Consider the following 57,671-nt stretch of genomic DNA (forward strand, 5'->3'; position numbering starts at 1 on the left):
GCTACCACAGAACTGCCGACAATGACGGTTGCGATCAGTAATTCCATGTAAGTCGAAAGGGTTGGTTTGTTCATTCCTTCTCACCTCTTGTACAGATATTGATATATACTGTAACAATAGGAATTGGTCTGTTGTAGATCCAGTTGAAGAGGTTTTTGACAGTACCGCTTTAGGGGGACAGCGTATGTGGGTATCTATCGATAAGAATGTGGCAGTTCCGATGCTGCGTCAGGTGTACCAGACTATCCGGGACCGTATTTTAGCCGGAGAACTGCATGCGGGATATAAGCTCCCTTCGAGCCGGGTGCTGGCCTTACAGTTGAATGTCTCCCGGAATGTTATTCTCGAAGCTTATGAAATGCTGCTGGCCGAGGGTTTAGCCTCGGCGCGCCCGGGTTCAGGTACCTATGTAGCCGAGGGAGCCGTCCTGCCAGGTTATGTATCCGCACCGCCTATCGCAGCGTCTGCGTCTGCATGGGATACTCCATATTCAAATGAGGTGTCGGTGATTTCCTTCCGAACGGGCCTTCCCGCGTTGGAATTGTTCCCGCGAAAATCATGGGCCGACTTGCTTCAGAGCGTATGCAAAGAGGCTCCCGATCTGGCACTGGGTTATGGCGACCCTGCTGGAGAGCCCGAGCTGCGAAGGGAGCTGGCCGATTATCTGGTTCACACCAGAGGAGTGAAAGCCAGACCGGAACATATCGTAATTACTAGCGGAGCGGTACAGGCGATTCAGCTTGTCACACGCTTGCTGCTGTCTGCGGGGGACGAAGCCTTGGTGGAGGACCCGACGAACGAAGATTTAAAAAGCATCCTGTCGGCTACAGGGGCAACACTGCGGAGCATGCCTGTTGATGATTCGGGAGTTATAACAGCGGATCTGCCGCAAATAAATCACCCCAAACTGGCGTATCTGACACCCTCGCACCAGTTCCCGCTGGGGGGCATCCTGCCGATCCAAAGGCGAATCGAGCTCATTCGGTATGCAGCCCAGACAGGGTGCCTGCTACTCGAAGATGATTATGACAGTGAGTTCCGGTATGATGGGGCGCCTGTTCACTCCTTGCAGAGCCTAGACCCGGAACGGGTGCTATACGTCGGGACGTTTAGCAAAATTTTGTTCCCCGCACTGCGGATTGGCTATATTGTTCTTCCTCCGTCACGTGTCGCCGATTTTATCCGGTTAAAGCAACTGGCGGATTACCAGACGGCGAGCCTGGAGCAAATTGTACTGAGCCGGTATATCAGGAAGCGACTCCTTCATAAACATGTACATAAAATGAAGAAAGTGTACGCCAAACGGCGTCAAGTCCTGCTTGATAGTCTGGAGCAGCACTTTACAGGGCAATACCGGGTATGCGGCCGGCCGGCTGGCTTGCATTTGGTAGCAGAGTTCCAACTCCCGCTCCGAGAGGACTTGCAAGAATGTCTCCGTAGCGAAAGTGTATTTGCGGCACAGCTCGAAGGGAACCGGCTGCTAATGGGCTATGGGCATCTGAATGAAAGCAAAATTCGTGAAGGGGTCAGCCGGATCAGGAAGGCCCTGCAACGGTACATATGAACGAATATGAAACCATTTCGTTGGAAGAGGTGTAAGTTCAGCCATTTCCAGATCTAAGTTGTTGCCTGAAGAAGACCGCTCAGGTCTGAGAAGTTTTTAGTAAGGAGCCTGAGTTCTACACCCTGTTTGCCGATGAAAAAAGGAGGACACAAATTGAGGCTTTATGATAATAGAATAGTCCAGGTGGTCATTGCAATTCTCTATCCTATTGCGGCATTCGTAATATTGAGCAATGGTCGCTTGATCGGCTCATGGACTATTCCAGCGATCCTTGCGATATTGTTTTGTTTTTTGTGGAAAAATCTTCGTTATTTAGCTATTTCAAATATATTGATGTGGCTTGTATCCGTACCTATGTGGTGGTTTTTCGTTGAGCGTATGAGGGAAGGCCAAGGTGCCGCGATTTTTATTTCCTCCTTGCCATTCATTGTGCTGGCACACGTATTTATTGTTTTCATACCCCAAATATTAATTGTTCTATTTAAGAACCTTATCTTGAAAAAGCTTGAAACCTCTCACCACGAGGTGAGAGGTGGTCCTTAGAATCACTACATAAAGTCGAAAAAATAACGGATCACGTGGAAAAAGACGGGTGAGGTGTAGGTCAAGCTATCGACCCGGCTTAAGTAGCTTTTTTTCAAAGCATCGAACTTGTCGTCATCGCCAATTAATAAATCTCGCTTCAGCACGGAAACCGTTAAGCTGCCGAAGAAGCCGCTCAAGCTGATTAGCATACCAAAAATGAGCCCGAATTTCAGATCAAATGGCGTCAGGTAGGGATAGATCAGATATGAAGCCCCTATCGTCACGATAAACGCGAATGCAAAGCCTTCCCAAGTTAAATTTGGGTTGGAGGTCGGCACCACTTTCCGTTTCCCGAAATAGAGTGATGCCAGATAGTGTGCAACATCATTGAGCTGCGTCAACACCACTAGAAAAAGTACAAGTTTCGCCCCGTATTGCGGCGTAGCAAACTGAAAATAGGCCAAGTGGCTTAGCCCGAAAACCATCAGCATAAGCCCCCACTGGGTCGAGCTGACACTGCGCAGAAAACCGACCGTTCCTTTATTGATCAATCGCGGGAGCGGCAGGAGCAAGAATATATAAATAGGGATAAAGACAATAAACATCCCGTACCACCCGATATAAATCCAATAAAACTGCACAGGAATCGCCAAGTACGCCCACAAAAAAAGTCTGCGATCGGCTTTTCTGGATTTGATCATGGAGAAATATTCTTTCAGCGCAAAAAAAGTGAGTGCCATCAGGGAAAGCAGTGCAACAATCGGATTAAAAAGAGTTGCCAAGCAAAAGATAAAGAACATGCCCCACCAGGTTTTGATGCGAAGTCCGATGGCTGCATAGTCTTTGTTGGGCTGTGTTTTGACGATCACAACATAAATCAGTTGGATAGCCAATAAGGCTGTAAAAATAAGGATTAACGTTAATAGCGAGCTGTCCATTGCCAATCACCAACTTATCGCGAGGTAGGAGTCCATTATAGGGTTCCTATGTTATTATGAAGGAATAATCCAAACTTGATAAGGAGAAATTTCGTAAATGGCAGCTGATCAATCCGTCTTTATCTTGCTTACGAATACGGGAACATTTCTTACGAGAGTCATTAAAAGCTATACGAGGGCGCCATACAATCATGCCTCCATTTCCTTCAACCGGGAGCTTTCGGAGTTATACAGCTTCGGGAGAAAGACCCCCAATAACCCGCTGGATGGTGGTTTCGTGAAAGAGGATATAAAGACAGGTACATACAGCAGATTTCCGAATACAACATGTGTCATCTACGAGCTTCAAGTAACCGAGCGTGAAGTCGAAAAAATGAAACGGGTCCTACACGTCTTTATCCGAAGTCGTCAAAAATATATGTATAACTTACTGGGTTTGATTGGTATTGCACTCAAAGAACCGGTCGAGTTCAGTAATTCCTATTTTTGTTCGCAATTCGTCGCAGAAATTTTACAGCGATCCGGCATAAAAATATGGAACAAGTTGCCCGCTCTTATTACGCCGGATGATTTTCGGCAAAGCGACCGACTGCATTTGATTTATGAAGGAAAATTGAGCGAATATGAGCCTAAATCCTGAGCGGAGCGCCCCGAGCGCCCTTTTATTCAAACGCCCCGCGCACCTCTTTAACAATTCGCTTTAATGCATCAATCCGCCTAACATTTAATTTGCTGACAGCAGCCATGTATTCATCAATTCCAAATTAGACAAGCGTCATATTTATAGTTACTATAGAAAGGTAAATAAAATTTGAATGGAGGATTTCATATGAAAATCGCATTAACAGGAGCAACCGGGCAACTGGGTTCCATCGTGGTAGAGGCGTTGCTTGCATCCGTATCGGCAGAAGACCTTATTGTTAGCGTGAGAAATCCGGAAAAAGCAGAAAACTTGCGTGCCCGTGGCGTTGACGTTCGTCATGGCGATTTTGATAAACCGGAGACGCTGGACCAAGCGTTTGCTGGTGTAGACCGACTGCTGATTATATCCGCAGACGGCGATAATGATACGAGAATCCGCCAGCATAAGGCTGCTGTGGATGCTGCTGTACGTGCGGGAGTAGGCTTCATCGCTTATACCAGCGTTGCCAAAGCGGCTGAAAGCACTCTGTTCCTTGCACCTGTACATCGTATAACGGAAGAATTCATTCGCGAATCGGGTATCCCTTACTCTTTCCTGCGCAATAACTGGTATCTTGAAAATGAAGCAGGCACGATTCAATCCGTGCTGGCCGGGGCTCCTTGGCTGACCTCAGCAGGTTCCGGTAAAGTAGGTTGGGCTGCCCGTGCAGATTATGCGCAAGCGGCGGCAATCGTATTATCCGGCGAAGGGCATGAAAACACAATATATGAGCTTTCCGGCAAGTTGATTACCCAAGAAGAGTTTGCGGCGATTCTTGCTGAGGTGCTGGGTAAGGATGTGCCTGTACAGCAGGTAGACGATACTGCGTATGCCGACATTATGCTTGGTGCGGGCGTACCTGAAGCCGCAATCCCTATTGTGGTCGGTATTCAACAAGCGATTCGCGAAGGAGCTTTGGATGTTGTAAGCAACGATTTCGAGAAGCTTCTGAAACGCCCGCTTACGCCGCTTAGCCAAGGAATTCGTGAGCTGGTTGAGCAAACAAAGGCATAAACATGCCGTAGAGTACATTTTCAATATATGATTTTGCTTATGATGAAGGATGCTACCTAACGAGGCGGGCATCCTTTTTCAATCATCATAATCATTTCAAAGGGAAGGGAAAATCCCAAGCTAATTTCCTCCATAAGTGGAATCGTTGCTGATTATCCAATATACTTGTAAGGAACTCCAAGGAGGGCTTGGAGCAAGGTTTGTTCATAGGACGATCACAGGTGTAGAATTGATAATGAATGGAGTACATAAGACGATGTCTAATTTGCCAAATTGCCCGGAATGTAATTCAGAATACACGTACGAGGATCGGAGTCTTTTCATTTGCCCGGAATGCGCTCATGAGTGGTCTTCCGATTCAGAAGCAGCAAATAACGAAGATGTAAAAGTCATCAAAGATGCCAATGGTAACGTTCTGAAGGACGGTGATTCTGTAACTGTCATTAAAGACCTTAAAGTCAAAGGAAGCTCATCCGTCCTGAAAATCGGCACAAAAGTAAAGAATATCCGTCTAGTGGAAGGCGATCATGATATTGATTGCAAAATTGATGGCTTCGGAGCGATGAAATTAAAATCGGAGTTTGTGAAAAAGAACTAAAGGCTATGTTAATGCAACCCAACGAGTTTGGAGTTTGTACTGGAAAAACTCTTTGATATAAGAGGGTTTTTTCTTTATATTCGGACAGCTTCAGGAGGTAGAATCATAATCATAGATGGACCAACAGCAACAGAGACACTTTTCAGTTCAATGAGGATTAAGCCAAGAAGAAGCTAGACGCTTCTCCTTGGCAAGTGCTTTGTTTATAAAGGTGCCAGCCAAACGGTTCCTGTTCCCCTGTACACATTGACAAGCCCTTCGCCGGAAGCGGCAGAGCCCATTTTGGTTTTTCCAGATTTCTCGACGGTAAACTGTAAGGTATTGGACCACATGAGGGCAAAATTGCCGTCCACTTTTAGGATATCATTTTGCAATTCTACAATAACAGCTTCTTCGGAAGGGATCGGCGCTTGCAGGGCAAGAACTCCTTTTCCCCGAGCGCTTAAATTAAATAATCCTTCTCCACCAAGTGCGGCTGAGGAAAGGTTGCTGCGGGCAACGACGGATATGTCCAGTGTGGTTTCACAAGCTAAAAACAGGCTATCTTCAATAGCAATGTGATCATTATCGACATCGATGAGCCAAATGTAACTATAAGTAGGCTCCAGCATAATCGTACCCGTACCCTTATAGTGAGGTTTGATGGCACCTGTTCCTGTTACAGCACCGGACACCAAATTTCGCATTAAGCCTCCCACGCCCTTTACGCCGGTAGTCATTTCCATGCTACCCACAGTATATTGCATAGCTCCCGCCTTCATCATAATTTCGCTATTGTTGATTTCGATCATGAGCTGCTTGCGGCGCATGTTACTTTTGCTCATATAGTAATTAGCTTCCGCAGCCGCAACCGAGGTGCAGCTTAAATCCGATATGTATTCCAATACGGTAAATCCACCTAATTGGTCTGTGATGGCAACATTGCTGTTATCCTTTAGGTTATTGATGACAAAAGCCATGGATGTATGAGCCCCCTTGTTGTATTCACGCTGTGAGGATTGAAATCTCTTTTATTCCATAAAAATATTCGACAGAAAGATATCGTTTCCTGCGGGAAATCCTCAGGTTCTCTTAAGCCGGTTCCATATTTAGAAGGCGGAGCTTGAAAAAGTTATAAAAAAAGTTCAAAATAAAGATATCGGTTTTTAAAATGGTTTGCTTACAAAGCAGCCGATGGGAACGAGAGATTGAAGTAGGGGGTAGGGCAAGTGGAGATAGGTATCAGCACATTTGTAGAAACAACGCCGGATACACAAACGGGTGAGGTCATCAGTCATGCGCAACGAATACGTGAAGTTGTCGAGGAGATTGTGCTTGCAGATCGGGTAGGGCTGGATGTATATGGCGTGGGAGAGCATCATCGTAAAGATTATGCGGCATCTGCTCCTGCGGTAATATTAGCTGCTGCTGCTTCGCAGACCCAGCGGATTCGGCTGACCAGCGCGGTTACGGTGCTTTCCTCGGATGATCCGGTACGTGTATTTCAGGATTTTGCTACGCTGGACAGCATCTCGAATGGACGAGCTGAAATCATGGCAGGCCGGGGTTCTTTTATCGAATCCTTCCCGCTGTTTGGCTATGATTTAGATAACTATGACGAACTGTTTGATGAAAAACTCGAACTGTTGTTGAAAATAAGGGATTCTGAAAAAGTCACCTGGAAAGGTGGACATCGGCCTGCGATCAATAATCTGGGCGTGTATCCACGTCCGGTTCAAAATCCGTTGCCCGTATGGATTGGTAGCGGAGGCAATCAGGAATCTGTGGTTCGCGCGGGTTTGCTCGGGTTACCATTGGTTCTGGCGATTATTGGCGGTAGCCCTGTGCAGTTTGCGCCGCTTGTGGAGCTGTATAAAAAAGCGGCTGCGCACGCAGGGCATGACGCATCATTACTTCCGGTTGCATCACACTCACATGGTTTTATCGCAGAAAATACCGAGCTTGCAGCCGATAAGTTTTTCCCTTCCACCCAGCAGAGTATGAATGTGCTTGGGCGGGAGCGTGGATGGGGTCCTTACACTCGTTCCAGCTTTGATGCCGCGCGTAGCTTTGAAGGGGCGTTGTATGTAGGCGATCCCGATACGGTTGCCAAGAAAATCATTCACCTGCGCAAGCAGGTAGGCATTACACGCTTTCTGTTGCACGTACCTGTAGGCACGATGCCGCATGATGATGTCATGAGAGCTATTGAGCTATTGGGGACAGAGGTAGCGCCACGAGTTCGCGAAGAGATATCCAAGTGGGAATCCGAGAGTAAATAAGCGGATTTACCTCAATAGATAAAAGAGAAAGGAGCAGACCATGGGGGTGAGGTCGCTCCTTTTTTGGGTTCTAAAAAAATCTGTGTATACGAGATGAAAAGGTAATTCTTTAGCTTGGCTTAGCTAGCCTGTTTTGCGAAATGCCCAATTATTTATTTGGTCCGTTTTTTATGCGCGATGCGTTTTTGCAATAGAGGTTTCCCTTGTTTTAGTTTCTTAGGTGTTGCAGGGACTCTGCGTAAAATAGGCTTTTCTTGTGTTGCTTTTGAAGGCAGTGTCATGCGGAGTGTGGAAGATGCAGGTTTTCTTTGACTGCTGCTCGTTATAAAGTTGATGGTGTAGTTCAGGACGAACGGGCCAACTGTGACTCTCCGTAGTCCCACGCTTCTACAAGTGGAACAGCCTGTATTCCAGCACCAATTGAAGGCCGTCTCAGGAACTTGAGTGAAGTATGAACCCCGCCACTCGCGACCAAAATCATCCTCACCGTAATAATAGAACGTGTTACCGCCTGCGTAGCCACTCCACACCTGAATGGTCTGACCGGGGTTAACACGGTACCAGCCCGTTTTAGAGTAGTTAACAGGACTGCAGCCGAAATCCGGGTAGGCAAAGACCACAAAGATAGCTGCATTGGTACTGTTGCGAAAATTAAAACCCATTGTCGTCACTTCTTTCCTCATATAGTAATATACCAATCTTACGGTGTATCCTATGAGATCCTTTGAAAGAAGGAAACGGACAAAAGTCTCTTAATTGCTAAAATTGAACCATTTGCTGATGTCTATTTTGTTATATTCATTCATAGATCGCCATTCGTTCGATTCTGGTTGATAGGTATAATCTTTTTGCCATGTCATGATGTTTTCTGCAATTGCACGTATGGAAGAGGTGATATAGAAGACTTCCTGATTCGTCATTATGGGATGGAGGGATAGGCGCACCCAGCCCGGTTTTCGCGATAAATCTCCCGCATGGATTAGGCTTGTCATTTGATTAGAGGTTTGTTGATCGATGCCCAGTAAATAGTGTCCATACGTTCCTGCACAGGAGCAACCGCCGCGGACCTGAATTCCGAACCGATCATTCAATAATTTTACGATCAGATTGTAGTGGATATGGTCAACAACGAAAGAAACGATTCCGAGTCGTTTTTGGCTTCTTCCACCTAAAACGTGCAGGCCTGGTATTTTGTCCAACCCGTTTAACAATAACGACGTTAGTTCATTTTCGCGCTCCAACATGCGCTTTTGTCCCATCTGTTCTTTTAGCCGAATGCAGAGTGCCGTTCGAATGGCTTGTAGAAAAGCAGGAGTTCCTCCATCCTCACGGGCTTCAATATTATCTTTATACTCGTATCCCCCCCAAGGATTGGTCCAGCTTACCGTGCCGCCTCCGGGCTGATCCGGAGCACAATTGAGGCACAGCCTCGAATCCATAATTAAAACGCCGCTTGTACCGGGACCACCAAGAAATTTATGGGGAGAAAATACAATCCCGTCCAGTTTCTCAAGGGGATCTGTGGGGTGCATGTTGATCTCGGCATAAGGTGCACTTGCCGAAAAATCAACGAAACAAACGCCGCCATGTTCGTGCATTTTGCGGGATAGCTTGTAAATCGGCACTTCGAACCCTGTAACATTGGAGCAGGCTGTAAAGGCGCCAATCTTGATAGGGCGATACTGGAATTGAAGCAGCAGTCGTTCGAGATGAGCTGGATCGACAATCCCGCCGGGACCCGGAGGAAGGCATACGACGTCTCCAATGGTTTCTGCCCAGGAAATATGATTGGAATGATGCTCCATGTGTGTAACGAAAATAAGGGGGCGTTCTTTTTCGGCGATGGGGTATAGGGGCTTTAATTTTTCATGTATTTTCAATCCTAACAGCCGCTGAAGCTTATTTACCGCTCCCGTCATACCAGACCCGGCGAACAGGATGATATCGTGTTCGCCAGCATGAACGTGGTTCTTAATGATTTGCTTCGCCTCTTCGTAGGCTTGGGTCATCAGAGTACCTGTCAAATTAGACTCCGTATGGGTATTCGCCACAAAAGGGCCTAATTCATTAGCTATTTTCGACTCGATGGGTCCATACAGACGGCCGCTGGCTGCCCAATCCGCATAAATCAGCTTTTTTTGTCCATATGGAGATTCAAAGGTCTGGTGATATCCGATTGTACTTTCGCGATACCTTTGGAAATAAGCCTCGTTAGAAGGCTGATACCTGCAATTACTGCTTCCAATTCGAGCCATGAGCATACGGCGCCTCCCAAGTCGTTCTGTCTTCTTAGGGTACGTAGGTAGGCCTGAATGGGTTAAAAAAATTAGTTAAGTGTCATCATTTTGTCAAAATAAAAGCCTCATCCGAAAGCCGGACAAGGCGTGCGTACAGCTTATATGAACAGCTGCATATCCGATTCGAGCGCATCTTTGAGATACGTTTTGGCCTCGATAATTTCTAATTCAGGAATGAATTCTTCGGGTTTAAAACCCATAATGTCCACCGATAGCTTGCAGGCATAAAATTTGACATTCTTTTTCCGTGCCCCCTTCAAAAAGTGAATCAGCTTCGGGGCTTCGTTATCTTCGATCATTTCCGTCAGCATCAGCTTGCCTAGACCGCTAAAATTCATTTTCGACAACGGCAGCTCCTCAGGTCCTTTTGGAGTCATCCAGCCCATGATTTTTTCATAAATCGTTTTGTCCTCAAGCGTCATTTTATCAGGATCACGAACCAGAAATAGTCCCCAGAACGCAAAAAACATCGTCACGTCCACGTCCAATTCCCGAGCCGTATTCGCCAAAATCAGTCCAGCCATCGCCTTATCGTAATCCCCGCTGAACATGAGCAGGTTCATCTTTTTGTCCACTACCTTCCGCCTCCATTACCAACAGATATATTCAGTATGGATTGGGAAATGAAAAGTATGCCCGGTTCACATATCGCTCACAATTAGGGGGCAACTATCGTAAGAAGGAATGAATGTCACGGATATATCCAAACGTCTCTCTGATGAAAATAAGTAAGTATAACTATGATTTTACCGCCAGACGATACCAATGTCATATCTCCAAACCGCTCCCATTCTGTATAATCTCAAGGGAATTCAAGACACAAGCCTGAGATTGGGAGGGTCATGGAAGTGACTACAGAGAATAAATATAAATCGCTTGAACTGGAAAAGCCGGGTATTTACGAGTTGGAGGGGCTAGAAGTTGGAGTCACCTCCAATTGTAATTTCAAATGCGATTATTGCTGCGCATACCAGCGGAATGATGGACAATGCATCAGTAGTAAAGAAGTGATACGCATCATCGATGAAATCCCCACCTTAAAACGCGTGAGGCTGTCCGGGGGAGAGGTGACCTTGAAGTATCAGGATTGTCTGGACATTGTGGCTCACTGTTCGAGCAAGGGAATCGCTACCCAGCTCAACACTAATGCCAGCTTGCTCAGTCCTGAACGGATTGAGAGGTTGCGTGACGCGGGACTTTCCAATATCCATATCTCCTTCAACTTCACAGACCCCGAAAAATATGCGGCATATTATCATGTTCACCCTCGCATGTATGAGAAAATCGTTCAAAATATCCGGTTGTGTACCGAAGCCAAGCTGGAAACGGTGCTGGAGACGTTGCTGTTTGCGGAGACGCAGAACAATATGCCAGCTATTAGTGAAAAGGTATATGAACTCGGTGTGCGCATCCATGAAATCCAAAACAGCATTGTGATGGATCATACCAACTGGAACGCCATCTCCACCAAGGAAGCACTTGTCCGTTCCGTTCATGACTTAATCGCACATAAAAAGGACGACACCGTGCTGTATTTCACCTGTATGGATCGTTTTGCAGAAGCTTTAGGCTTCAAGGAGCAGCCGGGCGTATATTTTTCCAACTGTGTTGATGGTAAAAAACAGCTCCATCTTCACGGGAACGGGGACATCCTGATATGTGAACTATGCCATCCTGTGGTCATCGGCAATATTTATAATGGAACATCCTTAAAGGATATTTACAAAAATAAACCGAAGCCGCTTCAAGAGTTTCTCGACAAACTGCCTTGTCCTGCCTATGATGCACTTTTCCCTGTAGAAAGCTGAGAGAGGAAAGATGTAAGTAACGGAGTATGCGAGGCTTGTACAGCATAAGAGAGTTTTAATTTTTACTAATAACATATCCATATCCATATCCATATGTCATAATATTGCTTAACAACAATGGCTTAGATGGGCGGTTGGCTAGTCTCCTGCAAAGGAGGTGATGCCTGTGGAGGTTAAAGATGCTCTGACATTAATGATGATGTTCGGTACGCTAATTATTGCGTTAATCGGATTAATCGTCACGATTGTTATTGCGTTGAACCAAAACAAAAAGAAATAGACCGCCCTCGGACAAGGTAAACGGTCTATCTTCACTGATCTAAACTATAGCCGACCGCCCTTAAAAGCGGCTGTTGCTAAAGAGCAGGGATGTTAACGCATCCTTGCTCTTTCTTTATTATGTTCTTCTTAACTATATTTTATCACAGTTTTATCAGCATAAATACAACAAGGATCAGCAGGGTTGCAAAAATAAAGTATATATCTTTAACAACCTCCGGTGTGAGTTTTGGATTTTTTTCGATTATAATGCTGCTTTAATGACTTTTTTATAATACAGGATGGATAGTATCCCGAAAATGGAATATAAGGCGGTGTATAGTACCATAACGATGATCATAGGCATCCAAATTTCGGTTCCAAACAAGAACCAGCCGGATTGGACGGCGAAATAGCTGTGTGAAAGGCCAATCACTAATGGAATGCCGAAGTTAAAGAGTTGTTTTATTTTAATGCCTCTAAGCAGGTCACCTTGTGTGAACCCCAATTTTCTCAACACCGTATAATTAGCTTTTTCGTCTTCGCTCTCATCCATTTGCTTAAAATAAAGGATACAGCCTGATGTAATGAGAAAGGTGAGTCCTAAAAATCCAACTACAAACATGATCACTCCCATGTTCCGCTTCTGATTGCTGCTCATTTCAAGGCGTGATGTTTGTTGATCATTAAAATTCGCAGCTGTAAAGAGACGATTTGCTTCTTCAATTTGTTCTGCATTCATCATATTAATTCCAATATATAAGGATGATTTCTTTTGAATCTCAGGATTTACATCTTTCTTTAACCGCTCAAATATGGTTTCGTCTACAATGGCAGTGGGTAGTCCCCCGGCTGTAAAATAGTAGGGAATCACATACTCCTTTTTTAGACCCAAATATTGTTGATGTACGACTTCTTTTTTTCCCTTCAAATCCAATGGACCAAAGTTTTTCAAGGACATAAATTTCTGTAACAGATCATTATAGCCCGTTAAAATCGCTTGACCTGGAGATACATCCGTACCCTCCACAGATTGATCGCTTATGACAGGCAGCGTCATGGAATTCGCACCGATATTTATTCCTTCCAGAGGAGTTTCCATGATTTGCGCTGTGTCCACACTGACTTGAATGACTTCAATTTTCTTTTCACGATACTTTATATCATGCTCATGAAGTAACGTTGTGAATTTCTCTGCATCCGGTACATTCGTCATTGCAAAATGGGAAGGCACATTGTCCTCAGCTGCTTGATCCGCAGAATAATAGGCGATATAGCTTAAGGAGAGTAAACCGATGGCAAGTGCCGATACCGTCGTAATAATGGTCAGTAATAAAGCATTCGATTTCATGCGGAACATAATGGATGACAGAGACAGCACCTCATTGATGTTTAAATAGCCACCTTTACTTTTTCTGATGATATTTGAAATAAAGCGGATAGATCCTTTATAAAAAAGAAGTGTTCCAATGATGACAGTGCCCAAAATAAACACCATAGCCATAAATAATTCATTCATGGATGTAAAGTCCCCACCAAACAATTTGGAAGAAACATAGTATCCTACAGCGATGAATGAAACTCCAATGATCCCGATGATCATCTCATAGATAGATATTTTCTTGATTTTCCCTTCGGTGGTTGAGGTCACTCTGAACAAAGACAAAATACTCTGTCTTTTGATAAAGGAATAATTCATGAGCATGATCAACAGGTAGATGATACAAAAAACGATGAGTGTTTGAATAAGTGCCTGGTTAGAGAAATATAGAGTGGCAATGGCTTCGACGCCCGTCGTCTTAAATAAAATCATGATCACTAATTTGGAAAAGGAAAATCCAACTCCGATTCCAATAAACAGGGAACTGAAGTATAGAATTAAGTTTTCAGCACTCAGGATGCGAAAAATTTTATTTTTGGTCATTCCGATTAATTGAAATAAGCCAATTTCTTTGCTGCGTCTTTTTATGAAAATATTATTAGCATACAACAGGAAGATGCAGACAATGGCGACCAGCAGGACGGATGCTGTACGTATGGAAGCCGCGCCCTTAACTGAACCCTTCACTTCGTCCATGGAGGGATCATATTGTAATGTGACAAAAGCGAAATAGAGCGCAACACTGAAAATGAGAGCAAAGACATACAGGTAATAATTTTTCAGGTTTTTTTTCAAATTTTTCAGGATGAGTTGATTAATGTTCATATTGGACCCCACCTAAGACCCCTTGGGTTCTCATGATATCCTGAAAGAAGCTTTGTCTTTCCTGCCCGCCTTTATGAAGCTGCGTATACATTTGCCCATCCTTAATAAAAATGACCCGACTGCAATGGCTGGCTGCGACAGGATCATGCGTGACCATAATAATGGTTGCCTTGCGCTTTTGGTTTAACTGGCCCAGCTTGTTTAACAAATCGGAAGCGGATTTGGAATCCAGCGCACCCGTAGGTTCATCGGCAAAAATAATACTGGGCTCATGAATAAACGCTCTGGCCGCAGATGTACGCTGTTTCTGTCCACCCGAGATTTCATTGGGGTACTTATCCTTCAACTCATAAATTCCCAGCTCTGTAGCCACGTCCTGAAATCTTCGGTTGGCCTCTTTTTTAGGCGTTTTGGTGATGGATAAGGGTAAGAGAATGTTCTCCTTCACGGTTAGCGTATCCAGCAGATTATACTCTTGAAAAATAAACCCTAAATGCTTTTTGCGGAATTCAGCCAGTTGCTTTTCCTTCATTTTCGTCATTTCGATATCATTGATTTTGATGGAACCTTGGCTCACTTTATCAATGGAGGAAAGAACATTCAGCAGTGTGGTTTTACCTGAACCAGAGGCTCCCATAATACTGACAAATTCGCCTTCTTCAATAAGGATATCAATTCCCTTCAAAACCTCCTGCATATTTAACTTATTACCGTAGCTTTTATGAATTTTATGGGCTTCTAAAATATTCACTTCGATGCACTCCTTATTATTCTTGTAGCTTTATTATAAAAATAGGGCCGATGTTTTTCCTTTGATTGGGCGAACAATACATAAAAGCATGTGACATCTCTGTCACATGCTCACCATGCTCACGAAATCATTTCGTTTGGGGAAAATTAAAGTGAAGGTCGTACCCACATTCGGTTTGGAGTGCACATCTATATGTATGAGCAAGGACTGTGCTGCCTTTTTCGTTAAATATAATCCCATGCCCGTTGAAGTATGATCAGAATGTTGGGTCGTGGATGTAAAACCTTTCTCGAAAATACGGGGTATATCCTTCGGATCAATACCGCGACCAAAGTCTTGGACCTCAAGCCGTATTCGATCCTTTTGTTTATAGCTGTGAATGATAATATCACTGGCATCGCTATATTTGATGGCATTGGTTAAGAGCTGTCTGACGATAAAAGCAAGCCATTTGGCATCACTTAGCACTTCCATTTGCTCCAATTGGATGTCAAAGCCGATCCCTTTTTGGATGCACCATGACTGTAAGGCTTTGATCTCTTTAAAAACCAGAGATTTTAAATCCACTTGCTCGACATACAAATCATTTTCAATAAAGGATATGCGTTTGTGATGGAGCTGCTGGTCCAGCAGTAAGTGAATTCGTAGCCATTCATAGGTTAACTGAGCTTTTAGGGGCTTATCGTCCAATCGCTCAATCATCAAATGCATGGCGGTCAAAGGTGTTTTTACCTCATGAATCCAGGATAATAGTTCATCTTTTTCGTGTTCAAGTGTTAATTGATTTTGCGAGATGATCTGTTGTAACCGCTCGGTCTGGTCAGTGATTTTTTGTTCAATGATTTGCTCAAACGGACTCTCGGGTTCACCTATACCCGTTAATTCGAGAGGGCTTTCCCATTCTTCCAGTGCTGTATAGAATCTGGTTTCCTTAGGATAGCGAACGATTAAGAAAACCAAGAAAATCATCATAGATAAGAAGACAATATAAAGGATCGGCATCAACGGGATTGCAGCATCCACATAAGCGATGAACAGGATCAGGAATTGCTGACATACAAATAGCAGAATCCAGCTTCGCCTTTCCATAAGATATTTTTTAATCATAGGCAGGTGCCTCTTCTATGGCTATGTAGCCTTGCCCCACCTTCGTTTCAATGAAACGGCCCAAATCCAGCTCATCCAGCTTTTTTCGCAGGCGGTTCAAGTTGACGGTCAGGGTATTGTCGCTGACAAAACGTTCATCATCCCATAGGCTTTTAATTAATTCCTCCCGGGAGACAATTTTGTTTTTTTGCTCAATCAGCAGCTTTAAAATATAAATTTCGTTCTTGGTTAATTCGATGGAGCCAGTCTCATTGGCAACTACATTCTTTTCGTAATCGACCGTGGCTCCACACCATGTTTTGAGAGAGACGGGTTCTGTATTGTAATTGTATACGCGGCGAAGTGTCGCCTGTAATTTTGCAATAAGTACATCAAAATGAAACGGTTTTTGAATAAAATCATCTGCTCCAAGCTGCATCGACATCACCATATCCGTAGGGTGATCACGAGATGATAAGAAAATGATAGGGACGTTAGAGTGGGATCGAATCATTCGACACCAATGAAACCCATCAAATTTCGGCAATTGAATATCTATCACGACCAGATCAGGCTTTATCGTTGTAAATTCCTGAATGACTTTATTAAAGTCATGGATGCCATACACATCATAGTTCCATTGAGTTAACCGCTCCTTCATTTCATGGAACAAAGTCTGATCATCTTCAATTAGCAAGATTTTGAACAACGGTTTCACCACTTTTTACTTTTTTTAGGATTTTGCAAAATTCGATTCCAGTCGCTCCAAAGTTCAATATATAGACGAACTAGAGCATTTCGATCTATATATTGTTCATTAGAAGTCGCTTATTGGATTTTTGCAAACTGCTCTTTTATAAAGTGTATAGCAAAATTGGTTTATGTGCTATATGTGTGAGTATCCACTTTATACTGCGATAATCTGCTGTTAATAGTTGAGGTTTATAGTTGGGTTTATATTTACTATCTCATATATTTTAAAGGATGGATGCAATGATGGGAATTCACACGTATTTTCGGTCGCTAAATGAGCTGGAAAGAATCATACGTTGTCCGGGCAAGTTTAAATTTGAGGAACACAGCGTATCTGCTCATTCATGGAAAGTGGTGCAGTACGCCAAGACGCTGGCTGATATTGAAGAGCGAAACGGCGTAAGCATTGACTGGAAAAAGCTTTACGAGATCACAAGCAGCCACGATTATGGGGAGATTTTTATTGGAGACATTAAAACGCCTGTTAAGCATTCCTCCAAGGAGCTCCGGTTATTAATCCAGCAGGTCGAAGAAGGTATGATTGAGTATTTTATTGAAGAGAATATTCCGGATGATTTTAAAGCCATTTTCCGCAAACAGCTACGGGAAGGTAAGGATGATTCTGTCGAAGGCTTAATCCTTGAGGTTGCTGACAAGATGGATCAGGTGTACGAAGCATTTGCCGAACTACAGCGGGGAAATACCGAAAAAGAATTTATAGTCATGTATCGTAATGCGCTTGTGAAAATTAAAAACATTCAATTAAAATGCGTGGATTATTTTTTGGAAAATATCCTGCCGGATATGGTAAAGGAAGAAACGCCTTCATCCATTGATATTAAAAAGATTACGGAAGAAGCCTTGGCTCTGTAAATGAATGTCCTCACCGTCCAGAAGCTTCAGAAGCGCTTCTGTTCTTACATAATAATTCCACTTTCAAGTTAGATACCGCTTGACTTCAAGTTAACTTGAAGTAGTAACATGATAGATGTGACGTGTTAATTAGAAATACGGATGGGCCATTCTTTCAATAATAGGAGTGATTGAAGTTGAAAAAGAAACAACTGGGTAACAGCGACCTTCAAGTATCTGCACTGGGTCTGGGCTGCATGGGGATGTCTGAATATTATGGCGAGTTGAATGATCAGGAGTCGATCAAAACGCTTCATCGTGCGCTGGAGCTGGGAATAAACTTCTGGGACACAGCAGATACCTACGGTGTAGGTAAAAATGAAAAACTGATCAGCCAAGTTCTGCGGAGCCACCGTGATGAGGTTGTATTGGCTACCAAGTTTTCGATTATGCGCGGAGAAGATGGTGCATTTCTGGGTGTAAACGGGCGTCCTGAATATGTGAAAGAAGCGTGTGATCGCAGCCTGCAAAGACTGGGTGTAGATGTGATTGATTTGTACTACCAGCACCGTGTCGATCCGAATGTACCTATCGAAGAAACGGTGGGCGCGATGAGTGACTTGGTTCAGGCAGGAAAAGTCCGCTATCTGGGACTATCCGAAGCTTCTCCTGCGCTCATTCGACGTGCTCACAAGGTACACCCGATTACAGCCCTGCAAACGGAATATTCCTTATGGAGCCGGGAAGCGGAAGATGAGGTTATTCCGACGTGTAAGGAGCTGGGTATCGAATTCGTAGCTTATAGCCCGCTGGGACGCGGCTTTTTGAGCGGGGAAATCCAGAAGTTTGATGATTTCGCAGAAGACGATTTTCGTCGCTTAATGCCGCGTTTTCAGCCGGAAAACTTCCAGAAAAATCTGGATCTTGTGCAGCATGTTAAGGACCTTGCTGCTCAAAAAGGTGTTAAGCCTTCTCAACTCGCTTTGGCATGGTTGCTTGCGCAAGAGGGGATTGTTCCGATTCCAGGCACCAAACGGGTGAAGTATTTGGAGGAAAATGCAGGGGCAGTCGATGTCACTTTATCCGCGCAGGAGATGGAAGCTATTAATGGGATCATTCCTGTAGGGATGGCAGCGGGCCTTCGTTATCCGGCAGAGCGGATGCCAAATTGGCAAGCAGAATAGTACCAACAACGTCATAACCCAAAAAGCCGTCCTCAACGCGGATCGGCGCGAAAGGCGGCTTTGCGGGCTTACATATACAGCTAAGGGCGTGGTTTGAAAATGCCGAAGGGACGTCCTACAGGCAGGAACGTACGGCCGAAGTGAGCATTCAGAACGGCGGCTCCTGTACCGTACAGCGAGAGCAGACCAATTCCCATTTCAGCATAAGCCGCGATGGTATGGAATACCTCAGGAGCAACACCGAATGCATCGAAGCTAAGACCGAGGAACAGAAAATCAATCAATACAAAGATAAAAAACAGAACCTTATGCGTCTCCATTGCTCCAATGGTCATGAACAGCGTGAAGATGAGATAGCCCGCAAAGGCAAAACCGAGCTGTTTACCGTCTATAGCAGAAGCCAGCTCAGGGCCGAATACGCCCATTTTGATCATCCAGCTACTAGCTATAGCTAACCAGAAGAAAGCGTAAGCGCCGAATGCCGTCATGCCAAAGGTGTTATTATGCTTTGCATCCTGAATGCAGGCAAACAGCTGTGCAAAGGCACCAAGGAAGATTGCCCAAGGGATGATGAAGCTCAAGCCTTCAGTGAGACCGAGCTTTTGGGATGAAGCCACAAGCGTTACAATAGCCAAGCCAAACAGACCGATCGCGCTCGGATCGGCCGTTACGATTTTTACGTTAGAATGAGATTCGTTTTGCATGAAAAAATAGAAGCCTCCAATAATGTTCAAGTACGCGTCAATCTGCCGATGCCAGAATCACACTGACATATTGTAACGGAAACGGACGTACTCGCATAGTACATAATTCTACTACCGATTACGGTTGCCTGTATTCACATTATTGCTCCCACCCTCAATACTGACTGATTTGCCCGAAGTATCTGTGATGTTATCTTTAATTTCATTGGAGCTTGAATCGGTGACACGTATTCCTATGCTGGAAAATCCGGAGTACGTAGTCATCTCGTTACCGATCACCTTATTGTTGTTTGCACTGGAAAGGCGAATGACTGCTTCCGGGTTGAGTGAAGAGTTGGTCTGAAAGAACTTATTGTCTGTAAATGTGTTGCCATCCGATTGGACCAGCAGACCTTGCAGGGATGCATTTTTCACCGTATTCCCGTATACGTTGTTACCTGTCGCTCCAGTCAATACAAAGATTCCACGCGGGTAATTTTCAATCACATTATTGGTTACGGTATTGTTGGCACCGTTATTAGGGATACGAATGCCAGCATATCCGTCAGATTGATGGGTTTTATTAATGATTTGATTTCCAGTGACCGTCGTGTACGTTGCGCGTGACAGATTGATCCCACTGCCTCCACCCGAGTTGGTAATCTGGTTGTTCGTAATATTTACGTTGCGGAATTCACCTGCTGGAAAGCTTTCGTGTCCGGTAGCAATAGCATGTCCATTATTCCGGTCAAATCGGCTGTTGGTAATCTCTGAATCTCTGGTTCTGCGAAGCAACGCTCCAATCGTTGTATCGCAAATCTCCACGCGATCCAGCGTGAGGTGTGATACGGCCACATCTATAATAATACCGCCTACCTGACTTTCGCCGCGGGCTTCACGGTCCGTACGGTCTGCATCAATCGTAAGATTAGATAACTTCACGTTTAATCGGTCAGAATTGTCTCGTAGAATTGGATTACCAATAACATATTGGTTTTTGGACCCTGTTTTTTTGAAAATCGTTTTGCCCATTCCATCACCGTTCAGACTGACCCCCGCATATAAACGGATCGAATCGTCAACCAAGTATGTGCCTTTTGGGAAATAGACGGTTCCCTCCACTCCCTGATCGTAGAAATACTTTAACGCATTCTGGATTTCCCTGGATTGTGAGGAATTCGAGTTGGGTTTAACGCCAAAATCCTTGGCATTAATCACATTGTCGGCTGCTTGGGCCACACGCGGGTTTCCTCCTATAGAACCTTGAATAACGAGAGCAATGACGGCTACCAGCAACAAGCTGAGCCTGGCCTTTCGATTAAAGATACTAGACATTTTAAACACTCCTTCTAACAAGATTGTTGAAACAATTACATAATTACCCTTAATATATCGGTTAAAATGGGTTATATTTCAAGTCTTAACTTAAATAAATAGAGAGTCTTTTAATTTGTTTTCAGCTTGCCCGGCGGGCTTGCGGACTTGGTCCGAACCCCGAGCCTGTCCGAAAGGTTGTGCCGTTGTGTGACATGAATCTTGGTTTGTAGCAGAGGTAGCGGCCCACGCAGAAGGGGATCTGGATGCATATGCATACTGTATGCGCAAAAACCCAAAAAGATAAGAGGGATGACAAGTGCCCATTGGAAAAATGAAAAAGCATAAAGAAATGTTTCAACATCCCGTTTTGCGTCCGCATTTACCTGAAACCCACTGGTTTACGGATTCAAGGACCTCGCGGATGCTGAATACCTATTCATCGGTCTTCATAAAACCTAATCACGGGAGTGGTGGCAGCGGGATCATCCGGGTCAAGAGATTGAAAAAAGGATATGAGGTTCGTAGGGGTTCAAGTCGAAAGGTTGTTGGATCTCGTTTTGTCTTAAAAGCAATTAAGTCATACCGGAAATCCAGACACCGGTATTTGGTACAGAAAGGACTTCGATTAGCTAAGTACCACGGGTCGATTTTTGACACGAGGATATACTTGCAGAAGCCAAGGGGGGAATGGGTTATTTCCGGCGTGGCCGCCCGTGTCGCGGCACCTCATAAATATGTTACCAATTATCTTAAAGGAGGGCATGCAGTATCTTTGCATCGAGTGCTTTTCAGTCTTTTTAAGCACAACCGCACGAAAGCGGATGCCTGTTTTCGTAAAATCTCCAAACTATCCGTCATCATTGCCAAAACGATCAATGAACGGCATCCGGTTCGCGAATTGGGGGTCGATATTGCCATAGATAAAAAAGGGCGTATTTGGATTATCGAGGCTAATTCACACCCCGGACATATGTTATTTACTCAAATTCCCGATCCTACTATGATCAACACGATCATGAGAAACAAGAGTCTTATACGAAAGTAGATTCCATGCACGTTATTTTTAAGGGAGAAGGAGTTAGTTTCAATGAAAAAAACAAAGCAGCTTAGAGACTTGGTCAATTCCCAAAAACCAGAGTTTATCATGGAAGCCCATAATGGTCTGTCAGCTAAAATTGTGGAGGAGGCGGGGTTTAAAGGAATTTGGGCCAGCGGGTTATCCATCTCTGCAGCGATGGGAGTAAGGGACAACAATGAGGCCTCCTGGACGCAAGTATTGGATGTTTTGGAATTCATGAGTGACGCTACCTCCATCCCGATTTTACTGGATGGAGATACGGGGTACGGCAACTTCAATAATGCAAGGCGGCTGGTGAAGAAACTGGAGCAGCGTCATATTGCGGGGGTATGCATCGAAGATAAGCGGTTCCCCAAAATGAATTCTTTCATTAACGGTCAAGGGCAGACCTTGGCTGATATCGAAGAGTTTTCCGGGAAAATTAAAGCGATGAAAGATACGCAAACGGACGCGGATTTTACGGTGGTGGCCAGAGTAGAGGCGTTTATTGCCGGGAAAGGGCTTAAGGTGGCACTGCAGCGGGCGGAGGCGTACCGGAAGGCAGGAGCCGATGCCGTATTTATACACAGCAAAAGATCGGATGTCACAGAGATTGAAGCGTTCATGAAGGAATGGGCCGGAAGATTGCCGATAGTGATCGTGCCTACCAAATACTATACGACTCCAACCGTCAGGTTTCAGGAGATGGGGATTAGCCTCGTGATTTGGGCAAACCATAATTTGAGAGCATCCATTCAAGCTATGAAACAATTATCTGACCGAATTTATCGGGATGAAAGTCTTGTTCATATCGAAAAGGACGTCGCAACAATCGAAGAAGTATTCCGCCTTCAAGGGGTCGAAGAGCTGCAAGCTGCGGAACGAAAATACCTTCCATCGTCAGAACCGGATTCGGGTGAGCGCGTATAATGGACACGAAATTGTTAGGAGAAGAGCTGAAAAAACTAGGATTTACCTTTTTCAGCGGTGTTCCATGCTCCTTCTTGAAAAGCTTGATCAATTATGCCATAAACGAATGCGATTATGTTGCAGCGGCTAACGAAGGGGATGCGGTCGCCATTGCATCCGGAGCTTATATAGGGGGGAAGAAGTCGGTAGTCCTTATGCAAAATTCAGGACTGACCAACGCTGTTTCGCCATTGACCTCTCTTACTTACCCTTTTCGTATTCCGCTGCTTGGATTTGTCAGCCTGCGTGGAGAACCGGGGATACATGACGAGCCTCAGCATGAACTAATGGGCCAGATTACAACGCAAATGCTGGATTTGATGGATGTGGAATGGCAGTATCTCTCCAAGGATTTAGAGGAGGCCAAAAATCAGCTGATCCAGGCTAATGAGCAAATTGCCCGACATCGCCCGTTCTTTTTTGTCGTTAAGAAAGGGACTTTTGACAAAGAACCATTACAAAAACAGCAAACCTCCATTCATTTAAATCAGATCCGGCAGCATGGTCATGGGGACCACCAAATGCCTACGCGGTATGATGCATTAGCTGCGATTAACTCCATGAAAGACAGTAATACCGTACAGCTCGCAACAACTGGTAAAACCGGGCGCGAACTTTATGAAATTGAAGATGCGGATAACAACTTGTACATGGTAGGTTCTATGGGATGCATCGGTTCCTTTGGACTAGGGTTGGCTCTGAGCCAATCAAGCAAAAACATCGTCGTGATTGACGGAGACGGATCTCTGTTGATGCGTATGGGGAGCCTGGCAACCAACGGGTATTACCATCCAGCCAATATGGTTCATATTCTGCTCGATAATAACGCCCATGAATCAACAGGCGGGCAAAGTACGGTATCTCATAATATTGATTTTATAGATATTGCCGCTTCCTGCGGGTATACAAAGTCGATTCTTGTTCACAGTCTCGAGGAACTGAAATACTTTTTACAAGAATGGAAATTAAATAAGAAACTTACATTTTTATGCATGAAAATATCCAAAGATTCCAAGGATCAGCTTGCTCGTCCGCATATGAAGCCTCACGAAGTAAAAGAACGTCTGGAGCGTTTCATTCATAACGATCCTTTGAAGGGCAAGGAAGTGGGTGGTTCATGAGTTCTCCCGTCAAGAAAAACATTTTGCTTACCCCTGGTCCGGCAACGACGACAGAAAGTGTGAAATGGTCACAGGTGGTTCCGGATATTTGTCCTCGTGAAGCCGAATTTGGCCAAATCATGGAATATATTTCTACAGAGCTTACCCGGCTGGTTGCAGACCCGGATCATTATGCGACCATATTGTTTGGCGGATCGGGTACTGCAGCGGTGGAATCCATCATCAGTTCGGTCCCGAATCACGATGCAGTGGTCATTGTCAGCAATGGAGCCTATGGAAAACGGATGTGCGAGATAGCGAAGGTTTATGGAGTGGACTATTTTGAATTCAAAAGTCCTCCCGATGATGCTATTGATTTGGCTGAATTAGAAAGATATATCCAATCCTCCGAACGCACCGTCTCCCATCTGGCCGTCGTACATCACGAGACGACAACGGGCCTGCTTAACAAGATAAAGGATATCGGAGAATTGTGCAAAAGGTATCAAATCGACATGATTGTGGATGCCATGAGCTCATTTGCGGCCATTCCAATTCAATTGAAGGAAATGAACATTGCCTACCTGGCGGCAAGCTCCAACAAAAACTTACAGGGAATGGCCGGGGTTTCGTTTGTGATAGCCGACAAAAGCAAATTGGAGAATTTGAAAGGCCAGAAACCAAGAAGTTATTATTTGAATTTGTATGCTCAATACCGCTATTTTGTGGAACATGGGCAGATGCGGTTTACTCCTCCAGTCCAAACCTTATATGCGCTTAAACAAGCGATTGAGGAATTAAAGCAAGAGGGGGTGGATAAAAGGTACGAAAGATACGCGACATCCTGGAAAACCTTAATTAACGGGTTAGCCCGGTTAGGTCTAAGCTATATCATTCCCGAAGAGCATCATTCCAAAATCATTACCTCCATTCTTGAACCTCATTGTGCAGGTTATGATTTTCAATCTATGCATGATTATTTTTACAGCAAAGGTATTATGATTTATCCCGGCAAGCTTGAGAAACTAAATACGTTCCGGATTGCCAATATAGGTGATATCACGTATAAGGAAATGGAGTTATTTTTGGAATGGCTTGAACGCTATCTCAGTAGCATAAAATGCGGATGAGAAAGGTGGAGTCCCCATGGCATCAGCAGCAAAAGATAAGTGGTACAAATATTTGTTATTGAGAAGACATGCGTCTCTGAGGTCTTACGTCCCCGAAACGAAGCTCCTGAAGAGGTATAATTTTTCGAAACTTCTCTCCAAGTACGGGCATGTTATCGTGAAACCGGTGTGGGGGAGTCGTGGACGGGGAATCTTTCAGGTCTCCTGGTTAGGAAACCATAAGTACATCGTACATTACGAGAATAAACAAGTTTTAGTACGGGGCAGAACCAATACGTATCATTATATTAGAAGAAAAATCGGGAACGCCAGTTATATGGTTCAACGCAGAATTACTCGTCCGACCATCCACAAACGCCCTTTTGATATGAGAGTCATCATTCAACGGAGAATCCACTCATCTGTATGGGTAGTCACAGGAAAGGTTATCAAAGTTGCAGGCAAAGGCTATATTGTATCCAATAATACACGGAGTAAAGGGACATTGCTCAGCTTTAAATCCGGCATTAAACAATCTTCTGTTCGGCACTTGTCTGCCAGTGCATTAGAGTCCCATATTAATCGTATTTCCATCCGTTCCGCGAAGAGATTAAGCGCCTTTTTTCCGGGACACCGTATATATGGACTGGACATTGGAATAGACCGGAAAGGACGTATCGGAATTATTGAAGCTAATCTTTATCCGGCAAGTTCCCATTTCCGTAAGCTGAAGGATAAAACGATGTATTACCGCATTACGGATTACAAAAACGGTTGACAGAAAATGAAAAGGTGGCTCTGTATTCATCAGGGTCATCTTTTTTTCATACAGTTTCTAAGTCGGGCATTTTAGTCATGGGGCAAGGATTATTGAATGGTGTTACATCGGGATTTGTGATAATATTTACACTTATATAAAACGAGGAAGTGACATAGTGATAAACATAACGATTCCAACCCCGGACATCACGATTACCAAACAGGTTAACCCTGAACTGAGCCATATTTACGGATTTACAGATTTCCACCTGATTCCCAGAGATAAGAGCGGTATTTTTATGTTTTACAACGCACAGGAGGAATTGCTGTTCGTTGGTAAAGCAAGAAAGCTGAGACAAAGAATCAAAAAGCATTTTGAAGACACCGTATCGCCGATGAAGGACAAGCGGAACGAAGTGGCGATTATTGAAGTTTGTATTGTAGAAGATGCGGTAGAGCGAGAAATCTATGAAACCTACATCATCAATTCACAAAAGGCTAAATATAACGTCGAAAAAGTGTTTTTCAAGTAATGAAAGCAACCTCCGTATGAAAAAAAGAGCAATAAGTCGCAGTGATTGCACTGTCCTTATTGCTCTTTTATATTAGTGTATGTAGATCCTTCCAGAGAGGGTGCCGTGGTATGAACAAAACAGACCGCCTGCTAGCCATCTTGCTAGAGTTGCAGCGTAAGGATATTTTACGAGCCGAGGATTTGGCAGCCATATTCGAAACGAGTGTAAGAACCATCTATCGGGATATTCAGGCACTAAGCGAATCGGGTGTACCGATTGTAGGCGCACCCGGCATTGGATATTCCCTGATGGAGGGATATTTTTTGCCCCCGGTGAGCTTTAGCGTGGGAGAAGCCGTGGCGTTGCTAATCGGGACAGATTTTGTCGAACAAAAATTTGATGCAGATTACGGCATCAAGGCGCAGGCTTCTCGCAGAAAGATTGAAGCTATTTTACCGGAGAGTGTTCGCAGGGAAGTTTCCCGGGTGCGTACGACCATCAGACTGCTCGCGGTGGGTGAAGGGGCAAATCGTAGAGAGAAAACCTATTTGGAAACGCTGCGTCTCGCTGTATTGGAAAAACGAAAGGTACGGTTCGGCTACTCCAAAAGAATGCCAGAGTCTGACGGGAATCGTCGAAGTGTGCGTGTGGTCGCCCCCTATGGTCTTGTACTGATTCGTGGTTCGTGGGTTTTGATTGGGCAGTGCGAATTGCGGCAGCAGTTCCGCCATTTCCGTTTGTCACGTATGAACGAGCTTATCGTGCTGGAGGACAGGTTTCAGTTGCCTGTCGATTTTAATTTGCAGAATTACAAGCAAACCGATGACCGTCATGTAAGTGTTCGCGTACTAGCCCGTTCAGATATCGCAGATAAAGTGAAGGAAGCGAACAATTTTTACATGGAGGCCATAGAGGAGCGTGTAGATGGATTGCATGTACTCTTCCGCGTTAGACAGCCGGAGGAATTACTGCAATGGATACTTGGATGGGGCGCGGATGTGGTCGTGCTGGAGCCTGAATCACTCCGGGACTGGGTACGTGCAGAAGCCGAAAAAATGTTGAAATGCTACTGACATAATGCTGTCAGTAGCATTTTTGTATAGTAAAGCTACTTGAAGGAGAGGGGCAGTTACTAATATATGAATACAATAACCGAAACATTGCAGCGTTTTGAAGAAACGGCACAACACTATCTTCTTGAATTGGACAGCTTTAGCTTGGAGCAATTGCAGTACAAGCCACAGGAGGGCGAATGGTCACTTGGACAAATGTACCTTCATTTGGTGAATTCGGCTCTTTATATGCATCTTAAGAACATTGATCTTTGTCTAAAGCCAGATGGAGAGATAGGGGCTAAAACGGAGGCAGGAACGGCCATTTTTGATCTGGGAGGCTTTCCGCCCGTGCGTATCCAGGTCCCGCCATCCCCACAATACACTCCCCCGCAACCAACTGGCAAAGAAGAAATTGTAGAGGGATTGAACGCGGTAATCCGCAAAATGAGAGAGCTTGAGCCGATCGTTGGGAAAACAACAGGGAAGTCTACCGTTTCTCATCCCAGATTCGGCGCGTTGAATGCTGGAGAGTGGTTTACGCTCATCGAGATGCATTATCGCCATCATCTTTTGCAGAAGGAGCGCTTGAAGCACGCAATAGCCGATTAATCGTCTCCCGGCGCAGCCCGATGAATTGGCCGATTTCCTCCTGCGTCAGCACGTCCGTTAACGTGGCGGGTGCGATGTAGGAGTGGAACCAGCGTTGAAGCTTCCGAAGCTTCTCGGCAGGTGACACTTCGGTGAGCTGGTCGATTCGTTGCTGCATCATGCGCAATTTATCCTGTAGCTGCAAAGCGATAGCCCGACATTGAGACGGGTCTTGCTCCAGTACCAGATACCATTCCTTTTGCGACAGAACCTCAACCTCAGAGGTTACCAGCGCCACCGCTGTACCATAATAAGGATTGGGACTGATCAGGGAGTGGTGCGGGATGATTTCATCGGGCACAATCACATTAACTAAAATTTGCGAGCCGTCTTCATGGACTCGGATAATTTTTAACAGGCCGCTCTTTAAGTGATATAGAGGGCCGGATTCCCCCTGCCGAAACAGGGTCTCGCCTTTGTGTAATATCATGAGCGTGAACAGCCTCCATTTCATGTATTCCGTCTTTTAAATGAATCCGCCGTTGACGCGAATTGTCTGTCCGGTAACCCATTGTGATTTGGCGCTGACCAGGAACTCAATCACATCAGCGATATCTTCCGGTTCACCGAGACGACCCATCGCATTCATTTTTTTCATGCCTTCGATCTGTTGCTCGGTTTTTCCTGCTTGAAAAAGCTCGGTGTTTACAGGACCGGGAGCCACAGCATTAATCGTAATCTGCTTATTTCCGAACTCCTTGGCAAGCTGGCGGGTAAATTGCTCCACCGCGCCTTTCGTACCCGCGTATACGCTATAGGTCGGAAACATTTGTCCGATGACGGACGTAGACAGGTTCACAATTCTTCCGTAGTTTTCCATATATTTCATCGCTTGCTGACAGGCAAAGAAAGTCCCTTTTACATTCAGTGCGAATTGTTTGTCAAAGTCAGCTTCGGTCACCTCAGCCAGAGGTTTGGTGATCATCAGCCCAGCGTTGTTAACCAGAATATCCACTTTGCCGAATTCAGCAATCGTATTTGTAAATAATGCTTCAATATCACTCATCTTGCCCAGATCAGCGTGGAGCGCTATGGCTTTTCCGCCTTTTTGAATAATGCCCTCCACGACTTCTTTGGCTTTGTCCGGACTGCTGGCATAATTGATGACTACATTAGCACCCAGATCAGCCAGTTGCTCGGCAATAGCACGTCCAATTCCTCTGGAGGAACCGGTGATAATCGCTATTTTCCCGTCCAAATGTTTCATAGGTATTTAACCCTCTTTCTATAATTTTTTAAGAGATTCCATTTTCTAAAAGAATCCACACATCCGAAAACTCCTGATCAATCGCAGGACTCTTCCATTCGTAAGCATGAGCGGGATGATGAAAACGGGCTGTGGCATAGAAAAGGGTACGCGCCAGTTGGGCTGGCTGATCCGATGTAATGTCCCCGTGTGCAATGATGTCAGCGAGCTGATTCACAATATGGGCGATATGCTGGTCGATTAAATCAGCGGCTTGCTCGGTGACCCGGGTATACATCTCGAACATTTCCTCGTCATCGCGGGCATAATACTGCTTGAGTTCGACCAAGGTCTGTATATATCGTTTTAAATGCGGCGTTCCCAGCAGGGATGAATCCTGACATACCTCCGTTAATGGAGCGATAATCTTATCATTCAGCCATTTTTCGGTCACGCCTTCGAGAAGCTCAGCTTTGCTTTTAAAGTGTCGGTAAATGGTGCCATGACTTACTCCTAATACTTTGGCAACATCGGTCACGGAGGTTTTGGCTACACCAAAACGTCTAAGTGTGTCTTCTGTAGCGATGAGAATCTGTTCCTTGGTTAAAATATCTGAGGATTTTTCCATAGAGACACGGTCAAGCTGCCGTGTGAGTCACCTCCTTGAAGTCAGGATAACACAAAGAGAATCAAATGACAAATATTTGTTTTTGTCATTTGATTCTCTTTTCTGAAATAATCCAAAGGAGTGAACGGAAAAACTACAATAGCGATTCGATGACAGGATCAATGGCACAGGGCTCCGTTGTTACTTCAAACCTTCCTTTTACATGGCCATCGCGATCGACCAAGAATTTAGAAAAATTCCACTTGATACCGTCGCCAGCGTATATTTCCGGATACTTATCCCGCAGGAAATCCTCCATCCATTGACCGTCCTTGGTCTGGGTATCGAAGCCTTGAAACGGTGCTTGTTGGGTCAGATATTGAAATAAAGGATGAGGAGATGGGCCCCTTACATCCGTTTTCTCAAATAGCGGGAATGTTACTCCATGGTTAATTTGGCAGAATTCCTGAACCTCCGAATGGCTACCCGGCTCTTTTTCATTGAATTGGTTACAAGGAAACGCAAGGATTTCAAAACCTTGTTCCCTCCGTCTTTCGTAGAGCTTCTGCAGATCAGCGAATTGACGGGAAAAGCTACATTTGCTGGCTGTGTTTACGATGAGGAGAACTTTTCCTCTATACGTTGAGAATTCAATCGGTTCTCCGTAAATTGAGGTTGCTTGAAAATTATAAATGGACATGTTAGCGTTCCCCCTCACGGTATTTTTAATATATCATATATCCAAAGTTGCTATTGGTCTAATATATAATTGAAATCGAACTTATAGGTATGTGCAATAATTACGCCGTGTAATGAACACTTTGCGCATCTCTCTCTTGAATCAAAGAAGGTAGGATAGGAGGGGTTTGCCTCTTTCATAGCAAACTGTGGCATTCGCCGTTACCAAGATAGAATATGGATGCATATTCATGTAATGCGTGCAAAAACCCAACAGAATAGAGGGATATTCGTGCCCATTGGAAAGATGATTCAATATAAGGAAATGCGACAACATCCCGTTTTATGTTCTCATTTGCCGGAAACCCGTTGGATTAGCAAGGCAAGGACTTTGCGCATGCTGGCTGCCTATCGGACGGTTTTCATTAAGCCCAATTACGGAAGCGGAGGGACTGGCATCATACGGGCAAAAAAGCTGGGGAGGAAGTATGAGATTCGTTGTGGCTCCAGTCGAAGAATTGTCAGATCCCAAGCGGTTAGGAGAGCGATCAGAACCTATCGGAGGCCTCATCGCCGTTATTTGGTACAGCAAGGACTTCGGTTAGCGAAGTACAAAGGCTCTATTTTTGACGCCAGAGTGTACATGCAGAAGCCGGAATCAGAATGGATCATTTCAGGGATAACCGGGCGTGTGGCAGCCCCATCCAAAGTCGTGACCAATTACCGGAAAGGGGGACATGCGGCTCCGATATCCAAAGTGCTTTTAAGAGTTTTTAAAAATGACAGAACGAAAATGAGAAGTACGCTGGATCAGATCATCGAACTTTCCAAAATCATTGCCGACACGATGGGGAAAAACCATTCGGTTCGCGAGTTGGGCATTGACTTGGCTATTGAGAAGAGCGGCCAGATCTGGATTATCGAGGCCAATCCGCACCCCGGACATATGCTGTTCACGCAACTCCCCAATCATAAGATGATTCGTAACATTTTGAAGAACAAGCGTCTGATTAAAAAACATTAGTATAGAGTTGCTCAAGCGCGTTGGAATCTCATTAATCAAAAACCAGTCGAAGCACATAAATAAAACAGATAAAGTGTTTAGAGTCTAGATTCGGAAAATAAAGTTGTAGACTAACCATTAATAAGCCGTTTCAGAACATCCTGGGTCTTTTACACAACGCCCGTCACACTTAAGAAATCGCTCTATGCATACAACAAAAAATCTTCCGCATGGGCGCACCTCTGACGGAGTCTACAACTTTATTTTTTAGAATAATCCCAGTTTGCAGTACGGACACCTTCTCCTAGATATCCAGTCTAATACTTTATTTTTTACTGATATCTATTTCAAATTCTCGTTATTCTCAAATAAAAAATGGTTAACGATGTGCATTTAATCGCGCAGCATCGCATGTTATAATAGCCTCACTAATGGAAGAAGAGGGGAAAAATGAATAAAGAGACATTTGAAAAAAAGCTATTCTATTTGGATGGCCTTAGGGGCCTCGCGGCATTTGCCGTGGTTATTTCGCACTACATACAAGTATTTTATCCAGCTGCGTTAACTGGAAGATCGCAACAAGCTCATTTTGAATGGGATATCTGGTACGGACATTCTCCGATTAATTTATTTTATAATGGACAATTTGCCGTTTGTTTGTTTTTTGTGCTAAGTGGTTATGTGCTCAGTGTCAAAATGTTTGAAAAAGAGCTCGATAGTGAGACCTTTCTAAAATTGTTGCATTCCAGCGCCCTACGAAGGTACATTCGGCTTGCCGTGCCGGCAGCGGTATCCGTATTGCTTGTGTATCTAGCAATTATTACGAATGCCTTTTATCTCCAAGATATATGGGGAACAACATGGACGGATATGAAAAAGAACTATTACGCTTTAGATACAAATATATATACCGTTATCAAGGCTGCTATTTTTGATCCGTTTTTCCATTTTGAAGCACATCCTTACAATCCAGTCCTTTGGACAATGAGCTATGAGCTATTAGGTTCTTTTTTGATATTCGGTTTTCTTGCTTTATTTGGACGAGTAAAAAAAAGATGGATTGTGTATGTGGTCTTATCCATTGCTTTTATTCAAACCTATTTTGTCGCTTTTTTGTGGGGAATGCTGCTTGCTGATTTGCTCAAGCACAAATGGGTCCAAAGTAAAATAATGAAAGTACTTGTGCTTTTAGTGGGGATTTACTTAGGTTCGGCGCCTTATACTTCATTAATGGGGACTATGTATGAACCTATAGAAGTGTGGACAAAAAATATCAATGAATGGATTCAATTTGACATCGACCCACGACTTCTTGCACGAACCCTGGGTTCTGCTATGATTTTGTTTGCTCTGATTCGTTCAAAAGTGCTGCAGCATGTGTTTGGATGGAGACCTTTTGTTTATTTAGGACAGATTTCATTTTCCCTTTACCTCATTCATTTCACTTTCCTAAATACGTTCTCCGCGTTCCTGTTTAGTAAAGTAGTTCATTTTTTAAATTATAATCTTGCCTATGCAATTACGTTTCTGGTTTCCATGGTGCCCTTATTTATTTTGTCGCATTATTATATGAAATATATTGATCAAAGTGCATTAAAACTAGCTCGAAAAGTTGAAAAAAAGATGACCGCTTACAAAAAAACGCAGAGTTGAAACCAACAATACTGCGTTTTTTGGTGGTAGATTACCTACTTTTGTATGGAAACTACAGGAAAATCATTATAGAGACATAGAGGGAAATAGTAAAAATAAAGCTCATTCTAGACCTTCAGAGCAAAGAACTTCAAAAAAGCGATTCAATGAGCGTGAACTTGTTGACAAGGATCTCGTCGAAAAATGTAGTCTCGTTTTTTAAGAGAATTTTTTTGAAAAAGTGGAAGTGAAATTAGATCCTAGCACATAAGGGAATAATGTCGTTAAATGTCGTATAATTGGTTATTTGGTAGAATATAACCTGTCATGTTATGATATTAGCGTAAAATTATAATTATATTGAGAGGAAGTTATGAGAATGACAAACAAATTTATGAAGATTATTGGTGTTAGTGCATTATCTATTTCTCTTATTACTGGGGTTGCTGGTGCTGTTTCGGCAAATGAAAATACAGCATCCAAAGAAGGAAATGAAGCCATTGGAATTTTTGCAATCCAAAACAATACGCTAGATTGGAATTTATCAAATAATACTACTGCAGACCCATCTACTTCATGGACAGTACAGAGTGGATATCCACATATTAACATGTATGTAAAAAATACAGGGGCAAAATCTTTTAGAGTTGAAGTAAAGCATAATACTAAGGGTACAATCATCTTTAATAAAACTATTGCACCAGATGGAGTAGGAGTAAATTTCATAAATAATGATAGTAATCCACTTGTTCCTTCAGGTACTTACACAGTGACTATTTACGGTGGATCAGGTGTGCCAAAAGGAACAGTTATACTTAAAGCTTCTAACACTCCTTGGTAAGCGTTATAATCTTGCAATGGGGCTGTCCCAAAAGTCATAAATAATGACTGAGGGCCAGCCCCTTTCTCATTTTTGTAAAACAAAAAGAAACCTTTCCTTGGTAAAATGGAGGTACCACCCACCCAACCACATACCAAAAGGAGAGGTTTCTTTGTACATCCAATATAGCATGGACCAACTTTACTTGCCAATGAGTTTAGAGGAAGATATTCTAGAAAATCATCTTGTCCGTTTAATGAACGAAGCTGTGAATCGGATTGACGACAATATTTTCGCTTCAGTGTATCCTGGGGGATGGCCGGGATAGCTATCATCCTAAAATGCTCACAAAAATCATCATCTACGCCTACTCCCAGCGTATTTACTCATCCCATCAAATTGCAAAATCAGTTCGCGAGCAGATCCCATTCATGTGGTTAGCTGCACGGCAAAGACCAGATTTCCGAACCATCAATCGTTTCCGTTCTGAACGTATAAAAGATGTTTTAGAGCATATCTTTACAGGTGTTCTTCAACTTCTCGTAGAGTCAGGTCATGTGAAATTGGAGCACTACTTTGTCGACGGCACAAAAATTGAAGCGAATGCTAACAAGTACACATTCGTTTGGGGAAGGCTGTTGTGAAATTTAAAGATCATTTACAGAAGAAAGTTCAGCCCCTTTTTGCAACGATTAAAGAAGCAGAACGGCAGGAAAATGCTGAACTTGTTAATCAGGATCTGCTTGAGTTAGGCGAATCCAGTTCCATCACGAGTGAAAACTGGAACGAGCTGTGCAGCAACTCGAAAGTACATTACAGGAGAATCATAAAGATAAACCGCTGAAAAAAGCGGTTCGTTTGGTGCGTAAAAATTTGTTGCCGCGCCTACAAAAGTACGAGCAGCAACAAGGAATTCTAGGTGACGGAAACAACTACAGTAATACCGATCATGCCGTGACCTTCATGCGAATGAAGGAAGATCATATGCGTAATGGACAACTGAAACCAGGCTAAAATGTATAAATCGGAAAAGATGTCATAAGAAAATAAAGTGTTAGGCTGGTTCTGTTTTATCAAGCTATGATGGCCTATTAGCGAAATGTGCTAATTATCTCTAATATATTGAATGTTTATTCGTTATATAGTATATTTATTCAATTATATATAAGAGGGGGAGTTAACATGTCATTTATCGTAAGAAATGCTGAACCTAACGATGTGAATGGTTTGACGGAGTTAATGTATGAGTATATTGTTGGTTTTTATAAGAATCCCGCACCGGCTGCTGAAAAAATACATAATTTGATTTTTAACCTTTTCGAGAAGCAAGCAGGTATACAGTTCGTAGTAGAGCAGGAAGGGGAGCTTGTTGGCTTCGCTACATTATACTTTGCTTTCAGCACAATGAGAGCAGATAAAATCACCATCATGAACGATCTCTTTGTCAGGGAGCCATACAGAGATACAGAGGTGGAATCCCAACTGTTTTTGGAATGCCGACGTTACTCACAAGAGCATGGGTATGCGTACATGTCCTGGATCACGGGGCCTAGCAATCAGCGGGCGCAACGTTTCTTTGAAGAAAAGGGCGCCGTCCAGGCAGATTGGGTTAACTATTCCATTATCTAAGTCATGGGTTCTTGGTGATTCGATGAAACAAATTAGCAGCCGATTTTCGATTGCAGTGCATACCATGCCATGATTACTTTACGCCCATCGTTATGTACAGGCAATTACATTGCCACAAGCGTCAACAGTAATCCTGTTATCATACGCAAAACCATTGCGCAGTTATGATCTATAAATCCCACAATGCGCTGTAAATCGGCTATTTGTCGATCACTTTTTGACGGTAGTTTTGTAACAGAGCATTTACTTCCGGAACGCTTGTTACGTCTTCTTTATAGGAGAGGGGGTAAAAGGAAGCCGCTCAACAAACTGGAGTATCATCTCAGAACTGTCTTGCACTCACTTGAAGGTCGTACAGAGATCCATCCGAGTTGGATATGCGAACTTCATAATTTCCTGATAAACCGCTGGAAACCAGTTGTTCAAAGGTTCTTGTTTTTTGTTTACCAGCCGGAACGTCAGAAGTCCCAAAATCTTCACCATTAATAATTACATTCACATGGACTGTGGAGGTGCCATTGTTTTTAACGTATAAATTTAGATGTTTCCCGTTTTGAGGGGATAGTGTGAAAAAGTCTTGGAAGCCCCCATGTCCTCTACTACGAGCGGAAACTATGGTTTCAACACCAGGGGAGGGAGGATTAACTCCATTTTTGGCTACTGCTTTAAGCACTGGATTTGGAGAGGCTGAAACATGAGATTCGGCAGATTGGGACAATAGCAACATCGTTAAGGAAAGAAAAATGAATTTTTTCATAGTAATGACCCCTTCTTAATTGGATGGTTTACTGTTATTGCTATTGGGTTTCTATGTACATGTTTTTGGAAGTAGCTTAGATTGTTATGTTGTTCCTATTTGGTTAGAATATAAACAGCTTGATTTTAAATTTAGGTATGAAGGGAATTTCAAAATGGCAAAAATCAAGTACTCAAATCACAAAAAGATATGTAGCTGAAGATATTGTGGGACAGCAGATAGTAGGCGTTGTTAATTTCCCTCCAAGACGCATTGCTGGCTGCAATTCTGAAGTGTTGGTTCTTGGAGGTATGTACCGAATGGAACACCCATCGGATAATCATGGATGGTTATTTTCAATCAAACATTCAAAGATGAGGTGATAGAATGTTAAAAGCTCCACTTTTTGAAAATGATGTACCTGTAGTCCTTCCGCGCCCTTAATGGAGTGGAAGTGATTACTTCTCTCCGCTGGGGCATCTACCCCAACTTATATTCGGAGGGAAATAAAATGAAAAATAATACGTTAGGTGCTATATATTTGGCTTTAGCCGCCAGCATTTGGGGCGGAATGTACATTGTTGTTAAGGTAGTTGTAGCTGTAATTCCACCGCTGGAATTGGTCTGGATGAGATATGTTGTAGCAATCATTGCACTTTTGGTGATTGGTTTTATTAAGCGCCAATCATGGAAAGTTCATAAACGTGATTTATTGCTGCTAGTAGTGATCGGAGTCGTAGGGAATGCAATTTCCATTGTAACGCAAGAATATGGGACAATGCTATCTTCGGCGCAAATGGGAGCTATCATTACTTCTTCCACACCAGCCTTTATGGTTATTTTCGCTAGATGTCTACTTAAGGAACGATTAACGTTAAAAAAAATCAGTTCAGTCGTTTTAGCTACAGTCGGTGTAACGTTGATCGTTGGGAATGCTCACGTAGACGAATCAAGCCAGCTTGGCGGTATAGCTCTACTTATTGCAGCTCTAACTTGGGCGCTCATGTCAGTGTTAATTAAACGCGTACCCGGACAGTATTCACCTCTTTTGGTCACGACCTATTCAATCTTGTTTGCCATCATCGTACTGACTCCTATGGTTGTAGGACAGTTGCCCCAAATTGACTTTTCCCAGTTGGCCAGACCAAAAATCTGGGGAGGAATTTTGTATTTGGGGATTATTTCAACCGCTTGTGCGTTCATTCTCTGGAATCGTGGTTTACAATTAATGAATGCTTCAAGCGGGGGGTTATTTTTCTTTTTTCAACCCTTGGTGGGAACCTTCTTAGGATGGATTCTACTGGGAGAACAAGTAGGTGGTACATTTTGGATCGGCGCGCTTTTCATTTTGATAGGTGTTTTATTGGTGATTAAAGAAAAAAAATAAAAGAGGATTGCTTGATACGACAAAAAAAACGGCTTCGGCCGTTTTTTTTATTTCAGCCAATTATGGAAACTTTAAGTTACAGCGTTTGTCCGCTGTCCACCGTAATAATCTGGCCTGTCATGGCTTCCTGTTCCAAGGCAGAGCAAATCATGCTGGCGATATCTTCGGGCGTGGAAATGTGCTGTAGCAGCAAATGAGGAAACAATTGTGTCATTTGATCCTCCCTCCCTGCCCACCATCTTGTCGCTACCGCTCCCGGCACGATGCAATTGACGCGGATATCTGGTGCTAAGGCTCGTGCTAACGATTTCGTCAGCCCGTGAACAGCCGCTTTAGATACGGCATAAGGGAGTGAGGAACCTAGTCCCGTCTGTCCCGCTATACTTCCAAGATTAACGATGGCTCCTTGTTTACTACTCTTCATAAAAGGAGCTACGGCTCTGGCGCAGTAAAACATGCCTTTTACATTTACATTAAAAAGATCATCCCATACCTCTTCCGTGGCCGCCTCCAGATCATCCATAGGAATGTGATGTGTAATGCTGGCATTATTCACGAGTACATCAACCGTGTCGAATTGCTGAACAATCTGGTCCACCATATCTCGTACCTCTTTGTCTTGGGAAACGTCCGCCTGTAACGCGATAGCACGTCCACCCTTTTCAAGTATCATTCGCACGGTTTCCTCTGCATCGTTTTTAGAGCGCGAATAGTTGACGACCACCGTAGCCTTTCGATCTGCCAGCGCCATGCATACAGCTCTCCCAATTCCTGTACCCCCACCTGTAACCAATGCTACTTTTTGATGTAAATCCATATACAATCGCTCCTTATCCGCTCATTTGATTTTGCTCCTGAAAAAATAAATACCATCTGATATATATTATTGTAGGGGATGTAGTTGGTTCTGTATAATTGAATTAAATGAACGGATCGTTCAATAAAAATGAATTCAGATCAGGAGTATGAGGATGGATATTAAAACACTCAAAACATTTCAAATGATCGTGAACTACGGCAGCTTTGTTCGTGCGGCGGAAGAGATGAATTATGCGCAATCTACAGTTACGATGCAAATGCAAAGGCTGGAGTCGGATATGGGAGTTCAACTGATTGAACGAGGCAAGAAAATAAAGTTAACTGAGGCGGGCAGGGTGTTTTATGAGCAAAGTCTGCACATTGTAAAGGATATGGAGCAATTGCAGAAGAACATGGAGGATCTGCAATGGGGCACCGTAGGCCATATTCGTTTAGGAGTGACCGAGCCGACCGCCAGCTACCGATTACCGGCGATTCTAAAGCGATTCTTATCCGATTATCCGAACATTCAGATCTCCATCGAGTTTGGAAATACCCCCACCTTGAGCGAGTGGATTCTCAAAGGGGATATTGATTTAGCGCTGTGTTCCGCACCAGATTTGGGCACTGAGCTATATTTTGAACCTTTATGTAAGGAGAATTTTGTGGTTTTGATGCCTGAACATCATCCGCTTGCCGAAAAAACAAGCATTGGGCCAGAGGATTTACAGGGACATCGGTTGCTTATTACGTCAGCCACCTGCCCCTATCGTCGCAAACTAGAAATGGTCATGAAGGAATATGGAATAACCACGTTAGATACCATGGAAATTGGCAGCATGACGGCTTTGAAATTCTATGTGGAAAGCGGGTTGGGTATTGCCCTTGTGCCCCAAATTCTAGTGAATCCCGTTCCGGCAGGAACAACGACGAGGGAATTAAGTGGCAGCCTGATAGATATGACTTTCGGCATTCTCTGTAAAACAACAGAGTATCCACTTAAGCTAGCAGGTTCAAAGCTTTATTCTGTGTTGAAGCAAGAGCTTAAGGGGGAAGCCTTTCAAAATAATCTGGACTGATGTTAACTACATGAGTCCCTCTTCCTTCATACTAATGAACGTTTTGTCTCCTAATATGACATGATCCAGCAATTCGATACCGAGTAAAAGCCCTGCGTCTCGTAATCGGAGGGTTGTGCTTACATCTTCCGAGCTAGGAGCAGGTGTACCTGAAGGATGATTATGACAGGCAACGATAGATGGAAGGTAATATACTCTGTTTCAAGTCGGAATTTCATACTGAAATTTTAGAGGATACATTTCGCCCGCCCCCTTGTGTTCATAATTAAAATTTGGGACAATGAAAGAAGTGTTTAAATAGCGAAGACTGCTTAAACATGCTATGATGCAATGATGGCTGAGACGAATGGTGAGTGCTTTGTTTTAAATAAAAGGATTGTATATAGAGGAAGACGAATTTTAACGTTTTGAAAAGAGGACCGAACATGAAAAAAGAATCCATTTATGGATTAACACTAGATCAGTTGACAGCATGGCTCATCGAGCATGGACATAAGAAATCCCGGGCGTTGCAGGTATGGGACGCACTTTACCGGAAACGGATCACCGATTTTGCTGCGATGACGGAGGTTCATGAAAATTGTACCCGCCTGTTGGCAGAACATTTTCCGATTGAAACATTGGAAGAGCATGTGAAGCAGCAGTCGGCGGATGGGACGGTCAAATTCTTGTTCCGTCTTCAGGATGGTAATTTGATTGAAACAGTATTGATGCGGCACAAGTTTGGGCTATCGGTATGTGTGACAACGCAGGTGGGCTGTAACATCGGATGCAGCTTTTGCGCGAGCGGGCTGTTGAAGAAGAGCCGTGACCTGTCCAGCGGTGAAATCGTCGAGCAGATTATGAAGGTGCAGTTGTATCTGGATCAGGAACGTCCGGGAGACCGGGTCAGTCACGTCGTTGTGATGGGGATTGGTGAGCCGTTTGACAACTTCGTGAACCTGTCCGACTTTATCCGGGTCATTAAGGATCATAAAGGGCTGGCGATTGGCCCGCGTCATATTACGGTTTCTACGAGCGGACTTGCCGATAAAATTATTGAATTTGCCGATTCCGATCTGCATGTCAATCTGGCGATTTCCCTTCATGCGCCGAATAATGAGACTCGTACCCGCATTATGAAGATTAATCGGGCGATTCCGATTGAGAAGCTGATGCAGGCGATTGATTATTATTTGGACAAAACAAATCGTCGGATTACGCTGGAGTATATTTTGTTAAAGGATGTTAACGATACCAAGGAGCATGCGCTGGAGTTGGCTGAGTTGGTAGGCCACCGCCGCAATTTGGCAAATGTAAACCTGATTCCATACAATCCGGTGGATGAGCATAGCCAATACCAACGGAGTGAGTCGGAGTCGATTACTGGCTTCTATGATGTTCTGAAAAAACAAGGCATTAGCTGTAGTGTTCGGCTGGAGCATGGAGTCGACATTGACGCGGCTTGCGGACAGTTGCGCAGCAAGCAAATCCGCAAGGATGCAAAAGATAGTCGCAATCCGGAACGCGAAGCGATTAGTTAATACAGAAGCGTACTCTTCAACAGGAGTACGCTTTTTTATGCCTGGATTATTGAGGAAGGTTCTATAAATGTGAAAATAGTCACGTAATCATTGCTGTTTTTACGTTATAGTGAGTGGTTAGTGGAGGGGTTATATGACTAACATAATTTCGAATGTGGCGCTCGTTCCGGGCATCTATGTGATGAAAATAGAGGGAACCTTTAAAGGGGAAATGGGCCAGTTCTACATGCTGCGCAGCGGGATGAGTTACCCACTGCTACCTAGACCCATTAGCATTTATGATATCGGAGAAGAGAGCATTTCCTTTTTATACCGGGTTGTTGGAGAGGGGACAAGCCTGTTTTCCCAGCTACAGCCGGGGCAGGAGATTCAGTTGGAAGGGCCTTTCGGCAATGGTTTTCCGCAGGTAGAGGGAAGCTTGGCTTTAATTGGCGGTGGAATGGGCACGGCTCCATTGCTGCTGGCTGCGAAGCATTACCCCCATGCGCACGTTTATCTGGGGTTTGCGCAGCAAGCCTTCGGGGTTGAGGCATTCGAAGCTGTGACGGCATCTGTGCAGGTCAAGGTAGGGGGAAGCATCGTCGAGCAGGTCGATCCGGCTCTCTATGCGAATATGTTTTCCTGCGGGCCGACTCCAATGTTACAAGCGCTCGCGATGAAAACAGCTGGCACGTCGTCCCAGTTATATATATCAACAGAAAGACACATGGCCTGTGGTATTGGCGCGTGTTTGGGCTGTACCATGCATACCCATGGAGGTAATAAGAGGGTTTGTAAGGAAGGGCCTGTATTCCCGGTAGAGGAGGTGGATTTTGATGATCTCCATGGCGTGTAATATTGCAGGCGTACCGTTCAAGAATCCGGTCATCATGGCATCCGGTACATTTGGGTTCGGGCGTGAGTATGCGGAATTTTACTCTCCTGAACTGTTGGGGGGCATCGTCGGCAAGGGTTTAACCCTTCATCCGAAGGCTGGCAATACCGGATCACGAATACATGAAACAGCATCCGGTATGCTCAATAGTGTGGGACTGGAAAATCCGGGTGTTGCGGCCTTTTTGAAGGATGAGCTGGATGACATGACACGCTGGAATACGGCTGTAATTGCTAATGTGGGTGGCTCCAATCTGGAGGAGTACGTTCAGGCCGTAGCCATGATTACGGAAAATGCGCAAAAACGACGCACGATGAATCGCAGAGGCGTCGATATGCTGGAACTGAACATTTCCTGTCCCAACGTCAAGCAGGGCGGAATGCAATTCGGCATCCAGACGGAGGTGGCGCGGGACGTCGTGCGGCAGGTGCGCAACGTAACGGCGCTTCCGCTGGTCGTCAAGCTGTCTCCAAATGCAGAGAACATCACGCAGATGGCGGTGATGTGCGAGGAAGAAGGCGCGGACGGTGTTTCACTGATCAATACATTTTCTGCGATGAAAATTGATATACGTCGGCGACGCAGTGTCTTCGCAAATACGTATGCAGGTCTTTCCGGCCCGGCGATCAAGCCGATTGCCTTGCGCATGGTTCATCAGGTGGCGCAGGCGGTATCCATTCCGGTGATCGGAATGGGCGGCATTAGCTCGGTGGAGGATATTATCGAATTTACGATGGCAGGAGCGGCTGCGATTCAGGTGGGGACGTACAATTTTGTCCACTTGCACGCAGGAGCTGAGCTGGTCTACGGTCTTGAACAATGGATGCAGCGGGAAAAGGTGCAGTCATTGGATGAGATACGGGGAATTTTGTGAATTTGGAACCTTTTTGCATACACTAATTCATATAAAACCGACTTGTCTTTTAAAGACAAGCCGGTTTTATTTATTTTACTGAAATAGCCAAGCTTCAACTATTTCAGATGGAGGCTGCGTTTGTTGTCGTGGGGTTTTTTTAGAGCTTGCAGATGAAGGAGGAATTTGTCAAACAGTGTCGAATAACAAGGGATTAGAGGAGCAGAAGACATGCTTTCTTCCCAATGGAGAGCTTGAGAAAGAAGCTAGGTGATGGGGTTGCGGTTAAAAGGTAAGTCGAAACCGAGGCGACAATTCAAAGTTTCGCTACAGTTCATGATTATTATTTTAGTTGTTTTAGTTATCATTATTTCCTTAATTATTTCCTTGCTTCTCATTCGTAATTTTGTGATTAACAAGCATTTTGATAATACGAAGGAAAAACTTTCGGGTATTGCCAAGGTGATTGCAAGTGATAGCGATGTTATTCGAAATGTCGAGCAGGGAGTTCCTGTGAAGCAGATTCAGGACTATTCGCTAAGAGTGATGAATGACGTTAATGTAGATTTTGTTGTCATTCTGAACCGCGATTTAATTCGACTATCCCATCCGAATGCAACGATGATTGGCAAACCGTTCTCTGATTTGAATGATGCCAGAAGAACGCTGTCCGGTCAGGGGCATTTTTCTGAAAATATAGGTATTTTGGGCTCAGGCTACCGATATTTTGCGCCGATATTTAATAAACAGAATGAGGTCATTGGCATTGTATGTGTAGGACTGACCATGAGAACCCTGAATTATGATCTGATGCAGGCGCAGTATACTATTTTTGGAGGACTGATGCTTGGGCTCTTTAGTGGAGTTCTGGGTGCCATCTTCCTGGCTCAAAAGATCAAAACGATTTTATTTGGGCTTGAGCCGCAAGAGATAGCAGCACGATTACGTGAAAAAGAAATTATTGAAAATGAGGTCGCTGAAGGAATTATAGCCATTTCGGCAGACAAGAAAATTATGCTCATGAACAAAGAAGCTCAGGCTAAGTATCAACTGGCAAACCAAGACATGAAAGCCCCGATTGGCGAGCAGCTAGATACCAACTTTTATAACGTGCTCTTCAAGAGAGTGTTTGATGATAAAAAGAAAATCAAGGATCGCTCATTTTATGTGAATGGTATAGAAGTCATTGCGACAGTAACGCCTATATATATTGAAAATGAGTTTTTTGGGGCAGTTGCAACGCTGCGCGACCAATCCGAGATGATTCATCTTAGCAACCAGTTAAGTGGTACAAAATATTATATTAACTCTCTTCGCGGACAGACTCATGAGTTTATGAACAAAATGCACGTAATATCCGGGCTGATTGAGATGAGGCAATATGCGGAGGTCAGTCAGTATATTCAGCAGCTAAATCACCGGTATCAAAATGAGGTAGGCTTTCTGACCGAGAGAATTAAAGTTCCGGCATTAGCAGGTTTTATTATGGGTAAAATCAACGAAGCACGCGAGCAGAATATTTCGGTTCTTCTTGAAGAAAGCTCGAATGTCTCTAATGTGGAAATGCAGGACATCGTTCATGATGTCATACACATTCTGGGCAATTTTTTTGACAACGCCATAGACTCGATTTTACAAAAAAAACAACCTGGTAGAATTGAGTTGAAATTGAACTATGAGTCTGAGGGAAATGTATTCATTCTAAAAGTGAAAGATAATGGTATGGGGATTGATTTTGAAATGCAAAAAAGAATATTTGAGCATGGCTTCTCAACCAAAGGAGAAGATAGAGGCTACGGCTTGAATCTGGTTAAAACCATGGTGGAAAATCATCAAGGAATCATTGAGCTTGATAGCCAACCGGGTCTGGGAACAAGTATATATGTAGAGTTGCCCTGTACATTGGAGGTGACAAATAAATGAAGGTTCTGATTGTTGAGGATGATCCGATGGTTGCTGAGCTCAATCAACAGTTTATTGAGCGCATGGACAATTTAGACGTTGTATGTAAGGCGGATACTGTAAATAAAGCACAGGATTGTCTTCAAAAATGGACGCCGGATCTGGTATTGCTGGACGTTTATTTACCTGGCAAAAGCGGACTAACTTTATTATCACATATGCAGGAGCATCAGTATCATGCGTCGGTTATTTTAATTACGGCTGCAAAAGACATTCAAACGGTGAAGGAAGCTGTATTTTATGGAGTTGCAGACTATTTAATTAAACCCTTTACATTCGAACGCTTTAAGTTGGCTGTTGAGAAAATCCAGCGTCTGGCCACGGTGATGGAGGAAGGGAACGGAATTAATCAAGCAGTCATTGATCATTATTTTAATAAAGAAGAGCATATGGATATGGAGAAGAAAGAACCTTCTGAAAACCTAACCAAGAATCTTCCCAAAAATCTATCCAAAAACCTGTCCAAACTGACCATGACCACGATACTGAAGAGCATCCAAGAGCTGGACGGTCCATTCTCGGTTGAAACGTTAGCCAGAGAAGTGGACTTGTCCCGTATTACGGTGAAAAAATATATTCAGTTCCTGGTGGACGATGGCTTCTTGATTGAATCGATAGAATACCACAAGGTTGGAAGGCCGCTAATGCTCTATCAGTTGAACCCTGATGTAAAAGAACCGCCATTTCCATTGTAATCTGGAAATAGCGGTTCTTTTTTTGTCCAACAAGAGTGTCGAGCTTTCTAATTATTTCATAGAAAGAACAGGGAGCGGGACCAGATTGTCCGAAGATTGGGTTGTAATAAAATCATGGAAGTTGTCGTAGCTAGTTTCAATCATGTTGGATAACGCCGTAACGGTATTCGAGCCAGCATGAGGCGTTACCAAAACTCTTGGATACAGCTCCACAAGCTTCTGGATCGTTGGGTCCGGGAGCATTTGCCATGGATCAAATGCTCTGAAAAATAATTCATCTTCTTTAGGGAAGACATCCGTAGCGAAGCCTTCCAGATGATTGCTGAGCAAAGCGTCCAAAATGGCTTGGTTATCTTGTAATTCTCCACGAGAAGTATTGATAAGAATAGATCCCTTTTTCATTTTTGCTAAAAAGCTGGCGTTAATCATCTTGTCGTTCTGTCCCGGCAGATAAGGAACATGCACACTGACGATATCACTCTCTGCCAATAGCTCATCTAAAGTTGTGAATGGAATGACTTCCTTGGCTGCGTCAGATTGGTACACATCATAGCCAATAACAGAAGCTCCTAATCCTTTAAACAATTTGGCCTCCGTCAGACCAATGCGACCGACCCCGATAATCCCAACTTTACAGTTATGGATCTCTTTGCTGAATGTATGCTCATCCACAATAAAATTTTTGAACGAGCTTTTGGTAGTCATATAAGCGGTGTGTCGGAACAGCATCATTGCCAAAGTTAAGGAGAGCTCCGCAATGGCATTCGGAGAGTAGGATGGCACACGTGCCACCTTCATTCCGAATTCGCTGCAGGCATCCAAATCAATGTGGTTGATTCCGACCGTTCTGGTGAAAACATATTGAATGCCGTATTCCTTGAATTTCGTGAGATTCTCTCGATTCGCAGCGCAGTTTCCTCTTAACAAAACGGCATCATGATGCTGTGCCAATTCCGCATTGCCGGAAGTTAGCAGCTCTTCTACCAGCGTTAGTTGAAAGTTATATTTATTGAGGTCATGGAAATATGGTTTCTCATAAGAACGGACGCCGTAGCAAATTATTTTTAACATGTTGTTTTCCCCCTAATTTAGAAAATGCCAATTTTATCAATGATATTTAGCGTAATAATCCAAACTGGAATCATGACGACAGAAGTTATAGTTGATAGAAGCGATGCATTGGAAGTCAATATGGCTTCCTTATCGAAACTGATGGCATAGGCTGCGGCTACGGTAGCTGTAGGAGTAGCCATCATAATGACAATAGTAGATAAAGCGACAGTATCGACCGACAGAATATGGGATACAGTTAACAAAGCCAGCAAAACGATGTTAACAATGGGTACAAGCCAAACCTTAACTATGCTGTAATACCAAGAGGTCTTGTCAGTAGCTGCCGACTTGAAGCTGATCTCACCCAATGTAGAGCCAATCGATAACCAGGCTAATGGTGAAGCTAGCCCAGCAAGGTAGGTCATGGGCTTAAACAACCAGACAGCGGTTTGATCAATTCTTAGAAAAGCGAATTGCTGAATGGCCCCATCCTCTGTAGCTACGCTCATCTGTGGCAAATAACCCTGAAACAACCAAACAAACAAGCCTAGAAAAGTGGCGATAACGATCGGATTTAAAAACATGGTTTTGAGATTTTTAAGCTCCATTTTTAAGCCGCTCATTTTGATATAGCCATAGGAGTATAAGAAAATGCGGTAGCCTATGTTAAAAATGGAACTGTACATAACTCCGGTAGGACCGTAGATTGCCGCAACAATTGGAATTCCGAAAAAAGTAGTAGAACCGAAAATAGTTAATACCCGCAGAACATCCTGTTTATCTTTGTTGTAGCTCAGGAAGAAAGGTTTTGAAATAAAAATGAGAATAATATAAATTAAAATTCCCCATATTAAAACATTCATGCCTTGCTTTAATATTGTAGGATTAATATCCTGCATGAAAGAGTTAAAGGCTAGCGCTGGTAAAGCCACGGTTAAAACAACCTTGGACAGCAGCTTTCCTACTTGTGCTGTAAAAATTCCCTTCTTGCGGCAAAAGAAACCAAGAAGGATAATAAAAACGGTGGAAGCGATGGAACTGAGAATATTATTATCTGTTATGGTCGATGTAATCATTTGTAGTAAAGACATAGATAAAACCCTCTCTTGTACCTTTTTTCACAAAAGTGACTATGCAATTCCCTGATCTTTTGGCCAAAGTGGTTGGTTTGCACCTTTATAGTAAAATGACTTTGTGAAAAAAAGAACAATATCTAATTAATTTAACTTATGAAACTAATTTAAAAAATTTATACGTTACATCAGATGGGCAAATGAGAGGTACTCATCAACATACATGCTATAATATAAATCACTAAACCCAACTTAATTAGTGGGTTAAATAGAAAAGACGAGCAGGAGGGTCCACATGAATCCGATACAACATATACTGGACGAATTTCCGGTGATCGTGCTGGACGGCGCAATGGCGACCGAGCTGGAGCGTCATGGGCATGATCTGAACGATAGCTTATGGTCGGCTAAAATACTCCATGAGCATCCGGAGTCGATCAAGCGTGTGCATAGAGACTATTTTGAAGCGGGTGCAGACTGCGCGATCACTGCGAGCTATCAGGCTACCTTTGAAGGCTACGTCAAACGGGGTTTAAGCGAAAATGAAGCGCTGGAGTTGATTCAGTCCTCAGTACGGATTGCCGTACAGGCACGGGATGAATTTTGGGCAGATATTACGGCTGGTGCAAAACAACAGCATCGTCCCAAACCGCTGGTTGCGGCCTCCGTTGGCCCCTACGGCGCGTTTTTGGCGGATGGCTCAGAATATCGCGGTGATTATACGCTGAGCGAGGAACAGCTTGTGGAGTTCCACAGGCCGCGTATGAAAGCGCTGATCGAGGCGGGCGCGGACATTTTGGCCTGTGAAACAATACCATGTCTGGTCGAAGCCAAGGCCATCGCGCGATTGCTAAAGGAATTTCCCGGCACGTATGCCTGGATCAGCTTTAGTGCAAAGGATGGGCAGCACATCAGCAATGGGGAGTCTGCCGCCGCGTGCGCTGAATGGCTGGATAAACACGAGCAAGTGGCTGCTATAGGTATTAATTGTACTTTGCCGCAGTACATTCCATCGCTCATCCACGAAATGCGCAGTTATACGGATAAGCCTGTGGTGGTGTATCCCAATCTGGGGGAGGAATATGATCCGGTTACCAAGACATGGCACGGTACGAGTTGTACAGAGACGTTCGGGCAGAGTGCTCGCCAATGGTATGAAGCAGGAGCCCGTCTGATTGGCGGTTGTTGCCGGACTCAGCCGGAGGATATCCAAGGAATTGTGGCATGGTCGAGAGGCGCATAGGCGGGGCTGAACGAAGGATGAAGAAGGCAATTCATAAGGGGCGTTCTTCCACTGTACTATAAAAGTAAACAGGCTGAACCAAGTGGTTCTCCAGCAATGGAGGGCTTGGTTCAGCCTGTTTTTGTAATGACAAATAGTCTTTGTATCATGCAGGAGTGACGTACAACAGCGTGACAGCATCCCACTTGATACACGATCTCCGGTTAGCTGTCTGACAGTTGTTCCAGCAACGCATCTCCGTTCTGGCTTACCCGAATGTAGGCATAATGAGCGTTCTGTTCAACATTACGCCCGGTTCCCTCGGGGATGAAATAATTCTCAATACCGTACTGAATACGTGAACCATCCCATTGCCCATTCAGAATGACCTCATGATCAGCCAGCTTTTCGCCTTCCTGATACAGGCGGTCCGCGATGTATACTCCCTGGGAGCCAGGCGTGAGAACGACTTTAACCTTGCCCCGGTTCCAATGGTCCTGCGAAAAAGGGGTAGAGATATCGTAATTCAGCATGACATAATCGCCTTGTAACAGGGAGCGCGGGTCTACAGGGGCTAGTTTGAGCTTGATGGAAGCGCCTGTGGCAAGCAGGGTTTCACTTCTCACAGTCTGATAGCCGATTACCCCGAGCTGTAGCACGATGACTATGGCAATCAGGAGCGGACTTAAGCGCATGAAGCTAAAGCTGCGGTGGTCGGCATCAAACGCTGTCTTGCCGCTATGGGCCATCCGCCGATCCGCCCACCACGTAATTCCGAGTGCAATGACACCCAGCAGCGCCAGCGTAAAGGACTTATACAGTAGCGTCCACAACAAATCATAGTATTTGAAGCCAATAAAAATAAACCAGAACACTACGCTTGTGAAGGCCGCCGATTTTTGTTTTAGTCGGATGAAGGCAAAGACCATACCTGTAACGATAACAAAATAAAAAATGTTAATCAGCACATAAGAGTGTGGAATGACATCCTCAAAAAAGGTCGCCCATAACATAAACAGCAAGCTGAAAAATAAGGAGCTATCCCGGAGGTGTTCTTTTAACTCCGTCTTGAGTATAAAGTAGCTTATCCCATATAACACAGCATTGGCGATGAAAAGAGAGAAGATGATGAACTCATAGGTCCAGTTCCAAGAATCCCACTCCTGAAGCTGCTGAAAAAGAATGGTCGCCAGATTCAGGTTTACAAAGGTATAGGTAAAAAAGAGCTGCCTTTTCCCCTTGGAGCGAAACCATCCGGCGATGGAAACGATCAGAAATAATGCCGAAAGCAACGTCTGATCTGACCATAAAATGGCCACCCAGCCTGTAATATAACTGATCGTCAACAGGGTATAACGTATTACAGAATCCAGCTTGGATTCCGGAATGACAATCATCGAAATCATAAGCAGCAACGACACACCCAACAGTACATATTCGGTGTGGTTTACATTCGTGCTAATGTTAATCAGTCCGATCAGGGATATACTTCCAATCAGCACTCCAACCACTTTGATCACGCGGGATACGGTTTTGCTGATCCATTCACTGCTACGTTCCTCGGGAACGGTTGTCTCAGTCTTTGATGTACTGATGCCCGTTGTCTCCGTATTGGATTTTGCGATGTCCTCTTTGTCCTCGTTGGATATTTCCTCAGCTTCCGCCGGTGTTTTCCCCAAACGATTCAAACAACGGAAAAACCATACATTACCCGTCAACAGCAGCGCCACAAAAATCAACCCAAAGACAAAGAACAGCGATGAAGAGTACGCTTCCGCCAGCTCGATAAATTTAAAGACAGCAAAAGCGGAGGTCGCCAATGCATTCAAGGTGAGCAGCGTTTTACTCAGTCGGACCTTGGTAAACACATAAAATCCAATAGCGATTACAGCGATACAGGGTATGTTCATAATGAGACCATATTCATCCAGTGCAAAAGAGTTAGTCATCGTCAGCACGGCTATATGGAAAACGATAAAGCTCATATATTTCAGCGGTCCAGAATGTATACGATGAAGGAACGTCAATAGAAACAACACCAGATTGACCAGTGCGAACACTCCGGCAATGGACAACGATTCCAGTTCGCTATAAGACGTACTTTGCATCGTAGGGTAAAAATAAAGCCACAAACCGAAATGAATCAGTACAAAAGACAGCATATAAAAAGGATTGTAGCGGGTGATCCAGCTAAGTAACAGAGCCGGAATCGACCAAATTAAAAACAATCCGTAGCTGTCCGCATGGGAATTGTAAATTTGACCGAGCAACGCCACGGAAACGCCAAAGGCTATACAGCCAGCCACCAGAAATATATTCGACAGAAAGGCTTGCTGACCGGGAATAGCGCGTATACGTGCAAATACAAAGGACAAGCCATAGAACAGCACGATAAGCGCAGCAGCCAGCACAATTTTGACCGTCCGATCCAGTCCGCCCCAATTGGAGGCGAAAAAATAAATAATCGCGGCCAGTACCAGTGAGATGCCCAGCAGATAGCCCGTACGTATCGCATTGAATCGCAGCATTCGTTTCACGTACCTTTCCTGTTGGTTTGATGCCTATTATAGCGTTGAAAGGTCTGAGAACCAAGCAGGAATTAGGATCAGGTCATAAAAAAGGAGAGCCACCGATGGAATATCTTATTTAGGCTATATTGGATTTTTCATGGATATCCCCCCGGAATATTTATAATTTTTTTGTGGAGTATTACGATTTTTCCGAATAAAATTCTTAATAGTGTACTTTTATGTGCATTGTAATATTTTAGATATAAATGAGAACTTCTTTTTCTATACTTATATGATAACGCTTTTATTTAGGGTTATTAATACCGAAACACAAGTTGTTGACTGTCCAAACTTAAGGTTATAATAAAAGGAGGGGTGATGGGGCTAATGGAACATGATGAATTGGATCGCAAGCTGCGTGAATTGACGGCAAGTGAGGAAGCCTATCGAGAACATCCGTATCTGTCCGAGAAATATAACAGCATTAGACAGATTGAATATAACGGTCAAAAAGTGTTTGTGTTTTATTTGGAGGGCGGCAAAATCAAGATTACAAAGCACAGTCGATTTGCTGAGGTTCCTATGCATATCCACAATGATATTGAAATGAATTATGTCTATTCGGGGCAGTGTACACAGATCATCAACGATCAGACGGTGACATTAACGGAGGGCCGAATTTGTATTGTGGATGCCGGAGCGCCGCATGCGATTTTGGCGACAGGTGAGAATGATATTATCGTGAACATTTCAATGAGCAGAGAGTATTTCTCCACTTCTTTTCTAAGCCGCTTGTCCGGTCACAGCATGATTACGGATTTTCTGGTGAATGCGATTTCGGATAATCAGACGCATAACAGATACATTATTTTTCATTCTGAAAACAGCAGAAAGCTCGGTTTGTTTATGCGGGAACTTCTGTGTGAATATTATGATCAATCCCTGTGTTCTGAAGAGATGATCGACTGTTATATGGTTTTGATCTTTTCTGAACTATTGCGCGTATTCCAATTTGATACGAACCAGAAGCATGCCAAATCGTCTTCCCATCCATCCGTCATTGAGATTCTTCACTACCTGGAAGAGAACTTCCAAACGTGTACGCTTGCTTCTACAGCAGAGCACTTTAATTTCCACCCGAACTACCTGAGTGCGCTGCTTAAAAAATCGACCGGACGATCGTTTAAACAATTGATTTTGATCCACCGAATGACGCGTTCCTCGCTCCTTCTTTCCAATACAGATACACCCGTGTATCATATTGCGGCGGACATTGGCTATGATAATTTGAGCTTTTTTTACCGCAAATTCAAAGACTATTTCGGCGTAACTCCGAATGAATATAGAGAGCAGCATAAAGCGTGATATCCCTTAGGCATGACAAAGGCTCCATGGCTGGTTTGAGACGAGCCGTGGAGCATTTTGGGTTGTGAGCTATGAGGTCAGCCTATGTTTATACGTTCAGGATTCCTTCTTTTGGAGTAACGTTAAAGGCTTTAGCCAGATCCGCCAATTCCTGATCCGTAATCTGCTGCTGGATATCATGCTGTGCAATGAGCATATAAATTTGCGCCGCTTTTTCAATCGTTTCAATCAGGCCAAACGCTTCATCAATGGAGCTGCCTGTTCCGAAAATGCCGTGATGAGGCCATAATACGGCGTGATGATCCTTCATTTTTTTTGCCGTTTCGCGGCCGATTTCGCTGGAACCCGGTACCATCCAAGGGATTACGCCGATTCCGTCTGGAAAGACAACAATACATTCGGTACACATTTCCCACAGCGTTTTGGTGAATTTGTTTTCGTCCAGACTATGAATGAAGGTCATGGCAATAACATGGGTGGCATGATTATGAATCACAACACGATGGTTAGGATCGACCTTCAAGCGCTCAATGTGGCTCATAAAATGAGACGGCAATTCGCTGGTAGGTACCGCGTCATGCTTGAGGCCCCATAAGACCTCCAATTGCTCGCCATCCTGCGAGACACGAAGGACACCTAAATTGGCTTCCGGATCGGCAAGGACGTTCTTAAAATATTTACCTGATCCAGTGACGATAAAATATTTTCCAGCCAGCTCATTCACTGGAAAAGCAGGCTTAATTGTCCGAATGACTTGATGAATATCAAGATATTTGGCAACCTCTGCTTCATCCAGAATATAACTGACATTCCCACCGTTGCGTTCATCCCAGCCGAATTTCCACATGTTTTGCGTAATTTCCGCCATCTCGCGGACGAATGGAATATCCAGTTCTGATTTCCGTTCTTTTTGATTCTCCAACACAGTAGTCATGGATGATCTCTCCCTTTGGATGATATACATATAAGCTTATCAATGCAGTAGTTACCGTTTTAATAGTATGTGCTGTTCATAGTTCTTCACTTCGGTCAGCCATTCCTCACGAACGGGAACGCCGTTTTTAGCGCAATAGTAATCCCATACGGCACCAAACGGATACGATTTAAACTCTTCGACCAGGGCAAGGCGAGTGGTGAAGTCCCGTTCCTCTTCCGCCCGCTTTAATGCTTCAATCGGTTCGAGCATAGCGCGAAGCAGCGCTTTGATCGTGTTGCGTGTTCCGATGACCCATGCAGCCACATGATTGATGCTGCCGTCAAAGAAATCAAGGCCGATATGTGTTCGGGAAAGTAAATCTCCGCGAACCAGCTCACGGGCAATGTCGAGCAATTCGTCGTCCATCGTCACCACATGATCGCTGTCCCAACGGACGGGTCTGCTGACATGGAGCAGTAATTGATCGGTGAACATCAGCACGGAAGACAGTTTATTCGAAATGACTTCGGTCGGATGGAAGTGGCCGGAATCGAGACAAATGGATTTACCTCGCGTCAGGGCGTAGCCCATATAGAACTCATGTGAACCGACGACATAGCTTTCCGAACCGATGCCGAACAGCTTGCTTTCAACCGCGTCTATGTTGTATTCTTCACTGATTTTTTCGCTGAAAATCTCGTCCAGAGAATCCCGCAGGCGTTCTCTTGGAGCCAAGCGGTCAATCGGGGTATCCTTGTAACCATCCGGCATCCAGTGGTTGGTAACACATGGCTGACCGAGCTCTTTTCCAAAATGCTCTGCAATCCTGCGCGATTTTTTGCAGTGTGTGATCCAGAAGTTGCGAATTTCCGGGTCCTTGTGGCTCAGTGTGAAGCCGTCTTCCGCTTTGGAGTGGGAGAACAGTGTGGGGTTAAAATCAAGTCCGAGTCCCTGCTGTTTGGCCCAGTCTACCCAGTTCTGAAAATGGCGCGGCTCCAATTGATCCAGATCTACTTGTTCTGTAGTATCCGCATAGATCGCGTGCAGATTGACCTTGTGTTGACCCGGAATGAGCGATAGGGCCTTTTCTAGATCCTGACGCAGCTCATCCGGCGTGCCTGCTCTGCCTGGGTAGCTGCCCGTTACAGCGATGCCCCCGCTAAGCTGTTTGTCTTTGAACAGGAAGCCCTGAACATCATCTCCCTGCCAGCAGTGTAATGATATTTTGATCTCTGAAAGCTTCTGTAAAACGTCATCCACCTGAATACCGTGGCGGGCATACAGCTTTTTCGCTTCGTTATAACTGGCTTCAATGGCTTGATTCATGGTTTTACTCCTTTATCGAGATATCTGAATAGAGGATGCTGGTTGCTTCTTGAGACTCTCCCAGCGATCCAGAAGCCCTTCCAGTCCATTCACCGACCTCGGCTGATATAACTGGGTCGGGAAGGATTGGGCAATGACGTTGCCAGCAGCTTGGAGATCGTCAAGAGCGCCGGTACTGATGAGCTGCACGACAATATTACCGATGGCCGTAGATTCGGAAGGGCCTGCGTGAATCTCAATCCCCAAAAGATCGGCTGTTAGCTGACACAGTAATTCGTTGTTAGCGCCTCCGCCGACAATGTGCAATTGGGTAATGGTTTCGTCTGTTAAACGCTGTAATTCATGTAAGGCATCCCGGTAGCTTAAGGCCAGGCTGTCGAAAATACAACGGGCGAGCGAACCCGGTGTCCGGGGAATGGGCTGCCCCGTTTCCTCGCAGAACCGTTGAATTTCAAGGGTCATGCTATCCGGGTTTAAAAATGCGGGCAGGTTGCAGAGAACGAGACTGGCAAACGGCGTTTCTGCCGAAGCCAGTTGGGCCAATTCGGCAAAGCTATGAGTGGAACCGCCCTCTTTTCTTACCTCCTGAATCATCCATAGGCCCATAATGTTTTTCAGAAAACGGTATGTGCCGTAAGCGCCCCACTCATTGGTGTAGTTCGCCTGCATGGCTGCCTTGGTATTCAAGGCTTGGGTTCGTTCCATGCCCAGTAGCGACCACGTTCCGCTGCTAATATAAGCCCACGATGCTTCCCGTCGTGATGGAACACCCGCAACCGCCGAAGCTGTATCATGCGTAGGCACGAGGATGAATTGGCAGTCTGGAAGATCGTACTTCTGAACAAGCTCCGGCAAAATAGCACCTAACATCTGGCCTGGCTCAGCAAGCCCCGAAAATTGATTGCGCCGAAGCTGGAGCAGGGACAGCAGGTCCTCATCAAACTCTCGGGTGTTCACATTTAGAAGCTGCATGGTAGATGCGTTTGTCGTTTCATTGACCATGATGCCTGAAAGGCGATAGTACAAATAATCGGGTACCATCAATATTTTATCCGCCTGGGCAAGCTGTTCCCGATCATGAACGTACAGTTGATACAGTGTATTAAAGTTCAGTTCCTGAATGCCTGTTTTCTCATATACGTCTTCCCGGCTGATAAGCTGGTGCAGCTTGTCGGGTGCATGAAGGGTGCGTGCATCCCGGTAAGCGTATATCTCATGAATGCGGTGGCCTTCCTTATTAAGCAGTACATAATCTACAGCCCATGTATCGATGCCGAGCGTACAGGAATGAATCCCTTTTTGTTTCGCTTTTTGCAGTCCCTTAATAATCTCATTCAGCAGATCGTCGACATTCCAGTAATCATGTCCGTCTCTTTCGGTAAAGGAGTTGTTGAACCGATGAAGCTCTTGCAAGTGAAGACGGCCATCTTGCAGGGTTGCGTGCACGAACCTTCCGCTTGAAGCTCCAATATCAACAGCGAGATAGTTATCCATAACCAATCTCCTTTTATTTCTTAACTAACTCCATACTACTTCCGTTTATCTGTGTAGTCAACACAAACGGAAATATAATTTATGGTTTTATTTTTGTTTTTAAAATTATAAATAAAATATAATGTTGTTTTGTGTGGTTTTGCGTGTTTTAATATCTGTTTTCTACAATATATGTACCTTAACCGGAGGGGTACGCTGTTTTGTAACGTTCGAATCGTGGAATGTTCTTCAAGTGCCGCTGTTTGTATGAAAAATAGCCTTGAAACCGCCCGCCAGAGGGTGTAGTATACAAGATATCAATTTCATATGACTCGTATAATATTGGGGATATGGCCCAAAAGTTTCTACCGGACGACCACTGTAATCGTCTGACTATGAGTGATAGCGCATCGGCTTCGGATGAATGCGGGCATTTATTTGTGCGCCAATCCGTCAGGGATTACAACCCCAAGGACAGGCTTCACTTGAGAAACAACTCAAGGGAGCCTGTCCTTTTTTTGGTTTTGGCCGTTTTTATTCTATTTTAAAGTCAGAAGGAGCGATACCCGCATAATGAAAGCTTTAGAGGAACGTATTCGTCAAGAGGGACAGATTTTATCCGACACGGTATTAAAGGTAGATTCATTTTTGAATCATCAGGTGGATACAGCATTGGCGCTGGAGATTGGTAAGGAGTTTGCACGTCTTTTTAGCAGTGCTCCCATTACGAAGGTGCTTACGATTGAAGCAAGCGGTATTCAGTTTGCCATGGCCACTGCTATTGCATTGGGGGTTCCGTTCATTTATGCGAAGAAAAAGAAGGCAATCACGCTGAATGAGCAGGTATACTTCGCTGAAGTTCACTCGTTTACACGGCAGGAAACCTATCGGGTGAGCATTTCCCAAAAATATCTCGATGCCAGCGACCATGTGCTGATCGTGGATGATTTTCTGGCGACCGGCGCAGCATTGGTCGGACTTACGGATATTGTGAAGGAAGCAGGAGCGGAGCTGGCCGGGGTTGGCTGCGTGATTGAAAAGAGCTTTCAGGAAGGCCGTGGACTGCTGGAGCAAAGAGGCATTGCTGTGCGTTCTCTTGCACGTATCGCTTCGATGGCACCTGGCGAGGTTCATTTTATAGAAGAAGATGATACGGTGATTCCTTCTGTTAAGGAGAATGTGGGATGTTAAGCAAACAAAAGTTATTCGCGCTGGGCTTCCAGCATGTGATGGCGATGTACGCTGGAGCGATTGCCGTACCTCTCATTGTAGGGGGAGCATT

At 44.3% G+C, this 57,671-nt stretch carries 56 protein-coding genes, 4 pseudogenes and 1 riboswitch (1 of these 61 running past the window's edge); of the genes and pseudogenes, 36 read left to right on the top strand and 24 right to left on the bottom strand.

Annotation, left to right across the window (positions count from 1 at the left end; translation table 11 throughout):
* Nucleotides 1-184: 184 nt before the first annotated feature.
* Nucleotides 185-1,564 (top strand): MocR-like pyridoxine biosynthesis transcription factor PdxR, encoded by a 1,380-nt coding sequence (gene pdxR, locus L696_RS0125680; protein ID WP_025686184.1) that lies wholly within the window; start codon nucleotides 185-187, stop codon nucleotides 1,562-1,564.
* A gap of 153 nt (nucleotides 1,565-1,717) precedes the next feature.
* A complete protein-coding gene (locus tag L696_RS0125685; RefSeq protein ID WP_025686185.1) occupies nucleotides 1,718-2,107 on the top strand; it encodes a hypothetical protein in 390 nt (129 codons plus the stop codon).
* 5 nt (nucleotides 2,108-2,112) lie between these two features.
* On the opposite strand, the gene L696_RS0125690 is transcribed toward L696_RS0125685, so the two are convergent.
* On the bottom strand, nucleotides 2,113-3,027 hold the full coding sequence (locus tag L696_RS0125690) for a phosphatidate cytidylyltransferase (RefSeq protein WP_025686186.1): 915 nt from the start codon (nucleotides 3,025-3,027) through the stop codon (nucleotides 2,113-2,115).
* 97 nt (nucleotides 3,028-3,124) lie between these two features.
* On the opposite strand from L696_RS0125690, the gene L696_RS0125695 reads away from it, so the two are divergent.
* The 3 genes from L696_RS0125695 (at nucleotide 3,125) to L696_RS0125705 (ending at nucleotide 5,321) form a co-directional block, all read left to right on the top strand.
* Nucleotides 3,125-3,667: a C40 family peptidase gene (locus L696_RS0125695; RefSeq protein WP_025686187.1), complete on the top strand. Its 543-nt coding sequence runs from the start codon at nucleotides 3,125-3,127 to the stop codon at nucleotides 3,665-3,667.
* A gap of 189 nt (nucleotides 3,668-3,856) precedes the next feature.
* Nucleotides 3,857-4,723: an SDR family oxidoreductase gene (locus L696_RS0125700; RefSeq protein ID WP_025686188.1), complete on the top strand. Its 867-nt coding sequence runs from the start codon at nucleotides 3,857-3,859 to the stop codon at nucleotides 4,721-4,723.
* A 256-nt stretch (nucleotides 4,724-4,979) separates the two neighbouring features.
* On the top strand, nucleotides 4,980-5,321 hold the full coding sequence (locus tag L696_RS0125705; protein WP_025686189.1) for a zinc ribbon domain-containing protein YjdM: 342 nt from the start codon (nucleotides 4,980-4,982) through the stop codon (nucleotides 5,319-5,321).
* A 203-nt stretch (nucleotides 5,322-5,524) separates the two neighbouring features.
* Here the strand turns inward: L696_RS0125705 and L696_RS0125710 are convergent, their stop codons facing one another.
* On the bottom strand, nucleotides 5,525-6,280 hold the full coding sequence (locus L696_RS0125710) for an AIM24 family protein (RefSeq protein WP_025686190.1): 756 nt from the start codon (nucleotides 6,278-6,280) through the stop codon (nucleotides 5,525-5,527).
* A 249-nt stretch (nucleotides 6,281-6,529) separates the two neighbouring features.
* Here L696_RS0125710 and L696_RS0125715 point away from each other — a divergent pair, with 249 nt between their 5' ends.
* Complete coding sequence (locus tag L696_RS0125715) at nucleotides 6,530-7,582, top strand: LLM class flavin-dependent oxidoreductase (protein WP_025686191.1); 1,053 nt, start codon at nucleotides 6,530-6,532, stop codon at nucleotides 7,580-7,582.
* Between the two features lie 152 nt (nucleotides 7,583-7,734).
* Here the strand turns inward: L696_RS0125715 and L696_RS0125720 are convergent, their stop codons facing one another.
* From L696_RS0125720 to L696_RS0125730, 3 genes are all read right to left on the bottom strand, one after another.
* Nucleotides 7,735-8,244 (bottom strand): DUF1036 domain-containing protein, encoded by a 510-nt coding sequence (locus L696_RS0125720; RefSeq protein ID WP_025686192.1) that lies wholly within the window; start codon nucleotides 8,242-8,244, stop codon nucleotides 7,735-7,737.
* A 90-nt stretch (nucleotides 8,245-8,334) separates the two neighbouring features.
* Nucleotides 8,335-9,843, bottom strand: a complete 1,509-nt coding sequence (locus L696_RS0125725; RefSeq protein ID WP_025686193.1) for an aminotransferase class V-fold PLP-dependent enzyme — start codon at nucleotides 9,841-9,843, stop codon at nucleotides 8,335-8,337.
* 134 nt (nucleotides 9,844-9,977) lie between these two features.
* On the bottom strand, nucleotides 9,978-10,454 hold the full coding sequence (locus L696_RS0125730; RefSeq protein WP_025686194.1) for a DsrE/DsrF/DrsH-like family protein: 477 nt from the start codon (nucleotides 10,452-10,454) through the stop codon (nucleotides 9,978-9,980).
* Nucleotides 10,455-10,727: 273 nt separating this feature from the next.
* Here L696_RS0125730 and L696_RS0125735 point away from each other — a divergent pair, with 273 nt between their 5' ends.
* Nucleotides 10,728-11,687, top strand: a complete 960-nt coding sequence (locus L696_RS0125735; RefSeq protein WP_025686195.1) for a radical SAM protein — start codon at nucleotides 10,728-10,730, stop codon at nucleotides 11,685-11,687.
* A gap of 166 nt (nucleotides 11,688-11,853) precedes the next feature.
* Entirely contained in the window at nucleotides 11,854-11,967 is a 114-nt protein-coding gene (locus L696_RS32230) for a putative holin-like toxin (protein ID WP_222822241.1), read from the top strand.
* Between the two features lie 243 nt (nucleotides 11,968-12,210).
* Here the strand turns inward: L696_RS32230 and L696_RS0125745 are convergent, their stop codons facing one another.
* From L696_RS0125745 to L696_RS0125760, 4 genes are all read right to left on the bottom strand, one after another.
* Entirely contained in the window at nucleotides 12,211-14,151 is a 1,941-nt protein-coding gene (locus tag L696_RS0125745; protein ID WP_025686196.1) for an ABC transporter permease, read from the bottom strand.
* Entirely contained in the window at nucleotides 14,141-14,902 is a 762-nt protein-coding gene (locus L696_RS0125750; protein WP_025686197.1) for an ABC transporter ATP-binding protein, read from the bottom strand. The genes L696_RS0125745 and L696_RS0125750 overlap by 11 nt, the downstream gene beginning before the upstream one ends.
* 102 nt (nucleotides 14,903-15,004) lie before the next feature.
* The gene (locus L696_RS0125755; protein ID WP_025686198.1) at nucleotides 15,005-16,009 is read right to left on the bottom strand and encodes a sensor histidine kinase; all 1,005 of its coding nucleotides are present in this window, start codon (nucleotides 16,007-16,009) and stop codon (nucleotides 15,005-15,007) included.
* Nucleotides 16,002-16,697: a response regulator transcription factor gene (locus L696_RS0125760; protein ID WP_025686199.1), complete on the bottom strand. Its 696-nt coding sequence runs from the start codon at nucleotides 16,695-16,697 to the stop codon at nucleotides 16,002-16,004. The genes L696_RS0125755 and L696_RS0125760 overlap by 8 nt, the downstream gene beginning before the upstream one ends.
* Before the next feature lie 287 nt (nucleotides 16,698-16,984).
* Here L696_RS0125760 and L696_RS0125765 point away from each other — a divergent pair, with 287 nt between their 5' ends.
* On the top strand, nucleotides 16,985-17,614 hold the full coding sequence (locus L696_RS0125765) for a YfbR-like 5'-deoxynucleotidase (protein WP_025686200.1): 630 nt from the start codon (nucleotides 16,985-16,987) through the stop codon (nucleotides 17,612-17,614).
* Between the two features lie 176 nt (nucleotides 17,615-17,790).
* On the top strand, nucleotides 17,791-18,777 hold the full coding sequence (locus L696_RS0125770; protein WP_025686201.1) for an aldo/keto reductase: 987 nt from the start codon (nucleotides 17,791-17,793) through the stop codon (nucleotides 18,775-18,777).
* Nucleotides 18,778-18,857: 80 nt separating this feature from the next.
* Here L696_RS0125770 and L696_RS0125775 read toward each other — a convergent pair whose 3' ends face one another.
* Together L696_RS0125775 and L696_RS0125780 are read right to left on the bottom strand one after the other, a co-directional pair.
* Nucleotides 18,858-19,481: an acetate uptake transporter gene (locus L696_RS0125775; protein ID WP_025686202.1), complete on the bottom strand. Its 624-nt coding sequence runs from the start codon at nucleotides 19,479-19,481 to the stop codon at nucleotides 18,858-18,860.
* Between the two features lie 111 nt (nucleotides 19,482-19,592).
* The gene (locus tag L696_RS0125780; RefSeq protein ID WP_025686203.1) at nucleotides 19,593-20,795 is read right to left on the bottom strand and encodes a glycosyl hydrolase family 28-related protein; all 1,203 of its coding nucleotides are present in this window, start codon (nucleotides 20,793-20,795) and stop codon (nucleotides 19,593-19,595) included.
* Between the two features lie 298 nt (nucleotides 20,796-21,093).
* Here L696_RS0125780 and L696_RS0125785 point away from each other — a divergent pair, with 298 nt between their 5' ends.
* The 8 genes from L696_RS0125785 to L696_RS0125820 all read left to right on the top strand — a co-directional run bounded on the left by L696_RS0125785 (nucleotide 21,094) and on the right by L696_RS0125820 (nucleotide 27,950).
* On the top strand, nucleotides 21,094-21,822 hold the full coding sequence (locus L696_RS0125785) for a YheC/YheD family protein (RefSeq protein WP_025686204.1): 729 nt from the start codon (nucleotides 21,094-21,096) through the stop codon (nucleotides 21,820-21,822).
* 42 nt (nucleotides 21,823-21,864) lie between these two features.
* Nucleotides 21,865-22,764 (top strand): phosphoenolpyruvate mutase, encoded by a 900-nt coding sequence (aepX, locus tag L696_RS0125790; RefSeq protein ID WP_025686205.1) that lies wholly within the window; start codon nucleotides 21,865-21,867, stop codon nucleotides 22,762-22,764.
* A complete protein-coding gene (gene aepY, locus L696_RS0125795) occupies nucleotides 22,764-23,924 on the top strand; it encodes a phosphonopyruvate decarboxylase (RefSeq protein WP_049827526.1) in 1,161 nt (386 codons plus the stop codon). Before aepX ends, aepY begins: the two co-directional genes overlap by 1 nt.
* Nucleotides 23,921-25,033, top strand: coding sequence for a 2-aminoethylphosphonate aminotransferase (locus L696_RS0125800; RefSeq protein ID WP_025686207.1), 1,113 nt, complete (start codon nucleotides 23,921-23,923; stop codon nucleotides 25,031-25,033). The genes aepY and L696_RS0125800 overlap by 4 nt, the downstream gene beginning before the upstream one ends.
* A 16-nt stretch (nucleotides 25,034-25,049) precedes the next feature.
* The gene (locus L696_RS0125805) at nucleotides 25,050-25,790 is read left to right on the top strand and encodes a YheC/YheD family protein (RefSeq protein WP_025686208.1); all 741 of its coding nucleotides are present in this window, start codon (nucleotides 25,050-25,052) and stop codon (nucleotides 25,788-25,790) included.
* A gap of 157 nt (nucleotides 25,791-25,947) precedes the next feature.
* Nucleotides 25,948-26,304 (top strand): nucleotide excision repair endonuclease, encoded by a 357-nt coding sequence (locus tag L696_RS0125810; protein ID WP_025686209.1) that lies wholly within the window; start codon nucleotides 25,948-25,950, stop codon nucleotides 26,302-26,304.
* Nucleotides 26,305-26,414: 110 nt separating this feature from the next.
* Nucleotides 26,415-27,359, top strand: coding sequence for a helix-turn-helix transcriptional regulator (locus tag L696_RS0125815; RefSeq protein ID WP_025686210.1), 945 nt, complete (start codon nucleotides 26,415-26,417; stop codon nucleotides 27,357-27,359).
* 66 nt (nucleotides 27,360-27,425) lie between these two features.
* On the top strand, nucleotides 27,426-27,950 hold the full coding sequence (locus L696_RS0125820) for a DinB family protein (protein WP_025686211.1): 525 nt from the start codon (nucleotides 27,426-27,428) through the stop codon (nucleotides 27,948-27,950).
* Here the strand turns inward: L696_RS0125820 and L696_RS0125825 are convergent.
* The 4 genes from L696_RS0125825 to L696_RS0125840 all read right to left on the bottom strand — a co-directional run bounded on the left by L696_RS0125825 (nucleotide 27,883) and on the right by L696_RS0125840 (nucleotide 30,482).
* Complete coding sequence (locus L696_RS0125825; RefSeq protein ID WP_025686212.1) at nucleotides 27,883-28,419, bottom strand: Crp/Fnr family transcriptional regulator; 537 nt, start codon at nucleotides 28,417-28,419, stop codon at nucleotides 27,883-27,885. The two genes, L696_RS0125820 and L696_RS0125825, sit on opposite strands and share 68 nt — an antisense overlap.
* Nucleotides 28,420-28,455: 36 nt before the next feature.
* The gene (locus L696_RS0125830) at nucleotides 28,456-29,196 is read right to left on the bottom strand and encodes an SDR family oxidoreductase (protein WP_025686213.1); all 741 of its coding nucleotides are present in this window, start codon (nucleotides 29,194-29,196) and stop codon (nucleotides 28,456-28,458) included.
* Nucleotides 29,197-29,224: 28 nt separating this feature from the next.
* A complete protein-coding gene (locus L696_RS0125835) occupies nucleotides 29,225-29,803 on the bottom strand; it encodes a TetR/AcrR family transcriptional regulator (RefSeq protein WP_025686214.1) in 579 nt (192 codons plus the stop codon).
* 133 nt (nucleotides 29,804-29,936) lie between these two features.
* Nucleotides 29,937-30,482: a glutathione peroxidase gene (locus L696_RS0125840; protein WP_025686215.1), complete on the bottom strand. Its 546-nt coding sequence runs from the start codon at nucleotides 30,480-30,482 to the stop codon at nucleotides 29,937-29,939.
* A 270-nt stretch (nucleotides 30,483-30,752) separates the two neighbouring features.
* Between L696_RS0125840 and L696_RS0125845 the strand changes: the two genes are divergently transcribed.
* The 6 genes and pseudogenes from L696_RS0125845 to L696_RS32875 form a co-directional block, all read left to right on the top strand.
* A complete protein-coding gene (locus tag L696_RS0125845; RefSeq protein ID WP_025686216.1) occupies nucleotides 30,753-31,484 on the top strand; it encodes a YheC/YheD family protein in 732 nt (243 codons plus the stop codon).
* A 429-nt stretch (nucleotides 31,485-31,913) separates the two neighbouring features.
* Nucleotides 31,914-33,116, top strand: coding sequence for an acyltransferase family protein (locus L696_RS0125850; protein WP_025686217.1), 1,203 nt, complete (start codon nucleotides 31,914-31,916; stop codon nucleotides 33,114-33,116).
* A gap of 358 nt (nucleotides 33,117-33,474) precedes the next feature.
* Nucleotides 33,475-33,936, top strand: a complete 462-nt coding sequence (locus L696_RS0125855; RefSeq protein WP_025686218.1) for a hypothetical protein — start codon at nucleotides 33,475-33,477, stop codon at nucleotides 33,934-33,936.
* Between the two features lie 151 nt (nucleotides 33,937-34,087).
* Nucleotides 34,088-34,926: pseudogene (locus L696_RS32835) on the top strand (transposase); the annotation flags it as partial.
* Between the two features lie 171 nt (nucleotides 34,927-35,097).
* Complete coding sequence (locus tag L696_RS0125875) at nucleotides 35,098-35,544, top strand: GNAT family N-acetyltransferase (protein ID WP_025686221.1); 447 nt, start codon at nucleotides 35,098-35,100, stop codon at nucleotides 35,542-35,544.
* A 22-nt stretch (nucleotides 35,545-35,566) separates the two neighbouring features.
* Nucleotides 35,567-35,709: pseudogene (locus L696_RS32875) on the top strand (Rrf2 family transcriptional regulator); the annotation flags it as partial.
* A 157-nt stretch (nucleotides 35,710-35,866) separates the two neighbouring features.
* Here L696_RS32875 and L696_RS0125880 read toward each other — a convergent pair.
* Entirely contained in the window at nucleotides 35,867-36,301 is a 435-nt protein-coding gene (locus tag L696_RS0125880) for a hypothetical protein (protein ID WP_025686222.1), read from the bottom strand.
* 164 nt (nucleotides 36,302-36,465) lie between these two features.
* Here L696_RS0125880 and L696_RS32245 point away from each other — a divergent pair.
* Nucleotides 36,466-36,594 (top strand): annotated as a pseudogene (locus tag L696_RS32245) (tRNA-binding protein); the annotation flags it as partial.
* Nucleotides 36,595-36,791: 197 nt separating this feature from the next.
* Nucleotides 36,792-37,667 carry a DMT family transporter gene (locus L696_RS0125885; RefSeq protein ID WP_025686223.1) on the top strand — a complete coding sequence of 292 codons (876 nt, stop codon included), beginning with the start codon at nucleotides 36,792-36,794 and terminating at the stop codon, nucleotides 37,665-37,667.
* Nucleotides 37,668-37,743: 76 nt separating this feature from the next.
* Here the strand turns inward: L696_RS0125885 and L696_RS0125890 are convergent, their stop codons facing one another.
* Nucleotides 37,744-38,484 (bottom strand): SDR family NAD(P)-dependent oxidoreductase, encoded by a 741-nt coding sequence (locus L696_RS0125890; RefSeq protein ID WP_025686224.1) that lies wholly within the window; start codon nucleotides 38,482-38,484, stop codon nucleotides 37,744-37,746.
* Between the two features lie 154 nt (nucleotides 38,485-38,638).
* Here L696_RS0125890 and L696_RS0125895 point away from each other — a divergent pair, with 154 nt between their 5' ends.
* Complete coding sequence (locus L696_RS0125895) at nucleotides 38,639-39,544, top strand: LysR family transcriptional regulator (protein WP_025686225.1); 906 nt, start codon at nucleotides 38,639-38,641, stop codon at nucleotides 39,542-39,544.
* 6 nt (nucleotides 39,545-39,550) lie between these two features.
* On the opposite strand, the pseudogene L696_RS29985 reads toward L696_RS0125895, so the two are convergent.
* Nucleotides 39,551-39,724 (bottom strand): annotated as a pseudogene (locus L696_RS29985) (JAB domain-containing protein); the annotation flags it as partial.
* Nucleotides 39,725-39,969: 245 nt separating this feature from the next.
* On the opposite strand from L696_RS29985, the gene rlmN reads away from it, so the two are divergent.
* The 5 genes from rlmN (at nucleotide 39,970) to L696_RS0125920 (ending at nucleotide 45,451) form a co-directional block, all read left to right on the top strand.
* Nucleotides 39,970-41,067: a dual-specificity RNA methyltransferase RlmN gene (gene rlmN, locus L696_RS0125900; RefSeq protein WP_025686226.1), complete on the top strand. Its 1,098-nt coding sequence runs from the start codon at nucleotides 39,970-39,972 to the stop codon at nucleotides 41,065-41,067.
* A gap of 133 nt (nucleotides 41,068-41,200) precedes the next feature.
* A complete protein-coding gene (locus L696_RS0125905; RefSeq protein ID WP_025686227.1) occupies nucleotides 41,201-41,902 on the top strand; it encodes a dihydroorotate dehydrogenase electron transfer subunit in 702 nt (233 codons plus the stop codon).
* Entirely contained in the window at nucleotides 41,883-42,815 is a 933-nt protein-coding gene (locus L696_RS0125910; protein ID WP_025686228.1) for a dihydroorotate dehydrogenase, read from the top strand. Before L696_RS0125905 ends, L696_RS0125910 begins: the two co-directional genes overlap by 20 nt.
* Before the next feature lie 252 nt (nucleotides 42,816-43,067).
* Nucleotides 43,068-44,717, top strand: coding sequence for an ATP-binding protein (locus L696_RS0125915; RefSeq protein ID WP_155985475.1), 1,650 nt, complete (start codon nucleotides 43,068-43,070; stop codon nucleotides 44,715-44,717).
* Nucleotides 44,714-45,451, top strand: coding sequence for a response regulator (locus L696_RS0125920; protein WP_025686230.1), 738 nt, complete (start codon nucleotides 44,714-44,716; stop codon nucleotides 45,449-45,451). The genes L696_RS0125915 and L696_RS0125920 overlap by 4 nt, the downstream gene beginning before the upstream one ends.
* Before the next feature lie 51 nt (nucleotides 45,452-45,502).
* Here L696_RS0125920 and L696_RS0125925 read toward each other — a convergent pair whose 3' ends face one another.
* Nucleotides 45,503-46,522, bottom strand: a complete 1,020-nt coding sequence (locus tag L696_RS0125925) for a 2-hydroxyacid dehydrogenase (RefSeq protein WP_025686231.1) — start codon at nucleotides 46,520-46,522, stop codon at nucleotides 45,503-45,505.
* Nucleotides 46,523-46,539: 17 nt separating this feature from the next.
* On the bottom strand, nucleotides 46,540-47,595 hold the full coding sequence (locus L696_RS0125930; protein ID WP_025686232.1) for an AEC family transporter: 1,056 nt from the start codon (nucleotides 47,593-47,595) through the stop codon (nucleotides 46,540-46,542).
* A gap of 277 nt (nucleotides 47,596-47,872) precedes the next feature.
* On the opposite strand from L696_RS0125930, the gene mmuM reads away from it, so the two are divergent.
* Nucleotides 47,873-48,820 carry a homocysteine S-methyltransferase gene (gene mmuM, locus L696_RS0125935; RefSeq protein ID WP_025686233.1) on the top strand — a complete coding sequence of 316 codons (948 nt, stop codon included), beginning with the start codon at nucleotides 47,873-47,875 and terminating at the stop codon, nucleotides 48,818-48,820.
* Nucleotides 48,821-49,023: 203 nt separating this feature from the next.
* Here mmuM and L696_RS0125940 read toward each other — a convergent pair whose 3' ends face one another.
* Nucleotides 49,024-51,327 carry a GDYXXLXY domain-containing protein gene (locus L696_RS0125940; RefSeq protein WP_025686234.1) on the bottom strand — a complete coding sequence of 768 codons (2,304 nt, stop codon included), beginning with the start codon at nucleotides 51,325-51,327 and terminating at the stop codon, nucleotides 49,024-49,026.
* 369 nt (nucleotides 51,328-51,696) lie between these two features.
* Between L696_RS0125940 and L696_RS0125945 the strand changes: the two genes are divergently transcribed.
* A complete protein-coding gene (locus tag L696_RS0125945; protein WP_025686235.1) occupies nucleotides 51,697-52,674 on the top strand; it encodes an AraC family transcriptional regulator in 978 nt (325 codons plus the stop codon).
* 88 nt (nucleotides 52,675-52,762) lie between these two features.
* On the opposite strand, the gene rhaD is transcribed toward L696_RS0125945, so the two are convergent.
* From rhaD to rhaB, 3 genes are read right to left on the bottom strand one after another with little or no spacing between them, the layout of a single operon-like run.
* On the bottom strand, nucleotides 52,763-53,608 hold the full coding sequence (rhaD, locus tag L696_RS0125950) for a rhamnulose-1-phosphate aldolase (protein WP_025686236.1): 846 nt from the start codon (nucleotides 53,606-53,608) through the stop codon (nucleotides 52,763-52,765).
* Nucleotides 53,609-53,659: 51 nt separating this feature from the next.
* A complete protein-coding gene (gene rhaA, locus L696_RS0125955) occupies nucleotides 53,660-54,916 on the bottom strand; it encodes an L-rhamnose isomerase (RefSeq protein ID WP_025686237.1) in 1,257 nt (418 codons plus the stop codon).
* A 12-nt stretch (nucleotides 54,917-54,928) separates the two neighbouring features.
* Nucleotides 54,929-56,410, bottom strand: a complete 1,482-nt coding sequence (gene rhaB, locus L696_RS0125960; protein WP_025686238.1) for a rhamnulokinase — start codon at nucleotides 56,408-56,410, stop codon at nucleotides 54,929-54,931.
* 291 nt (nucleotides 56,411-56,701) lie between these two features.
* A riboswitch (purine riboswitch) is annotated at nucleotides 56,702-56,805 on the top strand.
* A gap of 157 nt (nucleotides 56,806-56,962) precedes the next feature.
* Here rhaB and L696_RS0125965 point away from each other — a divergent pair.
* Both L696_RS0125965 and L696_RS0125970 read left to right on the top strand, forming a co-directional pair.
* Complete coding sequence (locus tag L696_RS0125965; protein ID WP_025686239.1) at nucleotides 56,963-57,580, top strand: xanthine phosphoribosyltransferase; 618 nt, start codon at nucleotides 56,963-56,965, stop codon at nucleotides 57,578-57,580.
* Nucleotides 57,574-57,671 carry the 5' portion of a nucleobase:cation symporter-2 family protein gene (locus L696_RS0125970; RefSeq protein ID WP_025686240.1) on the top strand. 1,210 nt of this gene lie beyond the right edge of the window, so the window shows 98 of its 1,308 coding nt (coding positions 1-98); it begins with the start codon at nucleotides 57,574-57,576; its stop codon lies beyond the right edge, outside the window. Before L696_RS0125965 ends, L696_RS0125970 begins: the two co-directional genes overlap by 7 nt.

Source organism: Paenibacillus maysiensis (genome assembly GCF_000520815.1).
Classification (GTDB): domain Bacteria; phylum Bacillota; class Bacilli; order Paenibacillales; family Paenibacillaceae; genus Paenibacillus; species Paenibacillus maysiensis.

Bases quoted from the DNA above. Each gene is read 5' to 3' on its own strand.
- L696_RS0125725 (WP_025686193.1), bottom strand. From the start codon at position 9,843: ATGCTCATGGCTCGAATTGGAAGCAGTAATTGCAGGTATCAGCCTTCT.
- L696_RS0125700 (WP_025686188.1), top strand. From the start codon at position 3,857: ATGAAAATCGCATTAACAGGAGCAACCGGGCAACTGGGTTCCATCGTG.
- L696_RS0125885 (WP_025686223.1), top strand. From the start codon at position 36,792: ATGAAAAATAATACGTTAGGTGCTATATATTTGGCTTTAGCCGCCAGC.
- L696_RS0125965 (WP_025686239.1), top strand. From the start codon at position 56,963: ATGAAAGCTTTAGAGGAACGTATTCGTCAAGAGGGACAGATTTTATCC.
- aepX (WP_025686205.1), top strand. From the start codon at position 21,865: ATGAAAAAAACAAAGCAGCTTAGAGACTTGGTCAATTCCCAAAAACCA.
- L696_RS0125945 (WP_025686235.1), top strand. From the start codon at position 51,697: ATGGAACATGATGAATTGGATCGCAAGCTGCGTGAATTGACGGCAAGT.
- L696_RS0125895 (WP_025686225.1), top strand. From the start codon at position 38,639: ATGGATATTAAAACACTCAAAACATTTCAAATGATCGTGAACTACGGC.
- L696_RS0125920 (WP_025686230.1), top strand. From the start codon at position 44,714: ATGAAGGTTCTGATTGTTGAGGATGATCCGATGGTTGCTGAGCTCAAT.
- L696_RS0125880 (WP_025686222.1), bottom strand. From the start codon at position 36,301: ATGAAAAAATTCATTTTTCTTTCCTTAACGATGTTGCTATTGTCCCAA.
- L696_RS0125940 (WP_025686234.1), bottom strand. From the start codon at position 51,327: ATGCTGCGATTCAATGCGATACGTACGGGCTATCTGCTGGGCATCTCA.
- L696_RS0125710 (WP_025686190.1), bottom strand. From the start codon at position 6,280: ATGGCTTTTGTCATCAATAACCTAAAGGATAACAGCAATGTTGCCATC.
- L696_RS0125840 (WP_025686215.1), bottom strand. From the start codon at position 30,482: ATGTCCATTTATAATTTTCAAGCAACCTCAATTTACGGAGAACCGATT.
- L696_RS0125825 (WP_025686212.1), bottom strand. From the start codon at position 28,419: ATGATATTACACAAAGGCGAGACCCTGTTTCGGCAGGGGGAATCCGGC.
- mmuM (WP_025686233.1), top strand. From the start codon at position 47,873: ATGAATCCGATACAACATATACTGGACGAATTTCCGGTGATCGTGCTG.
- L696_RS0125830 (WP_025686213.1), bottom strand. From the start codon at position 29,196: ATGAAACATTTGGACGGGAAAATAGCGATTATCACCGGTTCCTCCAGA.
- pdxR (WP_025686184.1), top strand. From the start codon at position 185: ATGTGGGTATCTATCGATAAGAATGTGGCAGTTCCGATGCTGCGTCAG.
- L696_RS0125800 (WP_025686207.1), top strand. From the start codon at position 23,921: ATGAGTTCTCCCGTCAAGAAAAACATTTTGCTTACCCCTGGTCCGGCA.
- L696_RS0125925 (WP_025686231.1), bottom strand. From the start codon at position 46,522: ATGTTAAAAATAATTTGCTACGGCGTCCGTTCTTATGAGAAACCATAT.
- L696_RS0125915 (WP_155985475.1), top strand. From the start codon at position 43,068: ATGGGGTTGCGGTTAAAAGGTAAGTCGAAACCGAGGCGACAATTCAAA.
- L696_RS0125855 (WP_025686218.1), top strand. From the start codon at position 33,475: ATGACAAACAAATTTATGAAGATTATTGGTGTTAGTGCATTATCTATT.
- L696_RS0125835 (WP_025686214.1), bottom strand. From the start codon at position 29,803: ATGGAAAAATCCTCAGATATTTTAACCAAGGAACAGATTCTCATCGCT.
- L696_RS0125890 (WP_025686224.1), bottom strand. From the start codon at position 38,484: ATGGATTTACATCAAAAAGTAGCATTGGTTACAGGTGGGGGTACAGGA.
- L696_RS0125775 (WP_025686202.1), bottom strand. From the start codon at position 19,481: ATGCAAAACGAATCTCATTCTAACGTAAAAATCGTAACGGCCGATCCG.
- L696_RS0125815 (WP_025686210.1), top strand. From the start codon at position 26,415: ATGAACAAAACAGACCGCCTGCTAGCCATCTTGCTAGAGTTGCAGCGT.
- L696_RS0125720 (WP_025686192.1), bottom strand. From the start codon at position 8,244: ATGGGTTTTAATTTTCGCAACAGTACCAATGCAGCTATCTTTGTGGTC.
- L696_RS0125905 (WP_025686227.1), top strand. From the start codon at position 41,201: ATGACTAACATAATTTCGAATGTGGCGCTCGTTCCGGGCATCTATGTG.
- L696_RS0125805 (WP_025686208.1), top strand. From the start codon at position 25,050: ATGGCATCAGCAGCAAAAGATAAGTGGTACAAATATTTGTTATTGAGA.
- L696_RS0125695 (WP_025686187.1), top strand. From the start codon at position 3,125: ATGGCAGCTGATCAATCCGTCTTTATCTTGCTTACGAATACGGGAACA.
- L696_RS0125745 (WP_025686196.1), bottom strand. From the start codon at position 14,151: ATGAACATTAATCAACTCATCCTGAAAAATTTGAAAAAAAACCTGAAA.
- L696_RS0125850 (WP_025686217.1), top strand. From the start codon at position 31,914: ATGAATAAAGAGACATTTGAAAAAAAGCTATTCTATTTGGATGGCCTT.
- rhaA (WP_025686237.1), bottom strand. From the start codon at position 54,916: ATGAATCAAGCCATTGAAGCCAGTTATAACGAAGCGAAAAAGCTGTAT.
- L696_RS0125875 (WP_025686221.1), top strand. From the start codon at position 35,098: ATGTCATTTATCGTAAGAAATGCTGAACCTAACGATGTGAATGGTTTG.
- rhaB (WP_025686238.1), bottom strand. From the start codon at position 56,410: ATGGATAACTATCTCGCTGTTGATATTGGAGCTTCAAGCGGAAGGTTC.
- L696_RS0125780 (WP_025686203.1), bottom strand. From the start codon at position 20,795: ATGTCTAGTATCTTTAATCGAAAGGCCAGGCTCAGCTTGTTGCTGGTA.
- L696_RS0125705 (WP_025686189.1), top strand. From the start codon at position 4,980: ATGTCTAATTTGCCAAATTGCCCGGAATGTAATTCAGAATACACGTAC.
- L696_RS0125930 (WP_025686232.1), bottom strand. From the start codon at position 47,595: ATGTCTTTACTACAAATGATTACATCGACCATAACAGATAATAATATT.
- L696_RS0125765 (WP_025686200.1), top strand. From the start codon at position 16,985: ATGGGAATTCACACGTATTTTCGGTCGCTAAATGAGCTGGAAAGAATC.
- rlmN (WP_025686226.1), top strand. From the start codon at position 39,970: ATGAAAAAAGAATCCATTTATGGATTAACACTAGATCAGTTGACAGCA.
- L696_RS0125910 (WP_025686228.1), top strand. From the start codon at position 41,883: ATGATCTCCATGGCGTGTAATATTGCAGGCGTACCGTTCAAGAATCCG.
- rhaD (WP_025686236.1), bottom strand. From the start codon at position 53,608: ATGACTACTGTGTTGGAGAATCAAAAAGAACGGAAATCAGAACTGGAT.
- L696_RS0125690 (WP_025686186.1), bottom strand. From the start codon at position 3,027: ATGGACAGCTCGCTATTAACGTTAATCCTTATTTTTACAGCCTTATTG.
- L696_RS0125820 (WP_025686211.1), top strand. From the start codon at position 27,426: ATGAATACAATAACCGAAACATTGCAGCGTTTTGAAGAAACGGCACAA.
- L696_RS0125755 (WP_025686198.1), bottom strand. From the start codon at position 16,009: ATGATTAAAAAATATCTTATGGAAAGGCGAAGCTGGATTCTGCTATTT.
- aepY (WP_049827526.1), top strand. From the start codon at position 22,764: ATGGACACGAAATTGTTAGGAGAAGAGCTGAAAAAACTAGGATTTACC.